At 41.7% G+C, this 57,671-nt stretch carries 56 protein-coding genes, 1 pseudogene and 1 other annotated feature (2 of these 58 only partly in view); of the genes and pseudogenes, 27 read left to right on the top strand and 30 right to left on the bottom strand.

Annotated features, from left to right (window positions below):
• The 9 genes from ACFO0S_RS01995 to ilvE form a co-directional block, all read right to left on the bottom strand.
• Nucleotides 1–570 carry the 5' portion of an ABC transporter permease gene (locus ACFO0S_RS01995; protein ID WP_378139630.1) on the bottom strand. The gene continues 462 nt to the left of window position 1, outside the view, so only the first 570 of its 1,032 coding nucleotides appear in the window; it begins with the start codon at nt 568–570; the stop codon falls past the left edge of the window.
• Between the two features lie 143 nt (nt 571–713).
• The gene (locus ACFO0S_RS02000; RefSeq protein ID WP_378139632.1) at nt 714–2,081 is read right to left on the bottom strand and encodes a sensor histidine kinase; all 1,368 of its coding nucleotides are present in this window, start codon (nt 2,079–2,081) and stop codon (nt 714–716) included.
• Nucleotides 2,078–2,752, bottom strand: coding sequence for a response regulator transcription factor (locus ACFO0S_RS02005; protein ID WP_378139634.1), 675 nt, complete (start codon nt 2,750–2,752; stop codon nt 2,078–2,080). Before ACFO0S_RS02005 ends, ACFO0S_RS02000 begins: the two co-directional genes overlap by 4 nt.
• A gap of 137 nt (nt 2,753–2,889) precedes the next feature.
• Nucleotides 2,890–3,819, bottom strand: coding sequence for a threonine ammonia-lyase (ilvA, locus tag ACFO0S_RS02010; protein WP_378140391.1), 930 nt, complete (start codon nt 3,817–3,819; stop codon nt 2,890–2,892).
• An 80-nt stretch (nt 3,820–3,899) separates the two neighbouring features.
• Nucleotides 3,900–4,898 (bottom strand): ketol-acid reductoisomerase, encoded by a 999-nt coding sequence (gene ilvC, locus ACFO0S_RS02015; protein ID WP_378139636.1) that lies wholly within the window; start codon nt 4,896–4,898, stop codon nt 3,900–3,902.
• A gap of 88 nt (nt 4,899–4,986) precedes the next feature.
• The gene (locus ACFO0S_RS02020) at nt 4,987–5,223 is read right to left on the bottom strand and encodes an ACT domain-containing protein (RefSeq protein ID WP_378139638.1); all 237 of its coding nucleotides are present in this window, start codon (nt 5,221–5,223) and stop codon (nt 4,987–4,989) included.
• On the bottom strand, nt 5,220–6,938 hold the full coding sequence (gene ilvB / locus ACFO0S_RS02025) for a biosynthetic-type acetolactate synthase large subunit (protein ID WP_378139640.1): 1,719 nt from the start codon (nt 6,936–6,938) through the stop codon (nt 5,220–5,222). The genes ACFO0S_RS02020 and ilvB overlap by 4 nt, the downstream gene beginning before the upstream one ends.
• A gap of 320 nt (nt 6,939–7,258) precedes the next feature.
• Nucleotides 7,259–8,926 (bottom strand): dihydroxy-acid dehydratase, encoded by a 1,668-nt coding sequence (gene ilvD, locus ACFO0S_RS02030; protein WP_378139642.1) that lies wholly within the window; start codon nt 8,924–8,926, stop codon nt 7,259–7,261.
• Entirely contained in the window at nt 8,916–9,845 is a 930-nt protein-coding gene (ilvE, locus tag ACFO0S_RS02035) for a branched-chain-amino-acid transaminase (protein WP_378139644.1), read from the bottom strand. Before ilvE ends, ilvD begins: the two co-directional genes overlap by 11 nt.
• A gap of 83 nt (nt 9,846–9,928) precedes the next feature.
• Nucleotides 9,929–10,178 (bottom strand) — a binding site (T-box leader).
• 255 nt (nt 10,179–10,433) lie between these two features.
• Between ilvE and ACFO0S_RS02040 the strand changes: the two genes are divergently transcribed.
• Genes ACFO0S_RS02040 through ACFO0S_RS02050 form a run of 3 tightly spaced genes read left to right on the top strand, consistent with a single transcriptional unit; the run spans nt 10,434 to nt 14,241 of the window.
• Nucleotides 10,434–12,008 (top strand): spore germination protein, encoded by a 1,575-nt coding sequence (locus ACFO0S_RS02040; RefSeq protein ID WP_378139646.1) that lies wholly within the window; start codon nt 10,434–10,436, stop codon nt 12,006–12,008.
• The gene (locus ACFO0S_RS02045; RefSeq protein ID WP_378139648.1) at nt 12,009–13,130 is read left to right on the top strand and encodes a GerAB/ArcD/ProY family transporter; all 1,122 of its coding nucleotides are present in this window, start codon (nt 12,009–12,011) and stop codon (nt 13,128–13,130) included.
• A complete protein-coding gene (locus ACFO0S_RS02050; RefSeq protein ID WP_378139650.1) occupies nt 13,117–14,241 on the top strand; it encodes a Ger(x)C family spore germination protein in 1,125 nt (374 codons plus the stop codon). Before ACFO0S_RS02045 ends, ACFO0S_RS02050 begins: the two co-directional genes overlap by 14 nt.
• A 124-nt stretch (nt 14,242–14,365) precedes the next feature.
• Here ACFO0S_RS02050 and ACFO0S_RS02055 read toward each other — a convergent pair.
• Nucleotides 14,366–14,557: pseudogene (locus ACFO0S_RS02055) on the bottom strand (DUF4372 domain-containing protein); the annotation flags it as partial.
• A 680-nt stretch (nt 14,558–15,237) separates the two neighbouring features.
• On the opposite strand from ACFO0S_RS02055, the gene ACFO0S_RS02060 reads away from it, so the two are divergent.
• The 3 genes from ACFO0S_RS02060 to ACFO0S_RS02070 are packed head-to-tail and all read left to right on the top strand — an operon-like array spanning nt 15,238 to nt 17,784.
• Nucleotides 15,238–16,023, top strand: coding sequence for an ABC transporter ATP-binding protein (locus ACFO0S_RS02060; protein WP_378139652.1), 786 nt, complete (start codon nt 15,238–15,240; stop codon nt 16,021–16,023).
• Nucleotides 16,024–16,053: 30 nt separating this feature from the next.
• Nucleotides 16,054–17,016: an ABC transporter substrate-binding protein gene (locus tag ACFO0S_RS02065; protein ID WP_378139654.1), complete on the top strand. Its 963-nt coding sequence runs from the start codon at nt 16,054–16,056 to the stop codon at nt 17,014–17,016.
• 6 nt (nt 17,017–17,022) lie between these two features.
• On the top strand, nt 17,023–17,784 hold the full coding sequence (locus ACFO0S_RS02070; protein ID WP_378139656.1) for an ABC transporter permease: 762 nt from the start codon (nt 17,023–17,025) through the stop codon (nt 17,782–17,784).
• 20 nt (nt 17,785–17,804) lie between these two features.
• Here ACFO0S_RS02070 and ACFO0S_RS02075 read toward each other — a convergent pair whose 3' ends face one another.
• On the bottom strand, nt 17,805–18,248 hold the full coding sequence (locus tag ACFO0S_RS02075) for a winged helix-turn-helix transcriptional regulator (protein ID WP_378139658.1): 444 nt from the start codon (nt 18,246–18,248) through the stop codon (nt 17,805–17,807).
• A gap of 146 nt (nt 18,249–18,394) precedes the next feature.
• Between ACFO0S_RS02075 and ACFO0S_RS02080 the strand changes: the two genes are divergently transcribed.
• The gene (locus ACFO0S_RS02080) at nt 18,395–18,922 is read left to right on the top strand and encodes a DUF4242 domain-containing protein (protein ID WP_378139660.1); all 528 of its coding nucleotides are present in this window, start codon (nt 18,395–18,397) and stop codon (nt 18,920–18,922) included.
• Nucleotides 18,923–18,944: 22 nt separating this feature from the next.
• Complete coding sequence (locus ACFO0S_RS02085; protein WP_378139662.1) at nt 18,945–19,988, top strand: acyl-CoA dehydrogenase family protein; 1,044 nt, start codon at nt 18,945–18,947, stop codon at nt 19,986–19,988.
• 141 nt (nt 19,989–20,129) lie between these two features.
• Here ACFO0S_RS02085 and ACFO0S_RS02090 read toward each other — a convergent pair whose 3' ends face one another.
• Entirely contained in the window at nt 20,130–20,438 is a 309-nt protein-coding gene (locus tag ACFO0S_RS02090) for a JAB domain-containing protein (RefSeq protein ID WP_378139664.1), read from the bottom strand.
• Nucleotides 20,439–20,484: 46 nt separating this feature from the next.
• Here ACFO0S_RS02090 and ACFO0S_RS02095 point away from each other — a divergent pair, with 46 nt between their 5' ends.
• Complete coding sequence (locus tag ACFO0S_RS02095; protein WP_378139666.1) at nt 20,485–20,634, top strand: helix-turn-helix transcriptional regulator; 150 nt, start codon at nt 20,485–20,487, stop codon at nt 20,632–20,634.
• Between the two features lie 637 nt (nt 20,635–21,271).
• Here the strand turns inward: ACFO0S_RS02095 and ACFO0S_RS02100 are convergent.
• Genes ACFO0S_RS02100 through ACFO0S_RS02110 form a run of 3 tightly spaced genes read right to left on the bottom strand, consistent with a single transcriptional unit; the run spans nt 21,272 to nt 25,039 of the window.
• Complete coding sequence (locus ACFO0S_RS02100) at nt 21,272–22,702, bottom strand: amidohydrolase family protein (protein ID WP_378139668.1); 1,431 nt, start codon at nt 22,700–22,702, stop codon at nt 21,272–21,274.
• A 41-nt stretch (nt 22,703–22,743) separates the two neighbouring features.
• A complete protein-coding gene (locus ACFO0S_RS02105; RefSeq protein WP_378139670.1) occupies nt 22,744–24,285 on the bottom strand; it encodes a Na+/H+ antiporter NhaC family protein in 1,542 nt (513 codons plus the stop codon).
• Nucleotides 24,286–24,310: 25 nt separating this feature from the next.
• Nucleotides 24,311–25,039: an FCD domain-containing protein gene (locus ACFO0S_RS02110; protein ID WP_378139672.1), complete on the bottom strand. Its 729-nt coding sequence runs from the start codon at nt 25,037–25,039 to the stop codon at nt 24,311–24,313.
• A 291-nt stretch (nt 25,040–25,330) separates the two neighbouring features.
• On the opposite strand from ACFO0S_RS02110, the gene ACFO0S_RS02115 reads away from it, so the two are divergent.
• The 7 genes from ACFO0S_RS02115 to ACFO0S_RS02145 all read left to right on the top strand — a co-directional run bounded on the left by ACFO0S_RS02115 (nt 25,331) and on the right by ACFO0S_RS02145 (nt 29,513).
• Entirely contained in the window at nt 25,331–25,471 is a 141-nt protein-coding gene (locus tag ACFO0S_RS02115; protein ID WP_378140393.1) for a metallopeptidase TldD-related protein, read from the top strand.
• Between the two features lie 160 nt (nt 25,472–25,631).
• Nucleotides 25,632–26,159, top strand: coding sequence for a sigma-70 family RNA polymerase sigma factor (locus ACFO0S_RS02120; protein WP_378139674.1), 528 nt, complete (start codon nt 25,632–25,634; stop codon nt 26,157–26,159).
• Nucleotides 26,149–27,159 carry an LCP family protein gene (locus tag ACFO0S_RS02125; RefSeq protein ID WP_378139676.1) on the top strand — a complete coding sequence of 337 codons (1,011 nt, stop codon included), beginning with the start codon at nt 26,149–26,151 and terminating at the stop codon, nt 27,157–27,159. Before ACFO0S_RS02120 ends, ACFO0S_RS02125 begins: the two co-directional genes overlap by 11 nt.
• Nucleotides 27,160–27,256: 97 nt before the next feature.
• A complete protein-coding gene (locus tag ACFO0S_RS02130) occupies nt 27,257–27,709 on the top strand; it encodes an SRPBCC family protein (protein ID WP_378139678.1) in 453 nt (150 codons plus the stop codon).
• Between the two features lie 184 nt (nt 27,710–27,893).
• Nucleotides 27,894–28,214 (top strand): N-acetylmuramoyl-L-alanine amidase, encoded by a 321-nt coding sequence (locus ACFO0S_RS02135; RefSeq protein ID WP_378139680.1) that lies wholly within the window; start codon nt 27,894–27,896, stop codon nt 28,212–28,214.
• Between the two features lie 164 nt (nt 28,215–28,378).
• The gene (locus ACFO0S_RS02140) at nt 28,379–28,885 is read left to right on the top strand and encodes a sigma-70 family RNA polymerase sigma factor (RefSeq protein WP_378139682.1); all 507 of its coding nucleotides are present in this window, start codon (nt 28,379–28,381) and stop codon (nt 28,883–28,885) included.
• Nucleotides 28,878–29,513, top strand: coding sequence for a hypothetical protein (locus ACFO0S_RS02145; protein WP_378139684.1), 636 nt, complete (start codon nt 28,878–28,880; stop codon nt 29,511–29,513). The genes ACFO0S_RS02140 and ACFO0S_RS02145 overlap by 8 nt, the downstream gene beginning before the upstream one ends.
• Nucleotides 29,514–30,070: 557 nt before the next feature.
• On the opposite strand, the gene ACFO0S_RS02150 is transcribed toward ACFO0S_RS02145, so the two are convergent.
• From ACFO0S_RS02150 to dcm, 3 genes are all read right to left on the bottom strand, one after another.
• Nucleotides 30,071–31,180 carry an NAD(P)-dependent alcohol dehydrogenase gene (locus ACFO0S_RS02150; protein WP_378139686.1) on the bottom strand — a complete coding sequence of 370 codons (1,110 nt, stop codon included), beginning with the start codon at nt 31,178–31,180 and terminating at the stop codon, nt 30,071–30,073.
• Nucleotides 31,181–31,883: 703 nt separating this feature from the next.
• Complete coding sequence (locus ACFO0S_RS02155; RefSeq protein WP_378139688.1) at nt 31,884–33,263, bottom strand: Sau3AI family type II restriction endonuclease; 1,380 nt, start codon at nt 33,261–33,263, stop codon at nt 31,884–31,886.
• Between the two features lie 64 nt (nt 33,264–33,327).
• The gene (gene dcm / locus ACFO0S_RS02160) at nt 33,328–34,581 is read right to left on the bottom strand and encodes a DNA (cytosine-5-)-methyltransferase (RefSeq protein ID WP_378139690.1); all 1,254 of its coding nucleotides are present in this window, start codon (nt 34,579–34,581) and stop codon (nt 33,328–33,330) included.
• 161 nt (nt 34,582–34,742) lie between these two features.
• On the opposite strand from dcm, the gene ACFO0S_RS02165 reads away from it, so the two are divergent.
• The 3 genes from ACFO0S_RS02165 (at nt 34,743) to ACFO0S_RS02175 (ending at nt 37,997) form a co-directional block, all read left to right on the top strand.
• Nucleotides 34,743–35,171 (top strand): very short patch repair endonuclease, encoded by a 429-nt coding sequence (locus ACFO0S_RS02165; RefSeq protein ID WP_378139692.1) that lies wholly within the window; start codon nt 34,743–34,745, stop codon nt 35,169–35,171.
• Between the two features lie 107 nt (nt 35,172–35,278).
• Entirely contained in the window at nt 35,279–37,711 is a 2,433-nt protein-coding gene (gene lexA, locus ACFO0S_RS02170; protein ID WP_378139694.1) for a transcriptional repressor LexA, read from the top strand.
• A 52-nt stretch (nt 37,712–37,763) separates the two neighbouring features.
• The gene (locus ACFO0S_RS02175; RefSeq protein ID WP_378139696.1) at nt 37,764–37,997 is read left to right on the top strand and encodes a hypothetical protein; all 234 of its coding nucleotides are present in this window, start codon (nt 37,764–37,766) and stop codon (nt 37,995–37,997) included.
• 71 nt (nt 37,998–38,068) lie between these two features.
• Here the strand turns inward: ACFO0S_RS02175 and ACFO0S_RS02180 are convergent, their stop codons facing one another.
• From ACFO0S_RS02180 to ACFO0S_RS02190, 3 genes are all read right to left on the bottom strand, one after another.
• The gene (locus tag ACFO0S_RS02180; protein WP_378139698.1) at nt 38,069–38,260 is read right to left on the bottom strand and encodes a hypothetical protein; all 192 of its coding nucleotides are present in this window, start codon (nt 38,258–38,260) and stop codon (nt 38,069–38,071) included.
• Nucleotides 38,261–38,501: 241 nt separating this feature from the next.
• Nucleotides 38,502–39,116 carry an RloB family protein gene (locus ACFO0S_RS02185; protein ID WP_378139700.1) on the bottom strand — a complete coding sequence of 205 codons (615 nt, stop codon included), beginning with the start codon at nt 39,114–39,116 and terminating at the stop codon, nt 38,502–38,504.
• A complete protein-coding gene (locus ACFO0S_RS02190) occupies nt 39,109–40,335 on the bottom strand; it encodes an AAA family ATPase (RefSeq protein WP_378139702.1) in 1,227 nt (408 codons plus the stop codon). The genes ACFO0S_RS02185 and ACFO0S_RS02190 overlap by 8 nt, the downstream gene beginning before the upstream one ends.
• A gap of 124 nt (nt 40,336–40,459) precedes the next feature.
• On the opposite strand from ACFO0S_RS02190, the gene ACFO0S_RS02195 reads away from it, so the two are divergent.
• The 4 genes from ACFO0S_RS02195 to ACFO0S_RS02210 all read left to right on the top strand — a co-directional run bounded on the left by ACFO0S_RS02195 (nt 40,460) and on the right by ACFO0S_RS02210 (nt 43,546).
• On the top strand, nt 40,460–41,017 hold the full coding sequence (locus ACFO0S_RS02195) for a DNA-3-methyladenine glycosylase I (RefSeq protein WP_378139704.1): 558 nt from the start codon (nt 40,460–40,462) through the stop codon (nt 41,015–41,017).
• Between the two features lie 29 nt (nt 41,018–41,046).
• Entirely contained in the window at nt 41,047–41,850 is an 804-nt protein-coding gene (locus ACFO0S_RS02200) for an SAM-dependent methyltransferase (protein WP_378139706.1), read from the top strand.
• 53 nt (nt 41,851–41,903) lie between these two features.
• Complete coding sequence (locus tag ACFO0S_RS02205) at nt 41,904–42,299, top strand: VOC family protein (RefSeq protein WP_378139708.1); 396 nt, start codon at nt 41,904–41,906, stop codon at nt 42,297–42,299.
• Nucleotides 42,300–42,436: 137 nt separating this feature from the next.
• Nucleotides 42,437–43,546: a hypothetical protein gene (locus ACFO0S_RS02210; RefSeq protein ID WP_378139710.1), complete on the top strand. Its 1,110-nt coding sequence runs from the start codon at nt 42,437–42,439 to the stop codon at nt 43,544–43,546.
• A 40-nt stretch (nt 43,547–43,586) separates the two neighbouring features.
• Here the strand turns inward: ACFO0S_RS02210 and ACFO0S_RS02215 are convergent, their stop codons facing one another.
• Both ACFO0S_RS02215 and ACFO0S_RS02220 read right to left on the bottom strand, forming a co-directional pair.
• Nucleotides 43,587–44,240 carry an alpha/beta hydrolase gene (locus ACFO0S_RS02215; protein WP_378139712.1) on the bottom strand — a complete coding sequence of 218 codons (654 nt, stop codon included), beginning with the start codon at nt 44,238–44,240 and terminating at the stop codon, nt 43,587–43,589.
• Between the two features lie 410 nt (nt 44,241–44,650).
• Nucleotides 44,651–44,983, bottom strand: a complete 333-nt coding sequence (locus ACFO0S_RS02220; protein ID WP_378139714.1) for a hypothetical protein — start codon at nt 44,981–44,983, stop codon at nt 44,651–44,653.
• A gap of 179 nt (nt 44,984–45,162) precedes the next feature.
• Between ACFO0S_RS02220 and ACFO0S_RS02225 the strand changes: the two genes are divergently transcribed.
• Nucleotides 45,163–45,654 carry a hypothetical protein gene (locus ACFO0S_RS02225; RefSeq protein ID WP_378139715.1) on the top strand — a complete coding sequence of 164 codons (492 nt, stop codon included), beginning with the start codon at nt 45,163–45,165 and terminating at the stop codon, nt 45,652–45,654.
• Nucleotides 45,655–46,107: 453 nt separating this feature from the next.
• Here ACFO0S_RS02225 and ACFO0S_RS02230 read toward each other — a convergent pair whose 3' ends face one another.
• The gene (locus tag ACFO0S_RS02230) at nt 46,108–46,992 is read right to left on the bottom strand and encodes a helix-turn-helix domain-containing protein (protein ID WP_378139717.1); all 885 of its coding nucleotides are present in this window, start codon (nt 46,990–46,992) and stop codon (nt 46,108–46,110) included.
• Nucleotides 46,993–47,108: 116 nt separating this feature from the next.
• Here ACFO0S_RS02230 and ACFO0S_RS02235 point away from each other — a divergent pair, with 116 nt between their 5' ends.
• Both ACFO0S_RS02235 and ACFO0S_RS02240 read left to right on the top strand, forming a co-directional pair.
• A complete protein-coding gene (locus tag ACFO0S_RS02235; RefSeq protein ID WP_378139719.1) occupies nt 47,109–48,440 on the top strand; it encodes an amidohydrolase family protein in 1,332 nt (443 codons plus the stop codon).
• A 210-nt stretch (nt 48,441–48,650) separates the two neighbouring features.
• Complete coding sequence (locus tag ACFO0S_RS02240) at nt 48,651–48,788, top strand: hypothetical protein (protein WP_378139721.1); 138 nt, start codon at nt 48,651–48,653, stop codon at nt 48,786–48,788.
• 90 nt (nt 48,789–48,878) lie between these two features.
• On the opposite strand, the gene ACFO0S_RS02245 is transcribed toward ACFO0S_RS02240, so the two are convergent.
• Genes ACFO0S_RS02245 through ACFO0S_RS02255 form a run of 3 tightly spaced genes read right to left on the bottom strand, consistent with a single transcriptional unit; the run spans nt 48,879 to nt 51,125 of the window.
• Entirely contained in the window at nt 48,879–49,706 is an 828-nt protein-coding gene (locus tag ACFO0S_RS02245) for a MetQ/NlpA family ABC transporter substrate-binding protein (protein ID WP_378139723.1), read from the bottom strand.
• A gap of 20 nt (nt 49,707–49,726) precedes the next feature.
• Nucleotides 49,727–50,389 carry a methionine ABC transporter permease gene (locus ACFO0S_RS02250; RefSeq protein ID WP_378139725.1) on the bottom strand — a complete coding sequence of 221 codons (663 nt, stop codon included), beginning with the start codon at nt 50,387–50,389 and terminating at the stop codon, nt 49,727–49,729.
• Nucleotides 50,382–51,125, bottom strand: coding sequence for a methionine ABC transporter ATP-binding protein (locus ACFO0S_RS02255; RefSeq protein ID WP_378139728.1), 744 nt, complete (start codon nt 51,123–51,125; stop codon nt 50,382–50,384). Before ACFO0S_RS02255 ends, ACFO0S_RS02250 begins: the two co-directional genes overlap by 8 nt.
• Before the next feature lie 164 nt (nt 51,126–51,289).
• On the opposite strand from ACFO0S_RS02255, the gene ACFO0S_RS02260 reads away from it, so the two are divergent.
• Entirely contained in the window at nt 51,290–52,909 is a 1,620-nt protein-coding gene (locus ACFO0S_RS02260; protein ID WP_378139730.1) for an FAD-dependent monooxygenase, read from the top strand.
• 33 nt (nt 52,910–52,942) lie between these two features.
• Here the strand turns inward: ACFO0S_RS02260 and ACFO0S_RS02265 are convergent, their stop codons facing one another.
• The 3 genes from ACFO0S_RS02265 to ACFO0S_RS02275 form a co-directional block, all read right to left on the bottom strand.
• Complete coding sequence (locus ACFO0S_RS02265) at nt 52,943–53,110, bottom strand: hypothetical protein (RefSeq protein ID WP_378139732.1); 168 nt, start codon at nt 53,108–53,110, stop codon at nt 52,943–52,945.
• Nucleotides 53,111–53,355: 245 nt separating this feature from the next.
• Complete coding sequence (gene katG / locus ACFO0S_RS02270) at nt 53,356–55,584, bottom strand: catalase/peroxidase HPI (protein WP_378139734.1); 2,229 nt, start codon at nt 55,582–55,584, stop codon at nt 53,356–53,358.
• 331 nt (nt 55,585–55,915) lie between these two features.
• Nucleotides 55,916–57,671: the 3' portion of a heavy metal translocating P-type ATPase gene (locus ACFO0S_RS02275; protein ID WP_378139736.1), read on the bottom strand. Its footprint extends 356 nt past the window's final position; only the last 1,756 of its 2,112 coding nucleotides appear in the window; its start codon lies off the right edge, out of view; the stop codon is at nt 55,916–55,918.

Consider the following 57,671-nt stretch of genomic DNA (forward strand, 5'->3'; position numbering starts at 1 on the left):
TTTATCAGAGAGAAACAAAAGTTGCTTCTCCTCGGTGCGATACATCTCCTTGAAATCCTGTTCATTTATAAATGCTACAGGGGCATGACTGTATTTTTCTTGCTCAATAAAACCTTTAACGGTGAGCGATGCTTTTAATTGGTTGTTAGAAAGTGTGTCTCCTACTTTAATCTTATCTTTTAGAGAACTGTCGAGGAACAACTCTCCCTGCGCTACATCTACAAATAATTCTGTAGGTGTGGACGTGACAAATGCCACACTATGTTGTTTCTCATCTGAATCATTCAAAAAGCCCATCTGAATAGAAAGCGCCATAGCGGTTTTATATTCATCTAGAATACTCTCTTGGATGGAGGCTGGAATAAGAGATAAATTAAACGATTCATCTGCATCTTCCTCCATATAGAAATACCCTTCCGGTAAGTTTTTGATTAAAGCTGCATTGTCTTGCGACAAGCCATTAGCCAGTCCGGAAATGATAAACGTTAAAAAACTGACTAAGAATACGATGGATCCCAAAATAACGAATCTGACTTTATTTTTCTTTATTTCTTTCCATGCAAGGTTCATGCGCTTACCTCCTATTTATATGATACTTCTATCATAAAGGAGTTAAGTGAACGGAAGATGAACACGGCTTTACATTCCTATTTACACATCTTATTTGTGGGCGTACTAAGTAATTGTAGAACCCAACATGTAATATAATTTATTTATCGAGGCAAGTGGATACGTACGTTTGTTCCTATGTCTGGAGCGCTGTCAATTTCTATAGAGCCTTTGTGTAAATCAATGATTTCTTTGACAATGGATAAGCCAAGTCCAGAGCCCCCAATAGAACGGTCCCTGGTTTTATCAGCTCTATAAAACCTCTCAAACGCACGCGCCACTTCTTCTTCTGTCATTCCGATACCTTCGTCATGAATAGTGACGATGATTTCTTCGTTAGTTACAGACAAAGTGACTTCAATGATTCCGCCAGGCACACTATATTTGATAGAATTTATCAGCAGATTCTCCCATACGGTTTCTAAGAGTACCGAGTTCCCCCTTACAGTAACTGATTCAAAATGCGCAGAGACACCCAATTCCTTCTTGTCAAAGGCATAACGTAGATGGGAGAGAAGGTTTTCTAGCTGTCTCCTTATATCCACTACTTCGATCAATTCAATTGATTCTTTGTCAAAGGAGGCGAGGGTCAACAATTGGGTGGTCAACGAAGAAAGACGTGTGGTCTCTCTTTGAATAATAGTCATGTATTTTCTTTTATCATCTTCTCCAAGCCCAGGTTTTTGAAGAAGTGACAGATGGCTCTGGATTGTATGGAGAGGAGATTGAATATCGTGCGAAACATTGTGGACGAATTCTTTACGACGAATGATAGATTCTTCAATTCGATTTCGAGATTGTACAAAGTGATCTGCCAAACGCCCGATTTCATCACTTCTACGAATAGATAAAGGTACGTCGAAACGTTCTTCCCCCAATTTCTCTATAGCATCAGTTAACTTAGTTATGGGCTGGACCAAGAAACGCGCTACGACTAGCATACCTAAAAAGCTCAATAAGATGATACCAAGCGCAAGTCCCCCGAATAGAAAGTGGAGTTCTTGGAAAAGCAGATTGATGTTTGGTCGTAAGAAGAGAGCATAATCTTTCTCGTCGATCTCAATATTTACACCGACACTGTTTTTAAGTTCATTGGAAAAAAAACCTGTCACCAAAAATCCACGAGGATAATCACGTATACCGTTGAATGTTTCTGCATCCAGAACCTTTTGGATATCATGATTATCTAAATTTTCCTCGCGGAAGCTACCGCCGTAACGATAAACTGTCTGTCCATCTGTAAGGTAGAGCTGATACCCTACATCGCCAAGAAGATGAAAGGTATCCTCGGCAGAACTAAATGAGTTTCCATTTGTTGAGAGTGCAATACTGTTTGCTATGGCGAGATTTTTTGCATTATTCTCTGCCTTTAAGTACATATCATAATAAATGTTCATGGCGAAGAAAGAGATCAAACTACTTACAAACATTGTAAGAATGGTAAACCATACGAATTTTACATAAAGAGTCAATTTGTCACCTCAATTCTATATCCTACTCCTCGAACCGTTACAATCTTCAAATCAGGTGCAAACCGCTCTAATCTTTCTCGAATCCTTTTGATATGTACCGTAATTGTCCGTTCGTCCCCACTGAAATCTATTCCCCAGACACGTTCAATAATCGTCTCTCTCGTGACGACTTGTTCTTTCCGACTTAATAAGATTGAAAGAATTTCAAATTCTTTTAAGGGTAAAATAAGCTTTCCTTTGGGAGAGCGCACCTCATAACTTTTAAAATCGATTGTCAGTGACCCCACTCTCAGTTCAGAGTCTGCTGTTTGATCGTATCGCCGCAAGACGGCCTTTACTCTAAATAGTAATTCTTTTGCATCGAATGGTTTTACCAAATAATCATCTGAGCCTGCCAAAAATCCTTTTTCTTTGTCTTCGATATGATGTCGTGCAGTCAGCAGGATCACAGGGATATCAAAGTCACTTCGAAGTGTCTTCGTCAACTCAAACCCGTCGATTCCAGGCATCATCACATCGACTATGGCTATATCGACTGGCTTTATGTTTAATAGATCGAGTGCCTGTTCACCTGAAGTTGCTTCTATGACTTGATAACCCGTCAAACGTAGTTCTGAGGCAACAAAATGTAGCATATTCAAATCATCATCTACTGCTAATATTCGGATCATCTTAACACTCCTAAGTTTGCATATATTACGTAAACTATATAAATAAATAATCTGTAAATCAATTGGTGAACAATAAAAAAATCACCTACCCGTCAACCTCTCAGATAGGTGTCTTAAATAAATCTAAATTAAGTAATTTAATATTCTTTAGAACTTAGACATTGAAGTTTATCGTAGTCTAAATTCCCACCACTTACAATGCATCCGACCTCTTTCGGTAGATGGTTCAGATGTCCATGAAGAACTGCAGCAACTGCCACAGCACCAGCCCCTTCAACTAATAGCTTTTCTCTTTCGAGCATGAATAAAATTGTGTCTGCGATTTCTTCTTCAGTCACTGTCACTATTTCATCGACAAACTCTTCGATTAGAGGATAGGTGAGGGAACCTGGATTTCTTACCTGTATCCCCTCAGCCATCGTCTTCCAGCTTAAACCGGTATTGTCCCTTAAGCGATTGAATTTCAGATGAACTCCTGGAACGCTTGCCGCCTGTACACCTACAATCTTGATGTAAGGATTTTGACGTTTGGCAGTGATAGCAATTCCTGCTATCAGCCCGCCGCCACCTACCGGTACGATGAGGGTGTCAAGATTAGGGTTTTGTTTCAACATCTCTAGAGCAAGAGTTCCTTGTCCCGCAATCACATCCTCATCATCAAACGCATGAACAAATGTATGATTGTTAAGGACGCAGTGTTGTAATGCATGTGCGTAAGCCTCATCGTAGGTATCGCCCGCTAAAATCACGCTGGCCCCGTAGGCACGTGTGGCCTTTATTTTGGTTTCAGGGGTGTGGACAGGCATATAGATATAAGCTTGGGCATTTCGTAATTTACATGCAAGCGCAACTCCCTGTGCATGATTTCCAGCCGAGGCTGCGATCACACCACGTTCCAATTCTTTAGTAGACAAGGAAAGAACTTTGTTGAGAGCACCACGTACTTTAAATGAACCCGTCCTTTGGAGGTTCTCGAGCTTGAGATAGACGTTGTAACCAGCTCGCCGATTGATTGTAGAGCTCTGTTTTAATGGAGTCGCGTGTATTAAATTTCGTATTTTAGCCATTGCTAATTCACTATTGATGTTTAAAGTCAAATTCCCATCGGTTTCACACTCCGCATTTCTGATTTACTTTAAAGTATCTGTTACTTAGACCTGTTCTGGACAAAAGGCATCATCTTCCGTAGTCTTTCACCGACCTCCTCGATTGAATGACTCTGTTCTTGCGATTTGATCTTTTGGTAGTTGAAGCGATCATTTTCATTTTCCTGTATCCATTCTTGAGCAAATCGTCCATCTTGAATATCTCTAAGGATATCTTTCATTCGTTCTTTAGTTCCTGCATCAATTACACGCGGACCCGATACAAAGTCTCCCCATTCTGCAGTGTCTGAGATAGATTGACGCATACCTGTGAGTCCTCCCTCATACATAAGGTCAACAATGAGTTTCAGTTCATGCATAGTCTCAAAATACGCCAGTTCTGGTTGATAGCCGGCTTCGACCAATGTTTCGTATCCCGCCTTCACTAATGATGTCACTCCGCCACATAGCACAGCCTGTTCTCCAAAAAGGTCGGTCTCTGTTTCTTCTTTAAAGTTAGTCTCCAAAACACCTGCTCGAGCCGATCCAATACCTTTTGCATAGGTGAGGGCAATGTCCCGTGCAGAACCGGTATGGTCTTGATGAACTGCAAATAATGCCGGCACGCCAGCTCCAGTCTCAAAAGTTCGACGAACGAGGTGTCCAGGTCCTTTCGGAGCTACAAGGAACACATCGACATCCACGGGAGGCTTGATCTGTTGAAAATGAATATTAAAGCCATGCGCAAACGCCAAAGATTTACCACTAGTAAGATGTTGTCGAATCTCGTTTTCAAAGACATTTCTTTGCTTTTCATCAGGTAGCAACATCATGATGACGTCCGCTTTAAAACATGCTTCATGCACAGAAAACACTTGAAATCCGTCTTTTTCTGCCAGGTCCCAAGAATGCCCTTCACGTAGCCCGATGATTACGTTAAAACCACTGTCTCGAAGGTTAAGGGCATGTGCATGTCCTTGTGAGCCATAACCCACAATTGCAATTGTCTTTCCTTCAAGTGCGTTCACATTCATGTCTGATTCATAGTATACTTTTACCATTTTTTAATCTCCTCACTTTTTCAGTTTGAATAATTGTTTTCTGACTTAAGAATTTATAATTACGTAGGATGAAACATTAGAAAGTCTTTCAATCAACTGTAATATCTACTACATCAAGTTGTTTATCTAAGACTCTGAACAGTTGGACAAAGCGATGTTCATCTTCTGCAGCCACAGTCAAGCGTAGCTTGGAGACATTTTCAGTATCTGTCTCCTCCAGCAAGAGTGATCGAAGAGAAAACCGGTGTCTGTTGACGAGACCCGTCAAGCGGACAAGCGTATGGCCCGGATTTTTGATCAACATGGTGATTGTTCGATTACTCATGATGTCACTCCAATCATTTCATTAAGGGCTTTTCCAGGTGGGACCATAGGATAGACATTTTCATTAGGGTTGACTAAACATTCAATCAGGACAGGCTCACTGTTTGAAAGGGTCTGGTGAAAAACGCGTTCCGCCTCCACTAGAGTTCGTACCTGATATCCCTTAATTCCGTAAGCTTGAGCTAAGACTTGGAAGTCGGGTTGTAATGAAAAGGTCGATTGAGAAAGACGTCCTTCATAGAATGTATCTTGCCACTGCCGGACCATACCTAGAGAACCATTATTCAAAAGAATGATTTTTACAGGTAAGTCCCATTCTTTCAACAAAATCAATTCTTCCAGCGTCATCTGGAAACCTCCGTCACCAACAATAGCAATCACTGTCCTATCAGGTTCGGCAAGCTGGGCACCGATTGCGGCAGGAAAACCGAAGCCCATCGTTCCGAGTCCTCCTGATGTGACCCATCGGTTTGGATGCTTGAAAGAATAAAGTTGCGCAGCCCACATTTGATGCTGACCGACATCAGTCGTTACAATCGCCTCTCCTTTTGTAAATTGATGCACCAAAGAGATCACATTCTGGGGAGACATAAAAGTAGGATGTTCTGAACACCAATATGGAAAATCACGTGTCAAGGTTGCCAGATGCTCTAGCCATTCTACAGTAGTTGAATTGCTCCCAGAATGTTTCAGAGTAGTAGACAACACCACTTTTGCGTCTCCCACGATAGGGAGGTCTGTGTGCACATTTTTACCGATTTCTGAAGCATCGATATCGATATGGACGACATAAGCATAAGGTGCGAACTTCTCTAAGTTCCCTGTTAGACGATCATCAAATCTCGCTCCAACATTGATGAGTAAATCGCATTCAGATAGTGCCATATTAGCAGTGAAGCAACCATGCATACCGGCAAGGCCTAGAAACAATGAATGATCTGCCGGAAAACCACCCAGCCCTAACAGAGTATGGACGACAGGTATTTGATATTGCTCAGCAAAGTATTGTAACTCTTTATGTGCCTTTGCATGCAAGACACCAGCTCCTGCTAAAATGACGGGACGTGTAGAGGAACCTATCGTCTCAATCAAGGTATTGATTTGAACAGCTTCAGGAGCTGGGTGAGCATGTTTTACCACACATGGTGCAGGTTCTAGTTCTTCCGAGGAGGTCAGCTCTGCAGCAAGATCTTTAGGAATATCAACTACTACTGGACCTGGTCGCCCTTCTGTTGCAATACGAAAGGCTTCACTTACGATATGGGGAATATCCTTTACCTGTTGAAGTTGTAGATTGTATTTTGTGATAGGTGTAGTGATACCTACTACATCGGCCTCTTGGAATGCATCTGTCCCTAACACTTGTGTGGCCACTTGGCCTGTAAAGATGACAAGAGGTAAGGAGTCCATCATGGCGTCAGCAATTCCTGTCACCAGATTGGTGGCTCCTGGTCCTGATGTAGCAAGTACGACACCAGGTTTTCCCGAGACACGTGCGTACCCCTCGGCCGCATGTATCGCACCTTGTTCATGTCGTGCAAGGATATGTTTTATGGGCGAACGGAATAGGGCATCATAAATAGTGAGGACAGCTCCTCCTGGATATCCAAATATCATCTCTACGTCCTGGTCCTTCAAGCACTGAATAAAGAGGTCAGCTCCTGTTTGTGAATATTTAGCGCCATTAGTTTGCAAGTTCTGTTTGTTTACTAGCATGTAACCTTCTCCTTTCCACATAAAAATAGCTTTCTCTCCTTATACGAAATCATCTGTTCGTACAGGGGTGAGAAAGCTTGTTGCCATTCACGGTACCACCCTGGTCCATCGCTTCTAGTGCACGCGACCTTAGCAGAAACATTTAAGTGTTTCAATTTTTGATAACGAGTATATATTGATACTCGGCTGCTCTTACTAATGCAGTTCAGAACAACACTCGGAGGGGATAGAAGGGTTCAGGCGTATTACTGGTTTCCAGCGTTCCCAGCTCTCTGTCAATACGATTTCCTGTCCTTGCGCCTCTTCATAGATTTATATAATTAGATTTTTAATACCCCGCCTGTATTGGCAGAGGTGACAAGTTTTGCATAACGGGCCAGATATCCTTTCTGAATTTTAGGAGAAGGTTTGATCCAGTGCTTTCTTCTCTCTTCCAGGATTTTCTCTGACACTTCCAAGCATAGTGTTCTCTCTACAAGATTAATTGTAATAAGGTCTCCATCGTGTACGAGAGCGATAGGCCCACCTTCAGCAGCCTCTGGTGAGACATGGCCGATTGATACCCCTCTTGAAGCCCCTGAGAATCGACCATCTGTAATCAGGGCGACTTGAGTATCGAGCCCACGTCCAGCGATTGCGGCTGTCGGAGCGAGCATCTCGGGCATACCTGGCCCACCTTTTGGACCTTCATACCTTATTACAACCACGTGTCCTGCTTGAACTTCTCCAGATTCAATCCCCTTCAGGGCATCGTCTTGTGATTCATAAACGATAGCTGACCCGACAAAGCTTTTAATGTTCGGGTCGACAGCTCCAACTTTAATGACCCCCCCATCAGGGGCGAGATTTCCAAACAAGATGGAGAGTCCACCGACCTGACTATGGGCGGTCTCCTTACTACGTATCACATCTGAATTGAGAGCCTGCGCCTCTTTCACATTTTCGTATAATGTTTTTCCAGTGACTGTGATGCGCTCAGGATGAACCACTCCCTCCATCTCACATAGCTCTTTGATGATAGCGCTCACCCCACCGGCATTATGGACGTCCTGCATTGAATAATTCGAGGCTGGACTGATTTTCGAGAGATAGGGTGTGCGTTTGGCTATCTCATTGATTCGGTTCAGGTCATAATCGATTTCAGCTTCATGGGCTATGGCCAATGTATGTAATACGGTGTTTGTTGAACCTCCCATCGCCATGTCGAGTGCAAATGCATCGTCTATGGTCTCCTTTGTAATGATATCTCTAGGTTTTATATCGTTTTTGATGAGATCGATAAGATGCTCCGCTGCATCGTAGATCAACTGATGTCTCTCTTTTGAAGTCGCGACTAGAGTTCCGTTTCCAGGAAGAGCAACTCCCAACATCTCCATAAGCGAGTTCATGGAGTTGGCTGTAAACATTCCTGAGCAGGATCCACAGGTTGGGCAAGCATTTTTTTCGATGTCTAGTAATTCTTCCTGTGTCATCCGCCCAGATTGATAGGCGCCGACACCTTCAAAAACAGATGCCAGCGACAGAGGTTGTCCTGTACTGGACACGCCAGCTTCCATGGGTCCCCCCGAGACGAAGACGGAAGGCACGTTTGTACGTACAGCTGCCATGAGCATGCCAGGCGTGATCTTATCGCAATTTGGGATATAAAATACTCCATCGAACCAATGGGCATTGATGACTGTCTCCGCTGAATCTGCAATCAATTCTCTGCTTGGCAGGGAATAACGCATTCCAATATGTCCCATGGCGATACCATCATCGACTCCGATTGTATTGAACTCGAATGGAATACCACCCGCTGCTCGAATGGCGTCTTTTACCACGTCTGCAAATTGACGCAGATGCATGTGACCGGGAATGATATCGATATAGGAATTACATACGCCGATAAACGGCTTATCTAAATCTTTGAGCTTGACACCTGTCGCATATAAGAGGCTTCGATGTGGCGCACGGTCTACGCCTTTTTTGATCATGTCACTGCGCAAAGCCTGTCACCTCAACTTGTGGGAGCGTATTGTCATGTGCTGGATACACCTTTGTTCCGTCTGTTGTAACGGTCTTTCGGAATTCTTTCAGGAGCTTCTTTGTGAGTTCCCCAGGTGTGCCGTCCCCAATTGTCCTGCCGTCGACCTTTACGACCGAGATGACCTCGGCGGCTGTTCCGGTTAGAAACATCTCATCGGCAACGTATACGTCATGTCTTGTGAATACCTGTTCTCTGACCGGGAATCCTAATCCACTTGCGATTTCCATCACAGCATTTCGTGTAATACCTTCTAAAGCACCAACATATCCAGGTGGGGTCAAGATTTCTCCGTTTTTGATGATAAACACGTTGTCGGCTGAGCCCTCAGCCACGTATCCTTGATCGTTCAACATCAAGGCCTCACTAACCCCAGCTAAATTTGCTTCGATCCGTACCAAAATATTATTTAGATAGTTAAGTGACTTGACCTTGGGAGAAAGGACATCTGAGCGATTTCTCCGAGTGGCAACCGTGACAATCTCGATTCCCGTCTCGTAGAGAGCCTTTGGAAACAGCGAGAGCTGTTCTGCAATGATGATGACCTGTGGTCTTCTACAGGATGATGGGTCGAGACCTAAATTACCCACACCCCTCGAAACGACGATACGAATATAGGCGTCATTTAGTTGATTACGTTTTAATGTTTCAACGGTTAGTTCGGACAGCTCTTCTTTAGTGAAAGGGACTGACAACATGATTGATTTGGCTGAGTCGTAAAGGCGATCAATGTGTTCATCTAATCGAAATACATTTCCCTCGTAAGCTCGAATCCCTTCAAAAACACCATCACCATACAAAAAGCCATGGTCGTAAACAGAAACTAAAGCGTCCTTCTTATTTACAAATCTGTCGTTCAAGTAAATCAATTGCTCCGTCATTTTTATACCTCTTTTCTTGATTTTTGGAGAAAATTTTCTATCTTGAAATAATAAATTTTGAAAATAAAAAAACTCGCCCCTAAAGAAGGGACGAGTTTAGCTCGCGATACCACCCTAGTTCCGTTCATGGACAAATCCATTTACGACACTCAATCAACGTACAATCATACGCGTTCCTTGTAACGGGGGACGGCCCGACAATGCTTACTTCAAAAGTTCGGCATTGCATCTAGGAGATGATTTTCGGATAAGCTCTGAACACCGGCTCGCACCAAGTACCGGTTCTCTGTGGATCAGGGAGACTTATCTTACTCTTCTCGTCAGCGATTTTCTATTCCAAATTTTATTAATACTAAAACTATCAGCAAATTTTTTTTTTGTCAAACACTTTTTTTGTTTTGTATGAAAAACTTTGCTCATCACTCACTAGTCATATATCTTTTCAATGGCAAATTATCTTTCTAATTCTTGCTCCTGGTATCTCAGAACTCTAAGCTTTCTTAAACGCTAACCTTCAAACGGAGGTATAGATTCTCATCAACATGTCCATTCTAGAATCAGATAGTGGTGTAGGAGGGATATTTAAAAATGTTCAAGAAGCCTATAAAGTTACTATTCGATAAAGAACAGATGAAAGAAACACAGGACATGACCAAAAAAAAAGAGCAATCTACTGAGGCCTCAACGGTTCATGAGAGTTTAATTCCTTCCTTAGGCAAAGAACTAGAACAGCAAGTAACCGCCGCATTACACAGTCCTGCTGAGCTAGTTGTGAAAAATATAGCTCCTAATCTCACACTAATTTATATGGATGACTTAGTAGACGTCCGTACCTTAACTGATCAAATCTTAAGAGACCTATATAAAGAGGTCTATTTATCCCCAGAAAGTCTAAAACAACGATTAATAATACCCAAAGTAGACTTATCCTCAACTATGGAAGAAGCTGTCATGGCTATACTCAATGGGTCTGTACTTATCCATGTTGAGGGCCATTCTATCGTCTTACTCGGGAATATATCAACAAGAGAGTCGAGATCTTTGTCGGCACCAGAAAATGAATCCCAAGTAATCGGTTCACAAGTTGCTTTCAATGAAAGTCTTTCGACAAATGCATCTCTTGTACGAAGGTACATCATCAACGCCGACCTCTGTAAAGAAAACTATAAGGTCGGAAATAGAACCAATACCACGGTAGCTCTCATGTACATAAAAGGGATTGCCTCCGAAGAGATGGTTCAAACAGTTCAGCAGCGTATTGAGGATCTCGATGTAGATGCGATGATCGACAGTACGGTTCTGGCTCAACTGATCGATGACAACTCGTTATCCCCTTTCCCACAGTTTCTTATGACTGAACGACCGGATCGGTTTTGCGAAGGTTTGTTAAATGGGAAGCTAGGGATTTTAGTCGATGGAAGCTCATTGGCCATTATCTGCCCGCAATCCTTTACTGAATTCTTCCAAAGTAGGGAAGATCAAAATCTGCGATGGCCAATAGCTACGTTTCTAAGACTATTAAGAATTAGTGCGGTTTTCTTATCAATCTTTTTGACCCCTCTATATGTTGCGTCATTGACATTTCACTATGAGGTCATACCTCGATCATTGTTAGTTCCTTTAAGTGAATCTAGGGCTCTCGTTCCCTTTCCACCTATTATTGAGGCGTTATTATTAGAATTGATTATTGAACTTCTGAGAGAGGCTGGTGCACGTCTACCGACTAAAGTTGGACAAACCATCGGTATCGTTGGAGGTATAGTAATAGGGACCGCTGCTGTACAAGCTGGGATTACAAGTAATATATTGATCATCATTGTTGCATTAAGTGCACTTGCCTCCTTTACTAGTCCAAGTTACACGATGGGGAATGTGATTCGGTTGATACGATTTCCAATCATCTTGTTAGCGGGTTTCTGGGGTTTCTTTGGTGTCATGTTAGCATTTTGTTTTGTTCTTGTTCATCTACTTCGTCAGTCGAGTCTAGGGGCCCCTTATACGGCTCCATTTTATCCTCCCCGCCTTGTAGATTGGCGTGATAGCCTTGTCAGACTGCCTTTACCATTCACCAACAAGAGACCGACAATAACACGTACAAAGGACCAAACAAAATACGATTCTGAACCTATCAATCCAGAGAAAAATAGAACTGAAGGTGATTGAGTGAAAAACACCTTGCACATCAGTCCAAAAGAGACCATTAACGCATTTTTGTTATTCTTTGTCATTCACACGAATCAGGTCGCTGTCGGGATACATGGGTTTCAACGGCTCATCTTCGAAGATGCCAAGCACGATGCATGGATATCGGTCATTCTGGCAGGATTGCTCACGCACATCGTTGCTGTTTTCATGCTAAAGACACTCGAGATTTATGGAACGCAGGATTTGTATGGTATCCATCTTGATTTGTTTGGACAGTGGATAGGCAATTTTATAAATGCTCTTTATGTTCTGTATTGTTCAGCAGCCTTTTTTACAATCTTACAAAATTACATTGAAGTGATTCAGACCTGGGTATTCCACGATTTGAATTTTAAGTTTATTGCAGCTTCGATACTGTTGCTGGTATGTTATGCCTTCCTTGGAGGCATCCGAGTCATTATAGGCGTTACGTTTTTTAGTTTTGTCTTCGCAATATGGTTGTTTCCCATGTTAAGTTTTCCTCTACAATATACAGAATTCAGGGATGTCCTTCCCTTTTTAGAAAATGACTTCTTAGATATTTTAAAAGGTGTACATTCGATGACGCTGACGATAGTCGGTTTTGAAATCCTGAACATCATTTATCCGTATGTAAAAGAAAAAAAGAAGGTTAGTAAATTTCTTCATTTGGGGCTCCTGGTAACCACTCTGATGTATTTGTCAGTCATGTTGGTCTCAATAACCTTTTTCAGTGAAGGTCAACTGAATAAGACCATATGGGCGACACTATCACTTTTCGGTGTATTAAAGCTCCCGTTTATTGAAAGGACTGAACTGATTGCAGTTTGCTATTGGTTATTGATTATCTTACCTAATCTATGTTTGTATCTGTGGGCAGCTCATCGTGGTATTACACGCATTGTAAAAGTAAGTGCATCAAAGTTTGCTTGGGCATTTATTAGTACAATCTTTATCGGTTGTATTTTAGTTGAAAGCCGTACTCAAATAAACTCACTCAATACTTACTTCTCTCAAGTAGCATTTTACATCGTTTTTGTCTATCCGATCTTCTTATTTTTAATAGCGTTAATTAAAAAGAAATTTACAGCAAAAAGGAGAAACCTTAATGAGGAAGGTTAAGTCTTTGATACTCTCACTACTAATCTTATTAAGTTTAACGGGCTGTGCAGAGCAAAAGCGCCTTGAGAAAGTGGGGCTTATCATGCTGGTTGGCTACGACTTGGGCGAGGAAAGCAGTTTGTCGACTACGGCTGTAGTCCGTCAAGTAAGTCCTGAGTTTGAAAGCAACATTGAAATAATTTCGGCAGAAAATGAAACTAGTAAAGGGACCCGAGCAATCATGAACCGAAAGACATCGAAGAAGCTTGTAGAAGGGCAGTTGAGAGTAGTCCTTTACGGTGATGAATTAGCTAATCAAGGAATTGGTAATACGTTGAATGGACTTACGAGAGATTCAGACATCAGTGGTGGGATATTTATGGCAGTGGTAGAAGGGGAAACAAAAAAAATTCTTGAATCGAGTTACAAAGATATAGGTGATATAGGGCAACATATTTACAAGCTTTTAGAACAAAACATGGAAGAAGAATTGATTATTTCATCCACGCTCCATGAAGTATCTCATGACTACCATTCTATAGGAAAAGATATTTCGATGCCAATACTTTCGAGAGAAGGAGAATCAATTACTATTTCGGGGATGGCGCTTTTTAATAAAGGAGAGATGGTTGGAGAACTACCGGCTACTGATAGTTTTTATTTAAAACTAGTCAGAGATCATTACGATTCGGGAACGTTTGAAACCCAGATATCAACCGAAGATTTAGAGGAGACAGAAATGGAGGGTCTGCCTAGTGAACTCTCTGTGGTACTAGCTACAATCAAGTCTAAAGAAAAGTTAGAACTCACTAATTATGAAGTACCAGAGTTTAATCTAGATATTAGTTTAAATGCAAGGATATTAGAATTAAATGCAGAAATCGACCTAGGAGATCCTAATAAAGTTGTCATGATAGAAAAGGCTATTAGCAAAAGCCTTTCTAGTGAAGTTTCAAGAGTGATTCGATATTGTCAAGATATGAACTCGGATGTATTTGGGTTGGGCCAACAATACAGAAGCTCCGTAAAAAACTCAGAATTGACTGAGGATAAGTGGAAAGAAATGTACCAACAGGCAAAAGTCAATGTTCATGTAGACTTAAACATCCTCCGAACTGGAACCTTAGATTGAACTAACTAGATAAGGTCTACTTCTTTGTCATAGTGCTTGTCAGCTTACTATCCCTATATATAAACACAAATAAGGATTACACAGAAAAGTAACATCAAAAATCCATCATTCAAGTTGCTACACTAGTGTCGCTGAGAGCCTGGAGGCTCTCGGTCTCATTGAGCTGTGCGAATACAAGCAGTCTTAAAAATGATTCGAAATGCAGCTTCTTTGTAAAGTAATTTAACTGATGGGTCTCGATCAGTTCTTCAAGTTTTTTCGAAAAAATTGGTGAGAGCCATTGTTCAAATGATGTTTTGCGTGTATACTTATCCATGCGATTGTCCTTTATTTTGGATTTGGATGGTTTACTACCCGAATCCATTATAAAGGATTTTTTTATGCTTGAATTAGATGACAGAGGATTCTGTTTACTTATAGGTGTTTAGTTAATTTAATGCGACAGTAGTGATAGATAATAAATGTAAAGAGTTAGTTATTTTCGATGAGTTAATCAATAGGGGTTTTTCGGAACTCATTGAATATGAAACTTTATTAAAATCTAATTTATGAAAAGCTGATAGTGGAATAGTTTTGTTGCGCCTTATAGCTTTATCTTCTAAAAATTTTTGTGAGTAGCTAGACCTGATGTGCTGATTGCGCAGTTCTTTCATTCATTAGTGGATATCCATTTTTTAAGAAATACTTTCCTCATCACGTAGATTCAAGTATAGGGAAATGTTTAAACTGGTATAGAAATACGACATTGATCCGGTGAATCAAATTGAGCGAGCAAAAAGGATAAAGATATACCCATAACTACAGTAAGACCCTAGAGTCTACCGAAGTCTTGATTAAACCTAGACCTCGTTAGACCCTAGGGTTATTTTAATACATCAATTAATATAATCTGAATAATGAGTTGTAAAAAACAACAGAGTATAATAAAATTACCTAAAGTTAAATCATAGTATATCAATAGGAATAATAAATTAATGTGAGGGTGTGATTATAGGTATGGGAGATGCACCGTTTTTATCGGTAGAAGAAATTTCAAAGGCTTTTCACTCTGACCAAGTACTGAACCAGGTTCTTGACTCCATTTCATTCACTATCCAACGGGGAGAGACTATTGCTCTGTTGGGAGAGAGTGGATGTGGGAAAAGTACCCTTCTAAATATTATTGGAGGATTTGAAAGACCAGATCAAGGCCTTGTGAAGCTGCAGAATGAGTCCATTACAAAACCTAGCCGAAAAGCAATCATGCTTTTTCAGCACTACGGATTGCTTCCGTGGAAATCCGCGTTAAAAAATGTGGAATTCGGTCTCGAAAGTTCTTCTCTATCAGCCAAAGAACGAGCAGAAAGAGCACGCCATTATCTCGACCTGGTAGGTCTTTCAGGCAAGAGTCAAATGTTTCCCCATGAAGTGTCAGGCGGTATGAAACAACGTATCGCGATAGCGAGGGCACTTGCACCACAGCCCGAACTGATCTTGATGGACGAACCATTTGCTGCGTTGGATACATTTAATCGATACCATCTGCAAGATCAATTACTCAACATACAAGCCAAGGAACAAACTACTATCGTGTTGGTGACTCACGACATTGATGAAGCTATCTATCTAGCTGATCGCATCTTTATTATGCATTCCAATCCAGGTCGTATTCACCATGAGATCCATGTTGAACTGTCGAAACCTCGCGATCGAAGTCATCCGGATTTTTATACATACCGCAAACAAATTTTGGATGAATTCCATTTCAGCCGACAGGAATCGGCCATAGAATTTCATATTTGACCAATGACTAAACACAATAAGGAGAATCCGATGAAAAAATCATTCACATTACTAATCACACTACTTTTGGTATTTGCCCTGGTCCTCACGGCTTGCGGTACGGAGAATAGCTCATCCTCTGGTTCAGACGATGAAAAACGCGTTGTCAAAATAGGGTATTTACCTATAACTCATGCTGTACCGTTGTACATCGAAAAAGAGCTGGAAGACTATAAAAATTTCGAATTGGAATTAGTGAAGTTTGGTTCATGGCCTGAGTTGATGGATGCCTTGAATACAGGCCGTATTGATGGGGCTTCTGTCCTCGTCACACTAGCGATGAAAGCAAAAGAGCAGGGAATCGATCTTAAAGCAGTAGCACTGGGACATCGTGACGGCAATGTATTTGTTACAGACCCTTCAATCGATACAGCTCAGGACTTGAAAGGAAAGAACTTTGCTATACCTCATAAATTTTCTACGCATAATGTTTTGCTGTACCAAATGCTACAGCAAAACCAGATGGCGTATGAAGATGTGAATGTTATCGAACTACCACCAGCAGAGATGCCAGCGGCTCTTGCTGAGGGTCGTATTGCAGGCTACGTGGTGGCTGAGCCATTTGGTGCTATTTCCGTCTCGCTTGAAAAGGGCAAAGTCCTGTATCAGGATCAGGATGTCTGGGAGAACTCCATCGATTGTACTCTTGTGCTGCGTAATGATTTCATTCAAAACGAGAAAGAGGTCGCTCAGGAGTTCGTCAATTACTATGTGGCTGCTGGCGAAGTGGCAGAAGCAAAAGATGAACATACACATGAAATGTCATCAAAATATATGAACGTCGAAGAAGAGGTTTTGGATTTATCATTTGAGTGGATCGCGTATGATGATCTGGTGATTCGAGAAGAGGAGTATGAAGCATTACGTGCAAGTCTTATGGAAATGGGGCTTATGGACAATCCACCAAGTTACACTGATTTTGTAGACCACTCATTATTAGATGAAGCGATGTGACGACAAATGAAACTAAAATTTTTAGCGCCGGCAGGGATTGGCTTTATACTCCTCATCGCTGTGTGGCAAATGGTCTATACTTTTGGCGATTACGATGCTGTGTTGTTCCCACCGCCAATAGCAGTGGGTGCAGCCATTTTGAGTCTCATACAAGACGGTACACTGATCACACACATTCAAGTTAGCCTCTATCGCTTCCTGCTAGGATATTTATCTGCTGTTGTTATTGCTGTCGGTCTAGGACTCCTATTGGGAAGACTACCACTGGTTTGGAGCATACTCGACCCGATTGCCCAAGTGATTCGACCTGTATCTCCCATCGCCTGGTCCCCATTTATTGTCCTATGGTTTGGAATCGGGGATATTCCAGCCATCGTCATCATCTTTATTGCTGCCTTTTTCCCTGTTCTGCTGTCAACAGTTGGGGCAGTCCGTAAAGTAGATGCCAGTTATCTAAAGGTGGCTGAGAATTTTGAGGTGAAAGGGGTTCAACTCCTTTTTAAGGTGATCTTCCCTGCAGCCTTTCCATTCATTGCGAATGGACTGCATATAGCAGTGGGAACAGCGTGGATATTCTTAGTAGCTGGTGAAATGGTCGGGGCACAATCTGGACTTGGATATCTCATTGTGGATGCGCGAAATTCCATGCGGCTAGACTTTGTAATGGCGGGAATCGTATTTATAGGGGTCTTAGGTTTGCTTTTAGATAAGGTGGTAGGGTTATTCGAAAGATGGATCAATAGACAATGGGGTATTCGTGCCACATGAAAAAATAGAGCATCCCTGCTCTACTCTGTTACTTCATCTTTCAAAACAGTCGTTTCGAGCTGTGTTACATTTTCTTCGCAATGGGGACAATAATATGCAATCTCCACTTCATGTTGACAAGTAGTATGGACCAGCTTTTTATAGCAAGGGTCCAGGTGTTCGCTCCCCCATAGAACCATGGCATTAAACACGGGTTCTAGTGCCTTCCCGCTTTCTGTGAGAGCGTATTCGTATCGAGGTGGATGTTCCGAATAAAGAGATGAACGGACGAGTCCCGATTTTTCTAAGTGCTTCAATCGGTCAGAAAGTATATTCGATGAGATTCCTAGCAATTGTTTTTTTAAATCATTGAACGTCTTTGTGCCGACCAAGATCTCATGGAGAACGAGTAACGTCCAGCGGTCCCCAATCAAGTTTAAAGTCTGTGCTATATTGCAAGGCAAATTGTATCGTGTTTCGCGCATGTTATGCTCCCTCCATTATCACTTATTTAATCATATCGAAAATTTTGATACAACTGAGTTGTTTTTTATTACCTAGTCATTTAAAATAATCTTTAATCGATATCCCACTTAAATGGTTGGATTTTGAATCCAGAGGAGGAATTTCAATGACCACTTTATATCTAGTCGAATCTGTTTTTAATGGCACTATCAAGGACAAGGAATCATTCGAGCAAAAAGTAGAAGCTGTTCGTGACGAGATTGGCACTCAAGGTGCTGGTTTGATCGAAGTTCAGGTAGCAAAAGATTTATCACGTGCTTTTTTCATTATCGAAGCTGAAGAACGCAATTTAGTGAATGAATCATTACGCAAACTAGAAGTTCCGGTCACTCTAATCAAACCGGTTCGACTGGTCGGTACGGAACTAGAAGAAGTGAAAAAACAGGCGGACACGGTAAATTATTTGGTAGAGTGGAACCTTCCAGAGAACCTTACAATGGATGCTTACTTAGAAAGAAAATCGAAAAACTCGGTTCACTATGATGAGGTCCCTGAAGTGAAGTTCTCCCGCACATATGTGTGTGAGGATATGACGAAATGTCTATGCTTCTATGATTCTCCTGATGAATCAACCGTTAAGAAGGCGCGTGAGGCTGTAATGGCACCGATTGATACATTGACTGAACTATCGTAAGAATGGAAATGGGGGAGTTCCTGTGGCACACACAGACCGTTTGCAAGAGCTGATTGCTGAAAAATTAAAGCCACATGTGAAGAGAATCGATACAGAGGCGTATTATGCATCTGACTTTTTAAAAAGTTTAGGTCAAAATGGGTTCCTCGATTCTTCTGAAGGTATTCCCTATTCACGTGAGGTGATGATGGTAGAGGAGATTGCGAAGGTATGTATGACCACGGCATTTAATTTTTGGTGCCATTTGGCTGCGATGACCTACATCCGCCAAAGTACAAACCTTCATCTGAAGGAACACCTACTGCCACAATTTGAAAACGGCTCAATATTAGGTGCCACAGGGCTCTCAAACCCGATGAAATATTATGCAGGACTTGAAAAGCTACATTTGCGGGCGAAGAAGGTGGACGGCGGTTATATCATTTCAGGGAAGTTACCTTCAGTCTCGAACCTAGGGGACGACCACTGGTTTGGAATAGTGGCCGAAGTGGATGACACGAGACGCATCATGGCTATTGTTCCCTGCCGAACAGAGGGCTTGTCTCTAAAGGGAAAAGCGGAGTATTTGGGAGTCAACGGTAGTGCTACTTTTGCTTGTTCGTTTGAAGAGGTTTGGATTCCGGACAATTGGATTGTGGCCGAAGATGCTGACGTATTCATCCCTATAATCCGACCTGCATTTGTTCTTTATCAAATTCCCTTAGGATTTGGGGTCACGAGAGGATCCATTGACTCGATTCTCCAAGTCTGCAATAAACAGATGGGGTGTAATAGTTACTTGCCGATCCAGTCTGAAGAACTTGAGGAACAATTGGTTACGCTAAAAGAAAGCGTCTACGACATAGCAAAAGCCGGTCCTAGTGTTGGGGATTGGGAAGAGTTACTCAAGCTAAGGCTTGATGCCACATATTTGGCAGCCAAAGCTACTCACGGTACGATGTTGCATCAAGGAGGGGCAGGTTATTTAATGTCAAGTGGTCCGTCACGAAGATTGCGTGAGTCTTATTTCTTGTTAAACCTGACTCCTACCGTAAAACATTTAGAAAAACTACTTCACTCAAACTGATTCTGAAGAAGGCAGCTAGTAGTCATTCAATAGGTATATTCAAAGGCAAAGAACTCTTTACAAAGTTCTTTGCCTTTTTTGTGAGGTAAATCGAAAAGAGTAGAACTGGAATGATGTGGCCATTGAAAACCCGTAGGTTTTTCAGTGGCCTGAAGGATGGTTATGAGCAACGATGATACTGTGGGCATGGTTCATTATTGCTGTTTTAAAGACTTCTCGAGGATGGATGATGCTGGCACCTAAAGACCCTGTATGACAGCGGAGTACGAGAATGATCTGGTTCTTTGCATTTAAACAGATGACAAGAAATACTTCACGGATTTCATCGCTGATCAAGGCTTGAATAAACTTGAGGGCATCAGTTGCATCCGTTTTCTTCTCTGGTAGATAACTTTTATAAAACTCTTCGATTTCTTTGATATCCTGTTTGATTCGTGTGATCTCCGTCATCTATCTGCTTACCTTACTCGTCTACCGGAACAAGTACGGTGGCTAAATGAAAAATAATATTCGAGACCTCCGAAAATCCGCCAAACTGTCCCAAGAGGAGTTGGCCAAACTCTGTAGAGTCTCCAGATCGACCATCAACGCCATTGAAAATGATAAATACAACCCGACCTTGCAGCTAGCATTTGATATCGCATAGGTATTGGAGACCACTGTAGATGAGTTATTTACGAGTCAGAAGGAATAACGACAGAACCTGAATCGTCTTAGTATGATTGAAGGCTACTTTGCAGCTGAAGAATCATACCTATCAAGAATTATTGGGAGAAGACAAGGAAAAAAATTTAGAAATCGACGTTGATTGAGAGGTATAAGATGAAATGAATACTTCAATAATGTTGCATTTTCCTGATGTAGACAACCCAAACAACTTTAGAAATATTTCAAAATCCAACTAGCCAGATCCTAGGTTTCTATTTTACTAAGTGTCAATTATCAAAAAGTAGAGCAATTAAATAATCAAGCGGTTTACTTCCTGTTCTCGGAATTAGAGGAATCTAGTGTCTACGTCGAACAATCAGTAAATGGAATCAATCGTATAGAATCATATTTGAGTGGTAGATACTCAATACAGAGGGAAGCAGGACAAGATTTAATTTATGCTTAAATCTAAAGTAGGATTAGAGATTTAAGAATGAAGATTTTATATAGCCTAATTAAAAATTACTACAAAAACATACAAGCAATAGTGGCACAAACCTTGGTCGAGGTTTGTGCCACTATTGTTCGTATATCTTAATTCTTTTTATCTATTTTATTTTTATAATTTCCCTATCCTACAACAACTCATCACGCACCATTTGCAAAATATCACTGTCAGCACTTAATATATCATCTTTAGCACGAAGTGAAATCTGTTCTGCCGCTGCTTGTGCTTTTCGGATTTCTTCTTTCTCATTTACCGTTAAAATCACTCGGTTTTCCATCACGATGTTTCCATCAATGATAACCGTTTCGACTTCGTCACCTCGTGCTGAATACACGAGGTTTGGAACAATATTCCGGATAGGTGTTGTTAAAACTGGGAAAAATGTAGGTGCGGACAAATCTAGTAAGACTACATCCGCTTTTTTTCCTGCTTTTAACGACCCAACTTGGTCGTCAATTCCCATCACTTTAGCCGCTTCGATTGTTGCCATTCGAAGTGACTGTGTGGCATTAAATACTTTTGGGTCTTTATATTTCACTTTGTTTAAAATGGCTGCCATTTTCATCTCATTGATCATATTATTACAGTTGTTCCCTGGAGCTTGGTCAGACCCAAGACAAGCTGTTCCCCCTGCGTCCAAAAACTTCTGAACGGGTGGAACCATACCATCTATAATACCTATACTGCCTGCACAGTATATTAACTTCGCTCCACTTTTTGCAACAACTTCCGTTTCTTTATCCGTTGCCTCTGTTAAATGTACAGCGATAAGCCGTTCGTTTAATAGGCCTTGTTCTTCTAGAAATTCAATCGTTCGCATACCATACCGTTTTTCGATTTGTAGTACTTCACGGTCGCCTTGCGCAACGTGCATATGCAATTTTGTATCTAATCTTTCTGCATGCACTTGAATTTCTTTTAATAGCTCCAAGCTCATCATATCCGGACCGTGGGGACCAAGGATAACTGTAATACGTCCATTTTCGGTATTATGATGTTCCTCATATAAATCTAGATTTCGTTGAAGCTTTGCTTGGCCAATAGAAGAATCGAACGGATATAACTCTCCTACTGGCAAATCTCCAATATTATCTGGTATCTCGTTTATTAGTTCGGCAAGCCTTGCCCGCGCCCCAATCTTTTTATAATTGTGTACAAGTAAATCCATACGCCCATCGTAATCGCAGAAGGTGGTCGTTCCAGCCTTCAAGCCTTCTATAATGTTGACCATGGATCCAGCAACACTTTCTTCCGGACGTAAATGTTTCTGGAACGGCCATAAACCTTTTTGCATCCAGTTTGACATGTCTTGCGCCACACCGCGGAAAATACTGATGCCCGTATGAATATGAGCATCTATTAATCCTGGCATGATTAATTTGTGGGTCGCATCAATCATCCGTTCCGCTTTATAATTAGATAAGATTTCGGTCGATTCGCCAACTGCTTCTATTACATTTCCTTTTATAGCTATTGCTCCATTTTCAATAAACCCAACACCTTTTCCTTCCATTGTCAGAAGATGCCCATTATGAATAATTATATCAACCTTCAACATACATAATCATTTCCTTCCTACCTATAGTAAGAGACCACTTGCTACTCCAAAAGTACACTTGAATTTCTTCCTTTTATTCTACGATTCAATAAGTACAACGCTACTACTAGAACGATTGCTGTTACACTTATTCCAACAAATCCATTTTGCGTAAGCCCTGAGGAAAGAAATCCAATTGCGGACGCGGTTGCAATAACTAAAGCGTATGGCAATTGTGTGCGCACATGTTCAATATGATCAGCAGCCGCACCTGTAGAAGACATGATGGTTGTATCGGAAATAGGTGAACAATGATCTCCAAACAACCCACCACTAATTACAGCTCCAATCGCTAAAGCTAAGTTGATATCCATAGAAGCAGCCATTGGAACAGCTATTGGAATCATAATTGCGAACACACCCCAAGAACTTCCCGTCGCAAATGCAATCAATGCACCGATGATGAAAATAATGAATGGAACCATGAATACCGGCAAGTAGTTTCCAACAAATTCCGTAATATACGTACCTAAGCCCATAGTAGATGCAATAGAACCAATCGACCATGCCATGACTAAGATAAGTGGCACTATCATCAGCTTCAAAATACCATTCGTTAATTCATCGAAGAGATAAATTAAGGATGTTTTATATTTCAATTTTGCATAGACAATTCCGCCAACTGCACCTGCTATGAATCCACAAATGATGGACAACACAATATTAGAGTTTAAAAAAGCATCCCGAAATCCATTCTCCCCAAGATTACCTGTCCAAAAAATAACGGTAAAAATAGTCCCCATTAATAAACCCATAGGAATCAAAAAGCTAAAAATATCTGCTTTTGTGTTGGACACCATCATCTCTTCTTCAATAGACTCATCTATCATTAGCCTATCGTCTTTCCCATAGAGCTCCCCAGTTTCCACTGCCCGCATTTCTGCTTTATACATCGGACCGATATCTAAATTCATATTCACTACAAATAGCACACCAATCATCGCGAACAGACCATATAAATTATAGGGAATCATTTGGATAAACAATGACCATGGATTATCACTTAGACCAAGCGCAGCCAGTTGTGTAGCAATAAGTCCAGTAATAAAAGGTCCATAACTACTTATTGGTGACATAGCTGCAAGTGGACTTCCCATGGAATCCAAAATATAAGCCAATTTTACACGAGATACTTTTAACTTATCTGCGATAGGACGAGTAACAGTACCCAAGATTAGAACTGGCTCTGTATATGAAAACAGAAAAGAGCTTCCCCATATGAAGTTTTGCGCTTTCTTACGTGTATTCACCTTTTTCGTAGCCACTTCGGCAAACGCACGCGCACCACCCGTAACACGAAGAATATTAACAAATCCTCCTGCCAACGTAACAAGCAAGAGTAATCCTGCATTCCATGGATCTGCAATTGATGGAATCACAACATCCGTAATTGAATATGTAAAACCAACAAACGGATTCCAGCTACTAATAATTGTAGAACCCAACCAAACGCCTATGAATAAAGATAAGACTGTCTGTCTAGTAACGATAGCTATGACAATTGCAAGAACCGGTGGTAATAACGACAATATTCCATACTCCATTTTCTCTTCCCCCTTATGAATCTATTTAATTGGTAATGCTTTGAATTAGCCTTTGAATATGATCTTTCGTAAGGAAAACTGCTCTTTCTACATCTCTCGCTTTTACTGCCTCTAAAATTAGTTCGTGTTCTACAATATGATGTGCATCCCTTAACTTAGTAGCAATTGTAGGAAACTTCTCTTCGAGTCTTAATTCTTCATGTAATAAAAGTTTTAATACAGAGTTAAGAAAGCGATTACGTGAAAGTGTACATAATACTTGGTGAAAGTTGATTGGGAGTAATTCAGAATCTCCCCCTATCCTCACACACTCTTTATGTTGCTTTACCGAATCTTCTAACCGACCGATTTCTTCAACAGACGCATTTTCAATGACTGATTTAATGACCTCTGATTCGATGAGTATACGAACATTCAGTAAATCAATTATGTCTTGCGCATTCTCGGAATCAGTCGCTTTTTTCATTTCAGCTTCAATCTTTAATCTTTCAAAATCATTTTGCATGACTTCGAGTTGCCGTTGTCCGTGTATTGTAAGAATTCTTCCTTGTGAGGATACTAACTCTGTCCACCCAAGCCCATCTAACTCTTTTAACAATCTACCAACAGAAGCCAGACTAATCGAATCACCTAGTTTCTCCATCTTTTCTTTCATAATCCATGATCCAATTGGCTTTTCTGAATCAGAAAGACACTGTAGAGCAATAAAATAATGAAAATCAGATTCACTAGAAAACAGTTCTTTACTCATCATTATTCTTCGCACCTCCTCCTCAACGATGAGTAGCTATTGAAATTATAATTTATTCAAGTAGTCAAAACAATAGATATTTTCAGAATTGATATTTTATGTTTTCTGTGGTGTAGATTATATATTAGTTCCATTCTTAAAAAAAGATTCCTAAATACTTCTTCTACATCGCAATTTTTAAAGCCTCATATCTAAAATCTGCTCTGTATAGCACCTCCAAAAAATCACCTCTTCCTGGTTTGGAAATTTGATATAGCTGAAAAACAAGCATAAAGAAAAAGATGTTACACCCAAATACATGCTATCGTTTCAAGAGGAATTCTTGAAACACTTCTCCAAAACCGAAAAACGGCAAAATTAGAAGGTGTCGAAACAACTGGACAAGCACATAAATCGTCTTATACTTCGTTCGCCAATGTTGTTAAGATTATATGATTTATAGCGGAGTAAGTAGGCTTGCTATATTGAAGTTTTGAATTCGCATTTAATGATATACCACTTGTATGCTCGATTATTTTTATAAAATTGAACCTGGAATGAAACGGTACTCGTCTAATAGCAGAATAGGAAGAAGGTTGAAAGAGAGGGCAGCAGAATGGACAGAGAAGAGAAAGATTTCGTATTGGAAAAAGTAATGATTGAATACGGAGATGAGTTAGTACGGCTGACATTTTCATATGTGAATGATGCTGAATTAGCTAAGGACATGGTTCAAAATACGTTTATCAAATGTTATAAACACCTTGATACGTTCCGTCATGATGCACAGATGAAGACATGGCTTTACCGAATTGCGATTAACGAATGCAAAGATTATTTAAAAAGCTGGAATTATAAAATGGTACAAGTTAAAAGCTTTATAAGCGAAACGACAAGCTCCATATTACCGTCAGCAGAAAAATCCATGATGCATCAATACGATAATAAGCAATTGAAAGAGACGGTATTTTCTCTTCCCAAAAAATATCGAGAAGTTGTTTATCTCTACTATTATGATTCTTTAAAAACAGAAGAAATCGCCGAAGTTTTAATGATTTCGGTGAATACCGTTAAAACCAGATTAAGAAGAGCGAAACAGCGATTAGAGGTTATGTTGGAGGAGGCTGAATTAAATGAAAGATGACAAAACAAAGTACATATTCACTGATGCTGCCACTGAGGAATTGACATTTATGAAGAAAGACCGTGAAGAAGTGTTTCGGAAAATCCGCCAATTGGAGAACAAGAAGGTACAAACGAAGGCTATTTCATTGCTTTCTATTTCCAAAAAATTTGCTCCACTAACAATTTCATTGCTTATGGTTGGCCTGAGCCTGTTTTTATTCTTACCAGCAATCCTCCAAAGTATGAATACCGAAACTAACGGAACCGCCTCGGTAGCAGAAATGTCTCAACAAAAAGAGGAAGAGGAGTATTTTACGGCCCTGTTTTCTATAAAAGATGAAGAGAATAGAATTCCTCTCAATCTTTTATTTACGTACAATCAAAAGAAAAAGAAAATGAACATTTTGTCCATTATGCGTGATACGTATACGGAAATTCCAAATCACAGCGACACAGATTCCTATAAAAAACTATCCCATGCATACCTGAATGGTATAGAAGGAGCTGAAAGTGTAAAAGTTGCAGTTTCTAACCTATTCGATTTGCCGATTGATTACTATGCTGTCATGGATTTAGAAACCTTTTCAGCGGCAGTCGATTCGGTGGATGGAATTGATTATGACTTGAAAGAGGATGTAACAGTAAGAGCTATATCGCAAGTGGCGTTCGATTTAAAAAAGGGCAACCAAAATTTAAACGGAGAAGAAGTTATAGCGTTATTGATGGATGCTACAGAGGGTAAAAGCTTGAGGGAGGAAGATCAATTAAACCTCATTCATGCAGTCATAGATCAAACAATTAACGTATTAACAGATACTCAATTGAAACAAGTTACTGCAAAAATGGAAGGTAATATTCCAATTGACCAATTGGACAGGAGTGAAATGGAACAGGTCTCTATCCACACGTTATCCTTAAGTGATGGAATGAAAAATACGATGATTGATGAAACTTTCTATATAGAATTTGATAAAGAGTTTTTACATGAAGTATCAAAAGAATTAACAACATTCGAGTAGAATTTTTAGTTAGATCGAATCGGCGATTTAAGAAAAGATGAATGGAAGTTCCGGAAATCTGTATGGAAGGGAAAGTTGGAAATGAAGGTAAATGAGTATGCCTATAATTAAACACGATATTTTTATCAATGCACCTATCCACATTTGTTTTGATCTTGCGAGAAACGTAGATGTACACACAGAAACAACGAGGAAAACAAAGGAAAGAGCGATTGATGGTGTCACAACGGGACTGATGGAAAATGGCGATACAGTTACTTGGGAAGCGACCCATCTCGGAGTAAGACAAAAATTAACTGCTCAGATCATAGAGATGGAAAAGCCCTATCGATTTACAGATGTGATGGTAAAGGGAGCCTTCCACTCCTTTACACATACACATGAGTTTATAGAAAGCGGCGCCGGAACAATCATGAAAGACACGTTCACCTATACATCACCTTTTGGCATAGTGGGTGTAATGGCGGATCGATTATTTTTAGAAAGCTATTTGCAGAATTTCATTGCGCAGCGAGCAAGAGAATTAAAAAGAATAGCTGAGAAAAAGTGATTGAACATTCGGTTTTCAACGATAGCACCTTGTCCCTAAGCGTTCTGCAACTGAAATTCTTTTACTTTCTCAACAGCTAGTAGAAGCAAATCTCTTCTCTTGGTGGCGCCAGGTTCTAACTTTGCAACCATATGAAGTGCTGTCTCGAAGTTGAAAATGACGGGACCGGATTTTTCAAAGTCAAATGAGTACGGGAGAAGCTCATGCACGTTTACTCAGTACCACACAGTATAGGAATCAGTCGATGGCTTCACGCCTAAATGCCACTTTACGTCACCCAACAACAAAAGGTGTTAGAAAAGCACCAAGTCAACGAACCAACGGAAATATTTATGTTGAAGATCCAGAAAATAATAATGCTTGGGCTGTATTACCAGAATTTTTGTTTATTGATAATGCAACTGATATACCAAAGCTTAAATCTTCAACTTATCGACAGTATGCTGCTGAAGCGATAGCAACAGGTATAGATAACTTCGCAGCAACACTACCTCCAATTAATTAATATACCAAACGGTTAGGGATGATATTTTGTCCTTAACCGTTTTTTGTTAAAACTATAAACGTTTATAAATAATTTGAACCTAAATTGTTAATGGCTCCGTCTAAAATATAAGCAAGAAAAGGTGGTGTGGGTGATAAATGTTTAATTCAGAGGAAAAGCTCAAATTGGACTTTGAAAAAATGGTGGACAACTATGGTGAGGCATTAATGCGGTTAGCTTTTACGTATGTCAAGAATCGTCAGGTAGCAGAAGATATAGTACAGGACGTATTCATTCGTGCTTATGAAAAAATAGATGATTTTAGAGGTGAATCCAGCTATCAAACTTACTTGTACCGTATGACAGTTAACCGATGCCATGATCATTTCAGAAGTTGGTCCTTTAGAAATTTAATTTTTTCAGATAAAAACTTTAACTATAAAAGGCAAGAGAACTCTGTTGAAACAGAAATGTTAAGTGAAACTGTTCACAACGTATTAGGAGAGGAAATACTTTCACTACCTTTGAAATACAGAGAAGTTATAGTTTTTCACTATTACAAGGAATACAGTATCAATCAAATAGCCAATATCTTAGCAATATCTACAAACACTGTGAAAACACGATTACGAAGGGCAAAGGCTAAACTAAAAGAAAAAATGAGCGATAAGGTAGGTGATAGAAATGGATGAAAATAAATTTAAGGAAAGTATTGCTGATTATATTGGGGATGAAAAACTATTTAACGAACAATTAAAAGGTCGTATATTAACTGAAAGTAGAACAAAAAAACAAAAACGGGAAGCAGTATATATGTTCAGTAAACTTGCGCCACTCATGGTTTTAGTTTTAGTCATCGTAGGAGGAACTGTCTTTTATTTGATTTCAAATACATTAGAAAAACAAGTGGTTAGTCCACCAAATGAAGTAGAAATGGAAGTTCCAACACAAGAAAACGAAGGTTCCATTAGTACTAGTTTGGATGAAATAGACCACGAGAGACTACGAGAACCATTAAACACGTCATTTAGAATAATTAGCGCAATGATAAATAAAGATTATGAATACTTGGCATCTGTCATTGAACCTTCAGTTAAACTTAATAGAGAAAATAATTCTTTTACCTTTACCTTTAGTGATTCAACATATGAGCAGCAATTAATTGAAAATTTTGATTACAACAACTTTGAGTACAGAGGTTACAGATTTGAAGGAGATTCAGTATACATTATTTTAGGAGTTTACAATGCCTCTTTCGAGTTTGAGTTTGTTGAAGCAGAAAATGGTACCTATTTACTAAAATCTTTTTTAACTAATTAACCTTAGCAAAGTCACACAATTTTGCGTGACTTCAGAATGTAGATAAAAGGGTTTGAAATCTAATTAATTTCGAATCCTCTTTTTTTGCAGATATTTAGTAAAAAATCACGTATTCTAACTGCACCCTTGGTGCATATGTCTCTTATCATCATGCCATCAGCGGACCTTGCCAAGTCCATGTGGGTAGTTTTTTCAGATTCATTGCAGCAAATGTAAATTTGTTGGTAGAAATGAAAGTAGATATGGTACTCTAAATGATGCTGTTGCTCAAGATTTAAGAGAAATACTCACTTCAAAATAGATACAAACATGTATGTGATATAAGCATTAATCGCGAATCCACATAAATATGGCGATATACAAAAGCGCCTTTAAGAGAACACATGGGGAATCTGTACGATCCTGAGGACAAAAACAAAAAATAACGACAAAAAAGGTAGCCGGTCTATGGGCTACCCTCCAATCTACGTATTTTGTATTTCGGACTCGTTCATCCGATAGGCATTTTAAAAGTGTCTATTCTATAGGTTACAGTTTAGCTATTCCCGCAGCCTGTTTTATGCTTTGTATTCTTTATCGATAATTAGGATTGGTTTGATTGCAGATCCGTTCGAGGAATCAGTGAATGCTTGATCTATGTCTTCTAATTCATAAAATTTCACTAATTTTTCGATTGGGAATTGACCGTTTTTATAGAATGATACAAGTTTTGGAATGATTAATTGCGGTACTGCATCGCCTTCAATAACGCCACGTAATGTTAAGGCGTTCGCTACAACGTCGTTAAATACGTTCAACGTTAAATCACGTTTACCCACAGCTACTGTGGCACAAGTACCTTTCACACGTAAGCAGCGTAGTGCGGCTAATGTCACTTCGGGAACACCTGTTGTCTCGAATGAATAGTGAGCACCTTTCCCTGTTATTTCCTTTATTTTTTCTACTGGATCTTCATTTTTTGAATTGATGATATGTGTAGCACCTAGCTCTTTTGCAAGCGATAAACGGCTATCATGAATATCTACCGCGATAATTGGATGACAGCCGGCAATTTTTGCGGCTAACATACCACTTAATCCTACAGCACCTGTCCCGAAAACAACAAAGCTGTTACCCGGTTCAGGATTAATCGAATTAAATACTGTGCCACTGCCAGTCATAAGACCGCAGCCGAATGGTCCTAAATAGCGCAAATCAACATCTTTATCTACTTTAACAATGTTACTTTCTGCAACCGTTGTGTACGTAGCAAAGGAAGACTGGCCAAAGAAAAGTGATACATCTTGATTTTCTTCTGTTGTAAGAGGTGTAACACCGGATTGGTTTTTACCACCGAAGTTAAGTGGGATCATGTTTTCGCATCCGCCTGCATTACCTTCTAAACAATTGTCACAAGTACCACAGTAAGCAAAGCCCAATACTACATGATCACCTGGTTTAACAGTTGAAATATTTTCCCCGACTTTTTCGACAATACCAGAGCCTTCATGACCTAACACAGCTGGGTATGGCACTGGAATGGTTTTATCAAGAACCGTTGCGTCTGTATGACATACACCGGAAGCAACAAGTCGCACTAACACTTCGCCCGCTTTTGGTTCAGCTAAATTTAACGTTTGTTTTTGAAAGTCTTTATCGGGAGTTGTCACCATAGCATTAATTTTCATTTAAATACTCCTTTATTATTATTGAACTACGTATTAAGTTATCGCCTTCTCAGTGTTTTTTTAAACTGTGTAGTTTTTAATTTGATTTTTTAACTTCAATTAAAAATATCCACGTCTTCTTTATCCGAATAGGTTTTTAAACAAGGGAAATGCTAAGGAAGAATGGGAAAGTAGAACATTCAAATTAAAGCGTATAAACTTTTCCAAAAACCAAAAACCTGACGTGAAATAAGGGGAATTTCGAATGACCGCAAATAACAGCACACCTATTACCTTAAACGCTTATATTAAAGTCATGGATGGGAGATTATTAAACTTGGAACAATAGTGATGATGAAATTTTTAACAAAGGCTACTATTTACAGACAATGCTTGATAAAGAAGAATTCAAACCATTTTTTTTTGGAGAACTTGAAGAGTTGGTTATGAACTAAAAAAGAAGGTTCGCTGTGAGTGTGTGATCACAACGAACCTTCTTTTTTATTCGTGCGTCAAATAATGATACAAATCTGCGCGAGAATTATGGCAATGCCTGTCCCCAGCAAGCTATGCTTTTCGAAGTGCTGCATGTTTCAAGATAATATTGCGTGTAATCTGCCAACTGTGGGATAAGTGAGATTATTTATAATAGGCCCGAGTCCGGTTAGGTGAAAACTTCGTGAGGTTATCATTAAATTTTCACTCCCGGACATTATGTTCCTACTCAACTTAATGTGCTGTCATTAATAATTCTCACCACATACTCCTTATCAAACCAAAAACAATGCTTTGTCAACATCTCTCCTGTAACAGGAAGAGGAAGTTTATCTTTTCCATCTCGACCTTTCGTACGTAAATGATATTTTCCGTTTGTTCCTGCACCGGGTAAATTAGTAGAAGTGCCTCTGCTTGTTGGTGTAAGTTTAACACCTGCTTGAAGGATACCTTTTACATGATCATAAAACTCACGCAGATCCTGTAAATCCTGATAAGGCATATTCCACAACTTTACCCCTTTAAAATAGAGTTCACGATTGGGATTTTCCTTTTCGGTCTCTTTATATTGGAATACGACAAAAAGCAGCTTCGTCTCTGAGAAGTAGTCAAATAGCCAAGAGTCTTCGAACGGCTCTTTCAGCCAATCATGAAAATCAACATTCTTGAAGGACATGTGTTCCTTTGGCAATCCTCTTGGTTCTAATCGCACTGTTTTAAATTGGATGTTGGCTTTCGAAAACTCTTCAATATCGTTGAGTGACGTTCCTTTAATGCCTAGAAGAGAACTAATGAAGTCCGGTAAAAATGCTTTCGTCTTGATGTTGATTCGAATGTTCTTTTCTTTAGAGAGCTGTGTCAGCGATTTCCCGACGAATGGAGCAAATCGTTCATTGATGATTTGCTCTAAAGTTTTCTTTTTCAATTCCTGTGGCGAAGTAATTCTCACCAAATCTTTTTCGGAAAGAAGTTTTCGAGTGAGTGCAGTCATGTAGCTGTTCTTTAGACTGAATGCTCGTTGCATAGCAGGGATGTCCGAGAAAGGCTGCGAACGGACGGAGTTACTGTTCGTCCCCTTAGAAGCAGCACCTAGATAGTTCGTGTCACCTTCTGAAAGTTCGTGAGCTTTTCCCGCTCGAATTTTGTTGACGATGAACTCCCAATCTTGTTTGATGACTTCTAAATCCTCATCAGAGTATGAGTGGAGGTGGGTTTTCAGGATACTCCATTCCCGTTGAGTCTTTTCTTTGTCCCACAAGTAGAAGAAGAGGAGCAATTTTTGATTCTTCGACCAAAAACTCGAAGTATCAAAGTCTTTCTTTACCTCATCGTTGTAGTTAATGATATTGAGCACCAGGCGCTCTTTAGCTGATAAAGTCTTATTCTTGTTCTTCTTAACCCCAGTAACTTTTAATTCAATATTTAAGTCTTTAAAGTCTGCCTCTGGTCTTGAGTTAATCTCATACCCGAAATAACTTTCCTCGATGATTTGACCAAGATTTCCTTTAGTAACTTTATCTAATCGCCCCATCAAGTCGATATCGGCAAACCGTTTACCCTCAGCTTTAACTGCATATTCTACTAATTCTTCTTCAGTTGTGAATTCCACAAAATCACCCCGTACCTTTTCTTACCTATAATTTACCATAAAAAGAAGCTGGCGGTTGCCAGCTTCAGATGGATAGGTTCATTTGAACTTCTTTTTTTGCAGTAGTATTTTCAATTTCTTCGATGCGTTCACCCATCTTTTTAATGAGCCCGACCACTAAAGCATTCCCCATACAGAAATAGCGCATACGGTTGGGCATGCCCTCAGTCCAGTTGTCATCAAATCCATTGAGACGCTCGCACTCAAGTGGAGTTAAGAAACGCTTTCGAGCATTTACTTCAACAATGTGGGTACTACGATTTGTCGTGCCTTCGCTAGTCAACATTGTGCGGCCGGGTTTGTTCAACTCGTCAGTAGGGGACATGCCACCTTCTGAGAATGTGTAGCTATGACCATCTGCGGAGGTACGTTCGATTCTTTTTGGCCCACGTAGATAGGCAAACTTTTCTGCTTGAGTTTCAGTCAGATAGAATTCCTCTGGAACTGTCACTTCATCTTGGAGGATATCCCCCAGAGTTACAGGTGCCATCTCGACTGGCTGAGTATGAATCGTAGTTAATTCACCGTCCTGCATAATACCTGCCGTTTGGAAGTTATATGAGAATTGGTCCGAAATATCAACTATGTCATCTGGCAGTCTTGTAGAGCTGACCCGCTCTTTGTAAGGCTCATCTCTTACAGGGAAGGTCTTTGCAAAGTAACCCTCTCTATAGACGAGTTCCTGCTGAGAATGCCGACGCTGGCTGTCATCAAAGGCAATACCGTTCTTATAAGCAAAAATAAAAACGCGTCTTCTGCGCTGCGCAAAGCCATATTCTGCTGCGTTGATTACTCGCCACTCTACGGAATAGTCTAAATCTCTAAATGTTGCCAACATGACCGCAAAGTCTCTACCACGTTGTTTAGATGGCGACTTCAATAGTCGGTCTACGTTCTCAAGTAGGACATATTTTGGTTGGGTCTGATCCAGGATTCGTGCAATCTCCCAAAAAAGGACCCCTTTTTTGCCTTGTAACCCAGCTTCACCACTCAATGAGCGGGCAACTGAATAATCTTGACACGGGAAGCCTCCAACCAACAAATCTGGCGCTAAATCTATAAAAGTTTCATTTGAAACAGTCGTGATATCTTCATTAGAAGAAATTCCTTCTTGGAAGTGTTGCTTGTAACAGTTAAAGGCATGCTGTTCTTTACGGGATGGTTCCCACTGATTGGCCCAAACAGTTTTAAACAATTCTTTGTTTGCCTGTTCTAAACCAAGTCGAAAACCGCCGACACCCGCAAATAGCTCAATCACATTCAATTGATTCTTTTGCAAAATGGGAACACCCTTTCGTAGTTTTCTTTCATTATACAGGAAATCATCAAAAAGATCAAGATCGAAACGTACTATTTTATCATATAAATTTGTCATGTTTCTAAATCTGTCACAAGGGAATTTTAGTAAGAAAGATGAGTGACGTACGGAGGTGAAAAGAGATGGCGAAGAATGTTCCGAAAGCATCAAGTGAAGCTGCACGAAAGACCATGCAAGGGAATAGCGGAAAAGATACATCCATCGAATTAATCGTTCGTAAAAGACTTTGGGCAGACGGATACCGATTTCGTAAAAACAATCGACAGCTTTTAGGGACGCCCGACATCTCTTTTCCAAAAAAGAAGATAGTCGTCTTCTTGGATTCTTGTTACTGGCATGGATGTCCTATTCATTATAAAGAGCCAAAGACTAACTCAAAGTTTTGGAGCCAGAAAATTAAAAGAAACAGGGAACGGGACGAAGAATATAACCGACACTATATTGAAGAAGGGTGGGTACTGTTGAGGTTTTGGGAGCATGAAGTTAAAAGTGATTTAGATGGTGTCATTAAAACAATTGAGTACTATGTTAAACAACAAAAAGGAGCGTAATTAGCTTAGATATATTAATAAATGTAGGGTTTTACTACATTCCCTTGCCATTCTCTGTAAATATTCATAAAATTAAGGAAACGCCAGGAATGAACGGGGATGACAAGATGAAATTGAATGTAGAACAACGAAGAATTGTGGAACTAGAACCGTCAGGACAGATGCTGGTGAAGGGTGTTGCGGGGTCTGGAAAGACGACGGTAGCGATTCGACGCATTAATTTTTTGAAGACGAATTATTGCCATGAAGCCGATGACCAGATATTACTCGTGACGTACAACAAGACACTCTTAAACTATATTAAGTTTCAATATGAACGACTGGCCGATGCTGAAGAAGAGGACTTCCAGCAGTTCTTTGCTTCTAACGCAAATGTCGAGATTTCAACAATTGATGCCTTGATGTTCAAAGCGTTCAGAGCCTACTCACGTCGAAAAGGTGTAAAGCTTGAGATTTCGAATACACCGATGGAGCGCCAAGTGTTGATCGAAGCTATTCATGAAGTAAAGAAGTCGTATCCCAACGTAAAATTGTTATCGCCTAAAAATAGTGCGTTTCTACTGGATGAAGTGTTGTGGATGGAATCATGTCTGATTGAAGACATCGAGTCGTATCAAAATATGGACCGGATAGGACGTGCTTCCGGAGATAGTTCGACGCCTCAGAAACTTTTGAAGAACTCGGAGCTGAGAGAAGCTATCTTTGAATTGTTGCGCGTGTTCACGGACAAGATGGAGAAGCAGGGGTTTGTAACGTTCAAGCGGATGAACTTGCTTGCACTTCGTCAGGTCCAAGAAGTGAATGCCAAACGCTACACGCATGTCATCATCGATGAAAGTCAAGATCTGACGCGTGTGCAACTCGAGTTTTTAAAAGCACTCTATAAAGAGAAGCCGTATTCCTCGCTCCTTTTTGTCGCGGACAATACGCAAAGCATCTATTCCCATTCGTGGCTAGGAAAAGGCAGACCGTATACGACTATCGGTTACGACATGAGCGGGAAGTCACGGGCACTCAGCAAAAACTACCGGACGACGACGGAAATTTCGACCGCTGCGTTTGATCTGATAGAAGCCGATGAGACGATTCGGTCGAATGTGGACTTTGTAAAACCTGCACTCATCGATCGTCATGGCCATCCGCCGATATACCGGTTCTTTACGACGCCTATGAAACAACAGGCCTTTTTAGTGGACGAGATCCGTACGTTACAAAACGATTATGATTTCCGCGAAATTTGTTTAGTCGCGCGGAGCAATCGATTACTTGAAAGTTTAGCCGTTGGACTCGAGGCAGAAGGGATTCCGACTGAGGTGCTCCAGGGGACTGAGCCGAACTTTGAGTCGGGCAAGGTCAAGCTCGTCACCATGCACTCGATCAAAGGGCTTGAGTTCAAAGTCATCTTCCTAGTCGACTTAAATCAAGGGGTGATTCCGAATGACCGTTATACGGACCTAGAAGATCAGAAGACGGTGGATTCAGATGAGCGTAAACTGTTGTATGTTGGGATGACGCGTGCCAATGAACTCCTTTATATGTCGTCGGTGAAGAAGCCATCGAAATTTATTAAAGAGATTCAGCGTAAGCATCTGCGGATGAAAAAGGACTGTGCACTCCGCCCATTTGAATCAATCAGCATGAGCCACTACCAATTTACAGATCAACTTACGGACCTTCATTCAAGGGAAGAGGTCGTTCGCCAGTGGGTGTTGCGGGAGCTTCATGAGACATACGGGTATCCGTACGAATTGCTTGAGCTTGAATACCCTGTCCAAAAATTCTCACAACGTGGGTATTGCGATGTGGCGGCGACCATCTATTCCGGAGAACAAGCGACGCCACTATTGTTTATTGAAGTGAAGCAATTTGGGGCAGGTATTGAAGACGGGTTGAAGCAATTAAAGAGTTATTTAGAGGCGAACACTTCCGTGCGGTTCGGTCTGGTGACTGACGGGCTTGAGGTCAAAATCATCGACCGGAATGGAGAAGAGGTTCAAGACATTCCAAGATGCCGCCCGCAGTTCTTGCCGGAGACAAAGAACACGAAACGCTACTTGAATTTAAAGAATGGACGAAATTACGCGTACGCGACAGCCCTCGATAACGAAGAAGTCATCGAGGTCCGTGAAGAAGATACGGAAGTGTATTTGCAAGTCCACGAGAAAGCAACAGTTCCGCTGATCGGTAATGTGGCGGCGGGACTGCCGACGCTTGCGACAGAAGCGTACGAAGCGAAAATCATCGTGCCAAAAGACTGGGTGTTTACAGCGAAAGATACGTTTGCACTGACTGTGACAGGTGACAGTATGACGGGCGCAGGCATCGATAAAGGAGACACGGTCATCGTCCACCGGCAGACGTCCGCGCAACCGAACGAGATTATCATTGCCGTGATTGATGATGAGGCGACGATGAAGAAATACATGCCGATGGGTAACGATGTACTGCTCATGGCGGAAAACACGGACTACGAGCCGATTCTAATGCGAAGCGAAGATGTCCGTATCAACGGGAAAGTGATTGGTGTGCTGAAGAAGTAGTGGGAACTTTTCCCTTTGAAAAGCGTAAGCATGGATAAGGGAGGTCGTGCACATGAAACTCAAATTACTTTTCATCCCACTCGCTGTAACTTTAATTACCATTGTGGGCCTTTATACCATCGGAAATCTCTTTGAAATCAGCTTCCTGCGCTGGGATTATGAACTCGTGATTCCGGACAGGGACGGCTTTATAATAGAATATGGCGGATCCATTATTCCCATCATCATAGGTATTGTTGCGGGCTTTGTCTCGGAGCGGGTGCTTCGGAGAAGGGGAGTCGCGTGATATCGATATGTATAAATTTCGGAACCGTATGAAAACTAAAAACTGACCATGGGTACTTCCATGGTCAGTTTTTATAGGCCGAAGATCTCTGCCATCGTATCCGCACTTCCGGGCATGAACATGTAGAGAGACAAACCAATCATCACCGTGCCCACCATCAGCAAGCTGATTTTACGGAATGGTGTCCGGTGAGATGAATGAAAAATGCCGTATAGAAATAAACCGATGCCAATAGCCATCGCAAGAAAATACCAACCCCCCATGTAACTCACTCCTTTATAATCGTAACGCCTGACAAGGGAAAAAGTTTCCAAGGGTTAATCAAAAATCATCCGAATCAATTGCGCGATGGCTCGAGGTAACGCTAGAAGAATGTCCATGAGGTTGACCCATAACGATTTTGACTCTTTTTTACGAACCGGTGAGTGTGACATCTTATCGCCTCCCATTTTCTTTGCGTTACTAGGAAAGAACAATTTATAGGTAGTGTTAGTGGAGAATCAATCAAAGATATCGTTTCAACATCGAAACGAGCTCTACGACTCTAGTAGAAGGGTTTCTTTCACTAAATATTATATGAGATTCAAAGCGCTCATTCGCTCGAATAGCGCGAGTGATAGCAAGATCCACATACTGTTCTAAATTCATATAGGTTAAAGACTGAGATTTTGAATAATCCGCCACATGATTTTTTAACTTTTGGGTTAGAATCTGGTTGGATAATGGTGCAGTTACTTCTTCAAAGTGTAGTAAAAACCATAGCTCAAAACTGATATTGCTCCAAGCGACCTTCATGTTCTTTGATTCTGCATTTCTAATGGCAACATCAAAGTCAGTAAAGCGATCTTTATCAAAAACGAGCCATACTTCTAGGTATTCATTTTTAAGTCTTAACTTTTCTGCAATAGGAATGAGTTTAGAGGTGGATTGACCAGCTCCCTCAATCTCTAAATCTACTTTTTCGACGATGAGTTGTTCATGGTATTTTTGGTCCATCAGTCGTTTTATGGATTGAAAGTATGCGACCTCTGTCTTTTCACCTTCAGTAATGATAAGAATTCTAGGAAATCGAACAGAACGCGTATTTTCCTTTCTTCCTTTTTTCTGTCTTCTAGTCATGGTCTGTTCCCCACATGTTGAAGCCTTTTAAAATGGGAACGCCACCGTACTTCCCTAAGAGGTAATCTTTATGGTAAGAGGCGTCATTTCTTACAGAACGATCTTCTTCTAGTTTGTATTCAACTAAACTATAAAGCTCAGAGGACAAGTCGCTCTTTTTTTCTACGAACCAGATTTGATCCCGTCGGAACACATCATTTGTTAACGTGTAATTGTCGTGCGTCGTATAGATAAGCTGCGCGTTCTTTGGGTTTGTATCTGGATCATGGAATAAATCAATAATATAACGAAGTAGTAAAGGGTGTAATTTTGCGTCAAGTTCGTCTATACAAATAACGCCACCTTTTAAGAACACTTCTTGTAATTCAAAGAACATAGAAAATACCTTTTGAGTTCCACTGGATTCATCCTTAAACGGAATTTCCATCGGTCCTCGTGGTGTATCGTAAACAGAAGATATTCTATAATACTCTTGATTGTCTCGGGTGTTTTTCTCCACGTTGATTTTTAAGATAGGTACGCTAATCGCGTTTAAAAATTTTACAATCTCCATTTGAAATAGAGAGTCTTCAATTTTTTCGTCGATATAGGTGGAATGAATACTTTCATAGCTAGGGTTTCCAAAATCGATAATAGGTGTCTCCGTAAACCATTCATAGACATCCTGAATTTCTTTTATAGTTAAACCTGCTAAAACGGATAAGACGAGTGAGGAATCTTTTATTTTATCTTGAATGATTTTAAGTTCTTTAATTTTAGAATGAGAGATCTCAGTCCCGTTACGTTCGAATACGGGTACATATTTTTCTTTATAACGCATATCTCGTTTAAACAACCACTCACTCATAATGTCTGACTTTGAATTCATTTCAAACCCATATTGATATTCACCCGATTTTGTTCTGATATATACTTCAAATAACGAATTGGTTTTCTGGTCTTGAAACGCAAATTGTTTGAGATGAAGATTCTTATTAACGGATGAAAGCATAAACGATTTGCTGACAGCTTCCTTCATAAATTCAAAGGCTTCTATCACGCTACTTTTGCCACTGGCATTGGCTCCATAAATGGCTACCACTTTTAACAGCGAGTCAGCAAATTTTTGAGGAGGCGTAATAACGTTTGTCATATGTTCTTTAATGGAGCTTGAAATCATATTGAGAGACGTTTCTTCACTAAAGGCTTTATAGTTTTTAAAGTTAAACTGAATTAACATGAATTTCACTCCCTTTTCTAGAAGTATAGAATATATTTTCAATAAAAGATATGAATATGAGAAAAAATCTCATATTATGACACCTAATAACATATTTCGTGATTTTATAAAAGGGGAGAACGCAATGCCTAAGTGCACATGGCCAGGAACAAGTGAGTTGATGCAGGACTACCATGAAAAAGAATGGGGAAAGCCGTCAAAGGGCGACGACCGATATCTATTTGAGATGCTTTCCTTAGAAGGGGCGCAGGCGGGACTATCCTGGATTACCATACTGAAAAAACGTGAAGGTTACCGGGAAGCTTTCCGAAACTTTAACATCGATATCTGTGCGAATCTGTCGGATGAGGATCTGGAACACATCCGGACGAGTTTCGAGATTGTCCGTAACAAAGCAAAAATTAAATCCGTCCGCACGAATGCACAAGCTATCAAGAGAATTCAAGAAGAGTTTGGCTCGTTCTCTGATTTTCTCTGGTCGTATGTCGATCACGCTCCGATCATCCATATGCCTAAAAAAGAAAGCGACGTCTTGACGGAAAATGACCTGTCTCGTCAGATGAGTAAAGACTTAAAGAAGCGTGGTTTTACATTTGTCGGTCCGGTCATTCTCTATACGTATATGCAGGCTGTCGGAATGATTGATGATCACGTGGTCGGGTGTTCAGAGAAGAGTAAATGATGAAAGATACTAATGGGAGAAGTGAAATCATGAAATCACAAGTAAACGAATTTTGCGAGACGTATCAGCTTTTTAAGGACGATGCCATACAACAAGTGCAGTTGGAGCATCGTTTTCGATTAGCGCAAGCATTTGAAGTCGAAGAAGGCATGCGGATTTTAGAGATTGGGTGTGGACAAGGGGACATGACCGTCGTTCTAGCAGACCGGGTAGGAGAAAGTGGTCATGTAACGGCGATTGATATAGCAAGCGGAGACTATGGTTCTCCACTAACTCTTAATCAGTCCCATCAGCAAATTATGCAAACCGAGTTAGGGGAACGAATCGACTTCCATCTGGAAACAGACCTTCTTACTTTTGATGTGGCGGAACATTACGACTGTGTCGTATTTGCTCATTCCAGTTGGTATTTTCACTCACCGGAAGCCCTAACCCGCTACTTTGAAAAGATTCGAACGATCACATCTAAACTTCTTTTTGCAGAATGGGACCTTAATTACACACAGACTTCCCAGCGCGGTCACTTTAGTGCGGTGATGTTACTCGCTCTTAATTCAGCGATTGCCAGGAACGACAGCAATATTCAACACTTGTTTAGCCGAGAGACGATTAAACAGATGCTCAAGAATTCAGGATTTGCGATTCGAAAAGATAGAGTGGTTTTTTCAGCCTATCTTCAAGACGGTCAGTGGGAGATCGAGTACGCCACAGACGTTTATAGTGAGTTTCCAACGTCGTCAACCCAATTACATACACTTGCTACATCTCTCTATCAAGTGATGAAAGGGTCAGGAAAAGAATCGTTAGATACCTTTGTAATAATAGGAACATAAGAAGTTTCAAAACAAATTTGTCTACATATCGAGTGAAGAAAGGCGGTCTTCTCATGTCAAAAGGATTGCTTCATCATATTGAACTGTATGTGTCCGATCTTATACGGTCAACGGAGTTCTGGGGTTGGTTATTAGAGGAACTGGGGTATGAGCCTTTTCAATCTTGGGAGAGTGGACAGAGTTGGAAGCTAGCCGAGACCTACATTGTCTTCGTCCAAGCAGAAGAACGGTTTCTGGACATCCCCTATCATAGATGTCGAGTCGGCCTCAATCATTTAGCATTCCACGCAAGTTCCCGACAACAAATAGATGAGATGACCGTGAAATTGAGGGAGAAAGGAGTTAAACTCCTGTATACCGATAAACATCCCTTTGCCGGCGGCGACAACTATTATGCTGTTTTCTTTGAAGATCCAGATAGATTAAAGGTTGAATTGGTAGCTCCTTAACTTTCCTGTATTTTGTTGTGATGATCGCTTTATTAACTAGAAAGTGGGCAGGTTCTTTGAATGATACAAAAAAATACAGTCACTTTTTTGTAACCTTCTGGAAACTTGAACGACTACTTCACTAGGATGGTGATGACATGAAAAAAACGACAACTTTAGTGCTAGCAGCCATACTCCTAGCTGGATGCGGGACAGCAAACGGGGGAGATCAGACACCTCAAGCACAGGAGCAGGTGAAGACCGTGGAATTCCCAAAGCTCAAACAAACAGTAAGTGAAGATCTACGGAATGAGAAACTACACCCGCAGGAAGACATGGGTGGGTTCCCGAAAGAAGTACTAGAGATACAGGGGCAGGAAGGCCAAATCGCAATGCAAGTCCTTGAAGAGGTATTAGGTGGCTACGAGGGAGTACAGGAACAGACTGTCACGTATTTTCAAAATGAAACGACGGATACGCACAAAATCGGCTTTTATATTGGAATGAAAGAGGAAGACGCTAAGTTTGATCAGGTGTTTGATGCACTTCAACAGAAAGTCGACAAGGGAGAAATCTTGGCGAAGTACGTTCATTTTCAACCTATTACGTACTCACAGCAAGAATTGAATGACACACTTGATGAGTTGTATGCAAAACTGAAATTCTCGTATATCGGTCGCAAGGGTGGCCACTTCGGGATGAGCATCAGCCCAATTACAAATGTTGTTCAAGTCGACCACAACATGTTCACGGATGAAAATCAGGAAAAAATCCGCGAATTATTTGGGGAGTGGGAAGTTGAGTTTACGCAATCGGGAGCCATGATACCAGGTCCGGGAGAGCCCCTGGTAATTTTTCCTGATGAAGAGTTTACAACTAAACCTCAGACAGGTGGTGAAATCATCATGTTTGTCGGAGAAAAAACGGTTCATACGTACAGTATGCACTATGATTTCGAAGGAGCAGCCGAGCTCAAGGTGGGCATGCGTGTCGATATCGAACCGAATGGACCTACTCTAGCTTCCTTCCCTGGCAAAGGAGGGGCATCGTTCGTGACGGTTTACCCGAACTATAAACCGGAAGGCGCCACACTCTCTGAATTTGAAGTAAATGCGCGAGCGATCGAGCAATTGACAGAGGAGCAACGAAGAAAGCATCCTTTGTTAGAGTCGGCGGTATATGATGCTGCTGCGAAATCGTGGAATATCACATTCTCTTTCGATTGGGAAGATATAGAGCCAGTCGAAATTATGATAGAAGACAAATAAGTGAAAGCACCCAACCTCAAAGGTTTGGGTGCTTCTGCGTTTAGTTCGTTTTACTCGCTACATCTTTCAACAACCATGCCGTAAAGTCTTCATAGACAGGCATGGAGACGAAGTGAGCATCTGGGTACGATTGAAAGGTCACGTCTGCCTTCCGGGAAGTGAAGAAGTCACGGGCGGCTTCTCCCCACTGATATGGCAAAACGGGATCTTGTTGACCATGGGAAATAAAATAGCGTACATGATTTGCACTTGGCAAAATGTCTTCTTTTTGAATGAAGTCCGGAACGTAGCCGCTGAGCGCAAGAACTCCCCGGATTCGGGCGGGAATTCGAGTACTTAGGGACATCGAAGAAATCGCTCCTTGGCTGAAGCCCATGAAATAGACGTAGTCTTTGTCTACAGGATAATTTGCAACCGCGTAGTCTAAGAACTCCGTAAGTTTCGACATCGCATCTTCAAATACGGTCCGGTGTGGCTTACCGAACCCTTCGATTGTGAAGAACGCATAACCTGGTGGTTGTGAAATAGGTCCGCGTAGATTAAAGATGATGAACTGATCCGCTAATTTCTCAACAAGAGGGAGCAGGTCATGCTCATTGCTGCCCATTCCGTGTAAGACAAATAGAGCTGGATAGGTTTTTGATGAATCCATGGACGACGGTTGACGAATTTCATAATGAAGTGGAGCGTTCAATTAAATCTTCCTCCCTAATAATTACTTTTATAAAGTAGATTACATTTAGTAACTTAATTATAGGAGAAAGGACAAGAAGTTGCAAGCTGCTCTATTAAAAAAATCAAATCAGGAAAGGAAACTGAGCCACTTAGTTATTTTATAACGTCTGTTAATTAGCTAATATTTATCGAAAGAGAAAAAACACCATAACTGATACGATGTTAAGCGACTAAACCTACATCATGTCCAGAAAGGTGCCTTCTATGAACCAATTTAGCACAGTAATCAACAGTCAATCGGTTTAGAGTCGTCTCATTCTTAAAAGGTACGCTGCCTTTTGAATGGCGAAACGCCTTAGCTGAACTGCTCTATGATCTCAAGATAGGGTCTTTTTAGAGAACCTTCATTTTAGTTAATCAACAAACGTGCTATTTTATATATTTACTCAAGACTTCATCTTTAATTTTGCTATACAATTCTACACTTTCTTTTTCTCCGGATAAGAAATCTAGCCCTTTCAATTCTCCAACATTATTTAAATCAGTTACTGATTTTTTCAGTACCTTTCCATTTACACTATACTTTCCGTAATCTATTCCAACTAGACCATTTACCTGATCAGCCTCATGACCATATCTTAAAAAAAGAATATACTCTCTATCATTCTCCATAGGTGTATAGCCCTCTACTTGCTGATATTCATTGTTACTAGTTAAATAATAAGGTTCAGAGACTTTGATGATCTCATCTTGTGTAAACACCCCTTTAAAAACCTCTAACACTTGAACTTCACGAATGGTACTAATATATGGAGACTCGCCACTCGTATCTTCTTTGCCAATAATAACATTAGGAGTAACCTTTACTTTAACAATGTCTCCACTGCTATCTTCTAAATCTTTTAGTTCACTAGATATTTGATAATCTGGGTGAGGAATAAATGAAAATTAAATTAAATCGTAGTGAATTGCAAACTAACGATGACATTTGGAATGCTGTTTTATCAGCCTATGGAGAGTATGTTTTTCCGACAGACGAAGAGAAAACAAACGATTTCATAATTTTGTTTAATTATTTTTGTGAGCTTGAAAGTGGAGGGCATGAAAGCTTATTCAATTGGTTTTCAGAGCATATCGAGGAAATGGGTATCCAAACGTACTTAAATAGATTGACGAAAATGCTTGAAAAAGTTGACGCTCATGAATACGCAGTAATAGAAAAGAATTATATTGAGGAACTATGGAGATTATTTTTAGCTGTAGAAAATAGTAGAAGTAAAGAACCTCATTATAAAAGTTTGGAAGAGGAATTTTATATTCTCATTGATAAAGCAGATAGTGAATATAGAAATCTTGGTGAGGAATTAAGTGAGCGACTAAGTAATTATGCCAATGTAATTTATACGGAGCTATTTGAGATAGTGGAACAATAGCTTTCCTTCCTCAACTAACGGGTGCTGGTTTAGTTAAAGAAGCCAGTAAAAAACATCGAATAGAGGCTGGGACATAAGTACAAAATATTAACCTGATTAGCTGAATACGCAATAGTAAAACCGCGTAAAATCAAGGTTCTTGAAACTTGATTATGCGCGGTTTATTCATTTTACTGAGTTATGTCCCAGCCTCTTTTATCGTATTGAAAAACAATAGTAACCTTTAACAAAACCTTTATATAAGTTAATCTGATTAAAATGAAAAATCGTGAAAAGTACCCAAAGGTCTGGGAGCTTTACTATCTTATTTGATACCATTAAATTCTTCTTCAGAGACTTGCAGTTGCTTATGCAAAATTTCCTTCCAGAGGTGTCCTTTAACTTCGCCCGCTTCCACGTACCATCAGGCATCCGTTTTATTCAATTAATGACCATTTGCTTTTCGTCTTTTTCCTACAAAATCTGCTGAAGATAATGTCGTATATTGTCTGCCAGCTTAGGGGCATTGAACGAATAGAGTAGTTGAATGGTCGCTTCAACTTGCGCACGTCCTTCCTCTTTTTTTCCGATCCGGATGTCATAGATTCCTTTGAGTTGCATCAAATGAAGCTTTTCAAATAAGCGTTGCTCCGGAATCGCGATGTCTTCCAGGTACGCTAGGAACTCATTCATTTCCTGTCTGTAGTGAAATGCATCATCGAATCGATTGACCGGACCGATTAAGTAAATCACGGTATTGAAAAGAATAGAAGTGACCAAGGTATTCACTTTTTCATAGTCTCTAAAGCGCGAGCTCTTGACGTAAGCGGTCTTAGATAAACTCATCACCATCTCGGGTTCGAGAAGCAGCATCGTGCCGTTGTAAAGTGACAACTCGTAGAATCCCCACTCTTCCACGCCAAACAGATAATCCGAAAGCAGCTGAACATGGTGAGTCTGAATCTCCTGAGAGAGAGACGTTCCTGCGACAATACTTTCATAGACTTCAAGGAGCAACGCATTGTTGTGATAAGTGACGATGCCGTATTCTTTCCACTTCGCGTGCTGCTCTTTTTTTAACTGGTGCAGCCCTTCCTGATTTCTAGTTATATACAGGGAACCAGCGGTTTGAAAGAAGTTCTGCACAGAATCCAGAGAATAATCATGGTGCATATAGAGAAATTCCTCAAAAGGAATCATCAATTTTTCTAGTAACTGCGTCATAAGTTCAAGACTTATATCCGATTCTCCACGTTCAAATTTGGATAAAAAGGATACGGAGCAGACGCCATCGGCTAGCGTATGTAACGTAATGCCTTTCTTTTTTCGAATGTCTCTTACTGTACTTCCGTATTTCATCTCTTGTAACCCCCCTTTATAAAATTCCACTATATGAGAAAAATGTTAAGCTGTATTATTCTCCACTATACAATAAAGGGAGGAAGTTCAAAACGTATAAATGATGGGGGATTAATATGGGCGTATTAATTACAAATGGAACAATTATTGATGTAGAAACCGGAAATACATATCTCGCAGCAATCGAAATCGAAGGAACGAGAATCAAACGAATGATTCATGGAGATGAACCTTTACCGAATGGTTTAGAAACGTTGGATGCGGAAGGGAAATTTATCATTCCGGGACTGATCGACATGCACTGTCATATCCACGACCGATATGCTCCTCACTTTGTGGCTTCCGGGGTGACGACTGTACGAAATACGGCGGGGAATGTGATGTTACTTCATGACCTGATTCACGCAGCGGATGACGCGCAGACCCCAAGAATCTATGCTTCGGACCGAATGATTGACGGGCTTCCGGGCCAATGGGGAGAAACGAGTTACGGGAATTTTGTCACCGATGACCCTGAGGAGGCCAGACGAGAAGTTCGAAGACAGGCAGCCGTAGGAGCCAAATTTGTGAAACTGTACGGATGGATTACGCAAGACGTGATGGAAGCGGCGATTGACGAGGCGAAACACCATGGGTTAGAAGTAGCCATTGATTTGATCAATTCGAAAGACGTGACCGCGCTCGATGCTATCAAGGCAGGCGTCACCTGGATAGAACACGTTTCCGGAATGGCGCAGGAAATCTACCCAGGTTGGAGCCCTCTGGTTGACCAAGAACCGTGGAGTTTTATTGACTGGTACAATCACGACCAAGACAAGATCAATGCCCTCTGTCAGGAGATGCTAGCAAGGGATGTGAAACTGTGCCCGACGATGGTTCTCTTTGACCAAGCAATGAAGTTTCCGGATATTTGGTCCCCACAAAACAAGGTGGTGGAATCTGTAGAGAAAATGGATTCGTTCATGCAGGAATGGAAGAGGAATGTCGCGTATCTCGACACCATCAAGGAACGGACAGCTGTTGTCGGGGGATTGACGAAGCAGATGGCGAAAACCTATCACGATATGGGAGGCACTGTGGTGGCGGGCACGGACACACCTGCGTTATTGTTCACCTACCCCGGAATGGCGTTGCATCGTGAGCTTGAGATTTTTGTGGAAATCGGTCTTTCGGAGCTCGAGGCGTTGCAGGCGGCAACGATTCGTGCAGCCAGGTCCATCGGTTTGGACCATATCGGAATCCTGGACGAAGGAAAGATGGCGGATCTGGTGATACTGAAAGGAAATCCTTTAGAAGATATTAATTGGACTCGGGAGATTGAGGCGATTGTGAAAGGAGGAAGAGTGTTTAATCAAGAAGTGATTCTTGCGTGTGCGCCGGGTGAGACGGAAGTGAATGCGCGTATGCAGGAGTTTATGGAGAAGTGGGATTCGGTAGAGAGCAGATAGTGCAAGATTGGTTGCGCTTAGTCTAAGCAAAGAAGGAAAAGAACTTCAAGAGCTTAATGGGGGGAAGACTTTCTAATAAGGGCGGAAGGAAAGGTTCTATTTGTCTGGTGCGAGTACGACGCTGACTGGTGCGAATATCGGTTGAGCTAGTGCGAATAATGGACTGACTGGTGCGGTTCGTTCCGTCTGGTGCGAGTACGACGCTGACTGGTGCGAATATCGGTTCAGCTAGTGCGAATAATCGACGGACTCGTGCGCTTCGTTCCGTCTGGTGCGAGTATGACGCTGACTGGTGCGAATATCGGCTCAGCTGGTGCGAATAATCAACCGACTGGAGTTATAGAATGAAAAAGGGCGCACATCGCAGACGTAACTGCAATGTGCGCTCTTTTGATTAGGCAGAGGGGGGCTTTTCAACCCCTCAGCCCCTCACGACATTTATTCAAACGCCGGAATCGCTGTCTCGGCGTAGTTCTCTTCCAAGAACTCACGAACCGCGTCACTTGTCATGACTTCGGCAAGCTTTTGAATCGCTGCGTCGTCTTTGTTATCTTCACGAGCAACTAACGAGATTGCGAAGTCGTTCTCTGTACCTTCCGTTAACAAAGCATCCGACTTCGGTGTTAAGCCAAGTGGTGCTGCATACGCTGGTGTCATGAGGACTGCGTCTGCATCATCGTATGTGCGTGCAAGCATCAACAAGTCGACTTCCTCAAACACGAGGTTTTTCGGGTTCTCTGTGATGTCTGCTTGTGTATAGTAGTTATCTTGTTTCTCACCAAGCGTGATTACGCCGTGTTGTGCAAGTAGAGACAGCGAACGGTCGATGTTCGAAATATCGTTGGCAATCGTTACTGTCGCGCCATCTGGCAGTTCATCAATCGAACCAAATTCTTTTGAATAGACACCGTAGTTTGCGAAGTAGATTGGTGTGATTGGCACAAGGTTTGCATCATTCGAACGATTGAACTCTTCCATGTACGGTACGTGTTGGAAGAAGTTCGCGTCCACTTCTTCAGCTGCAAGTGCTGCGTTTGGCTGGACGTTGTCACCAAGTACCACAACTTCTAGCTCAATGCCTTCTTCCGCAAGCGTTGGTTTCACAAGGTCTAAGATTTCTGTCATTGGTGGAATCAGAGACGCGACTTTAAGTGTCGTCGTTTCCGTTGGTTCTACATTTTCTTCTGCAGGTCCTGCTTCTTCGTTATTTCCGCATGCTGCTAGAAACAGGACGAGGATGGCAACTAAGGCAAGTAATTTCTTCATGTGGGTTTCCTCCTAAGGTGTTAGCGTTTATCAAGCCATCTCGCGAGCGTCATGCCACTGAACTGGATGAGCTGAACGAGGATGACCATGATGATGATCATATACGTCATGAGGTCGGTCTTGAACTGCTGATAGCCGTACCGGATGGCAAAGTCACCGATACCGCCACCACCGACGACGCCCATGATGGTCGAATAAGAAATAAAACTGATGATCGATGTCGTCAATCCCATGACAAGAGTCGAGCGCGCTTCGACATATAAAAACTTTGTAATGATCTCTCGGACAGAAGCGCCCATGGATACCGCCGCTTCAATAACCCCGCGCGGAACATCAAGTAAGGACTGTTCTACTAGTCGAGAGTAGTGCGCAATGGCAATGATGGCAAGTGGTACTGCGGCAGCTGCTGTTCCAATAGCAGTTCCAATAATAAATCGTGTGAACGGAATCAAAAACACGACGAGTAGCAGGAACGGAAACGACCGCGTGATGTTAACAACTAAATTGAGTGTCGAGAACACCAGTTGATTCTCAAGCAACTGACCTTTTCTGCATAAGAACAAAAATGTACCGACCGGAAGACCAATCAACACAGCGAAAAGAATGGAGACGCCGACCATAATGAACGTTTCCAGAATGGACTGGATGATCTCACCTTGATACTGGATAAGTACATCAGGCATCGCGTTCAGCCCCTTTCAACTGCTGCACAAAGTAAGCAGAGGAGTTTCCTGGCATATGAATTCCAGTGGGTTCATGTGTAAACGATTCGTACACACGACCGTTTTCAAGGACGGTCACTTCCGTGCAGATGCTCTTAATTACTTCCATCTCGTGACTCACGATGACAATCGTGATGCCAAGGCGTTCATTGATGTCTTTTAGCACAGACAAGACTTCCGCTGTCGTCTGTGGGTCAAGGGACGAGGTCGGCTCATCACAGAGCAAGACAGACGGGTTCGTCGCAAGCGCTCTAGCAATGGCCACGCGCTGCTTTTGCCCACCACTGAGCTGAGCAGGGTACTGGTCTTTCAATGCATCTAGACCCACAAACGACAGACATTCCATCACACGAGCTGCTTGTTGCGATTTTGGATAGCCCGCTAGTTCCAGTGCCACTTTGACATTGTGATACACGGTCTTGTTCGACACCAAATGAAAGTGCTGAAAGATCATGCCAATGGATTTGCGTGCCGCCCGGAGCGCGCTTCCGGATAAGGTGGTGAGGTCTTGATCTCCTATAAAGACACTCCCGTTGTCGGGACGTTCCAATAAGTTCATCAACCGGAGCAGCGTCGATTTTCCTGCGCCACTTGTTCCGATGATGCCATGGATCGCTCCTTCTGGAATCGAAAGGGAGATATCTTGTATAGCTGTAAACGATTCGAATTTCTTGGAGACGTGACGAACTTCAATCATAAGCAGTACTCCTATCAAAATTATGTATAGTAATACACAACGCCCTTTATTATAGACTACTACCAAATCCCTGTAAAACAGTTGGTTTACGCGTCACGCGAGCTTAGTTCCGGGATTTTCGGGTACACTAGAACCACGAAGAAAGTAGGAGAGGAGCGGCGGTCATGACCGAGGTAATCAAAACAGATGTACTGATCATCGGGGCTGGACCTGCTGGCCTCATGGCAGCGAACGAATTTCAAAAACGAAATGTGGACTTTATCTGCTTAGAGAAGCGACCAGGTCCCACCCGATTATCGAAAGCACTTGGAATCCAAGCGCGCTCTGTGGAGCTTCTTGAATTCTTAGGAATTCATGAATTGTTTTTACGCAGAGGCTACCCGGGCCCAGGAATGAAGATGCATCTGGCTGGAAAAGAGCCTTCGTATGTCGAGCTTCATCATATTAAAAGCAGGTACCCGTACTTATTTATCCTTCCTCAAAATGAAATTGAAGAGTTGTTCATCGCGAATTTAGCCGCGCAAGACGCCGAAGTCTATATGGAGCATGAAGTGGTCGATGTGAAACAGACGGAGGAAGGGGTGCTTGTTACTGCTCTGCATCACGGAGTGGAGAAACGGTATGTGGCGAAATATGCGCTTGCATGTGACGGAGCAAAAAGTCGAGTCCGTCAATTTCTCGAGGTTCCATTTATTGGGGAAGATGAAGGATACACGTTCTTTACAGCGGACGTGGAGATTCCGGGCCTAAATGAGATATTCATCAACATGCACTTGAATGACCGAGGGGCTGTCGCTCTTTTCCCATATAAAGACGGAACGTACCGTGTTGTTGGAATGGACCGCGCGCACCAAGGAAAGAATGCGCAACAAGAGATGCCTCTCGAGGCCTTACAAGAAAGCCTCGACCAAATCATGGACGTGCCGTACCGTGTCGAAGTGCCAAAATGGATCAAGACATTCGAGACGGCACACCGCCAAGTGCCCGACTACCGTGTCGGAAATGTTTTCTTTTTAGGCGACGCTGCCCACGTTAATAATCCGCTAGGCGGACAAGGAATGAACTTGGGACTTGAGGATGCGTCCAATCTCTGCTGGAAACTAAACCTCGTGTTAAAAGGGTATGCAAACGATTCGTTCCTAGCGAGTTATCACGAAGAGCGCCACCCGATTGCAAAAGACGTAATACGAGATACAACACTTGAGCTTAAAGGTATCGAGCAGACTGGTTTCCTTGGAAAACTTCGAAACTGGTCGGGGAAAGTAGTGCTCGGTCAAGACTGGGTACAACCGATCGTTGCGAACTATTATTCCCATATTCATCATGAATACCACAAGATGAAACGCAACAAAGCCTTTCGTGATAAACGTTTATCTCGTAAGGCGATTCAGTCCGGAAAACGTGTGCCGGATCAAAAGTTGTTCTTTGAAGGCAAGTCGACGGCGCGCTTATATCCGTTCATCCAGAAGTATGAATTTGTCTGCCTCATCTATGTCGACTGTTATGAGCAGCATTTGATTGATTATGCCCATGCCTTCTCGAAACTTGTGGAGTCCGTTTATCCAGGATTGATGAAAGTATTTGTGGTCGCACGTGGAGGTACGCTTCAACTTGAAGAACAATCGTTACCAATCATTTATGATGTGCATCGTCATCTCGACAACGGAATCGGAATGGAAAAGGGCAGTACATTGATTTTACGTCCGGACGGGCATGTCCTGTTTCATGACCTATCGATGGATGCTCAGGCGGTACTCGATAAAATAGGTGCATATTTTCAATAAACGTCATCGTCGGCAGAAATGCTGACGGTTTTTTTAATAGCCTCGTTTTTCGAGGAACGTAAAGCTAGTCAGTGCCACGACCAATAGGACCGGTACACCAACGAAGAAATATAACCAGAAGCTTTCTTTTAAAGGGCCTGAGAAATAAGAGAAAGCAATCATTAAAATCAATAAAACGACATATTTCACCGTCTTTTTCATCGTATCCGCTCCAAAAGTATAATATTTAGTGTACCAAATTAAAAAGTTTGGCGCACTCTTCTATCTATTTACGCTTCTCTACATTCAATTTGGCGAGAAGCCGTACCGAGAAATTGAGCGATTGTCTAGCACATATGAACGCTTCTTGAAGACGGTGGGGGAAGGGATTTTTGGAGCGGATCAAAAAGGTCGACTAACGAAAAAACACATGACCTCATATGAGATCACGTGTTTTTTGCTGTTCATTAGTTTTTCAAATCAAAACGGTCGGCATCCATCACTTTAACCCAAGCTTTCGCAAAGTCATTGACAAACTTTTGTTTGTTGTCGTCTTGCGCATATACTTCTGCAAGTGCGCGTAGGATCGAGTTCGAACCGAAGACTAGGTCGAAGCGAGTTGCTGTATGTTTCACTTCGCCTGACTTACGGTCACGTCCTTCGTACTGGTTGAATCCAGCAGGTTTCCATTCTGTGTTCATGTCCAGTAAGTTGACAAAGAAGTCGTTTGTTAACTTGCCAGTTTCACCACCGAATACACCGTGTTTCGTATCGCCATGGTTTGCACCAAGGGCACGTAATCCACCGACAAGAACCGTCATCTCAGGAGCCGTCAATCCAAGAAGATGTGCTTTATCGACAAGCATTTCTTCTGGACTTGTTTGATACTCAGCTTTCTGATAGTTACGGAAACCATCAGAGATTGGCTCAAGTACATCGAAGCTCTCTGCATCTGTTTGTTCTTCCGTTGCATCGCCGCGGCCAGGTGAGAATGGGACAACAATATCAAAGCCAGCATCACGTGCTGCTTTTTCAACGGCTGCTGTTCCACCAAGAACGATCAGGTCAGCAAGGCTTACGTTTTTCTCAAGTCCAGATTGAAGCTCTTCGTAGATCTTCAATGCTTTTTCAAGAAGTTGTGGTTCGTTCGCTTCCCAGCTGCGTTGTGGAGCAAAACGGATACGTGCACCGTTTGCGCCTCCGCGCATATCTGTGTGGCGGAATGTGCTTGCAGAAGCCCAAGCTACTTTTACAAGTTCGCTTACTGTAAGGTCTGTAGCCAAGATTTTTTCTTTTAGATCGGCAATTTCTTCGTTAGACAATGTGTAGTCTACTGTTGGAACTGGATCTTGCCAGATCAATTCCTCTTCTGGCACTTCAGGTCCCCAGTAACGATCTTTAGGTCCCATGTCGCGGTGAAGAAGTTTGAACCAAGCACGTGCAAATGCATCTTCGAATGCTGCATGGTCTTCGTAGAAGCGGCGAGAGATTTTCTCGTAATCCGGATCCACTTTAAGTGCCATATCAGCGGTCGACATCATCGTTGGTACTTTTTTGTTTGAATCTTCCGCATCTGGAGCTTTGTCTTCTTCTTTTAAGTCTTTCGCAATCCACTGGTATGCACCGGCAGGACTCTTTGTTAATTCCCAATCGTATTCAAAGAGTTGTACCCAGAATCCGTTGTCCCATTGTGTAGGGTTTGCTGTCCAAGCGCCTTCAAGACCTGAAGAAATCGTGTCACGGCCTTTACCAGATTTGTAGCTGCTCAACCAACCAAGACCTTGGTTTTCGACATCTGCTGCTTCTGGATCATCACCAACTTGTGACGGGTCACCCGCACCGTGCGTTTTACCGAATGTGTGACCACCTGCAATAAGTGCAACCGTTTCTTCATCGTTCATTCCCATACGACCAAATGTATCACGGATATCTTTAGCGGATGCCAGTGGATCTGGTTTGCCGTTTGGTCCTTCTGGGTTCACGTAGATCAGACCCATTTGAACCGCAGCAAGAGGGGTTTCGAGTTCACGGTCACCTGAGTAACGGTTGTCTGCTAGCCACTCTTTTTCATTACCCCAGTACACATCTTCTTCTGGGTGCCATACGTCTTCGCGTCCTGCTGCGAAACCGAATGTTTTGAAGCCCATCGACTCAAGTGCCACGTTTCCTGTTAACAATAGAAGGTCAGCCCAAGAGATTTTGTTACCGTACTTTTGTTTGATTGGCCAAAGTAGACGACGTGCTTTGTCTAGGTTGACGTTATCTGGCCAGCTATTTAGTGGTGCAAAACGCTGATTTCCAGTGTTTCCGCCACCGCGGCCGTCGAAGGCACGGTAGGTACCCGCTGCGTGCCATGACATACGGACGAAAAGACCGCCGTAATGACCGTAATCTGCTGGCCACCAGTCTTGGCTATCTGTCATTAGTTTGCGAAGGTCTTCTTTTAATGCATCGTAGTCAAGCTTAGAAAACTCTTCTTTATAATCGAAGTCGGTACCAAATGGGTTGGCCTTCGTATCATGCTGACGCAAGATATTCAGGTTGAGCATATTTGGCCACCAGTCTTTGTTGTTCGTGCCTCCAGGTTTACGTGATGTCGTGATGGCGCTGTCTTTATGACTTGCTCCTAAACCTGTTACTGGGCATTGTCCATCGCCTGCAGCTGTATGGCCTGGATTTTGATTATTATGTTCCATTCTCAATTCTCCTCCTCATTATCAAATCGTGAAAATCGGTATTCAATCGAATGACCCAGAGAGAATCATTCTCACTTTATAATTATACTAAATAAGCTTCCGGATTTGAAGCGAGAAGCTCGTAAATTGAGATTTTATTTATCTAATGAGAAATAGAAAGAAGGAATGATATAATGGTAGAAAAGTTGAAGGTAAAAAAGGGTTCACGTAGTGGAAGAGTTCGACGAAGACTATGATGGACATCTGTTAAAGACAGTGCGGATGGATTTGTAGAATAGTTAACAATCAAAAGACCCAAACCTTTTTTCAAGAAGGCTTGGGTCTTTTTTGACTATTCTTTCACTCGTAATAAGCGCATGGAGTTAAGGACAACTAATACAGTCGACCCGACATCCGCAAGTACGGCCATCCAGAGGGTCAACCAACCAGGTGCGATCAACAACAGGGCGAACAGTTTAATCGCAAACGAAAAGCCGATGTTCTGCTTGATGATACGAAGCGTCTTGCGGCTAAGTCCCATCGTATATGGAAGTTTCGTTAAATCGTCAGCCAGTAAGGCGACGTCTGCGGTTTCAAGAGCGGTATCTGTCCCAGCGCCTCCCATGGCAATGCCGACAGTGGCACTGGCCAGAGCCGGTGCATCGTTGATACCGTCTCCGACCATCGCAACCGAACCGAGCTGTTGTTGAAGTAAACGTATTTTCTCCAGTTTATTTTCTGGTAACAGATTCGCTTCCACCGTATCAAGTTCGAGTTGTCGGTTGAGGGCGTTCGCTGTAATGGCGTTATCGCCTGTTAACATAATGAGCTTGGTGATTCCCATCTCTTTCAATCGACGAATCATCGATACGCTGACTTCTCGGATGGGGTCAGCTACGGCAATGATTGCCACAATCAACTTGTCCGTACCGAGGGCCATTACCGTCTTGCCATCCAGTTGAAGCTTTTGGACCTGACGAGCAAGCTCAGGGGTCATGTCGGGATGTTCCTCAAACAGCATAGGGCTTCCAATGGTGAATCGTTCTCCGTTCACTTTGGCATAAGCGCCTTTTCCAGTGACTGAGCGGAAGTCGGTTGCTTCTAGGTTTATCACATGCTGCTGTTTTGCATGTCGCACGATGGCAGAAGCCAGAGGGTGCTGAGAGAACTGTTCAATAGCTGCTGCAGTAGCAAGAGCATCTTGTTGAGTGATGTCGTGAAAAGTCAGGATGTCGGTGACGACAGGCTGGCCTTCTGAAAGTGTTCCAGTCTTATCAAACGCAATCGCCCGAATCCGGCCGAGCTCTTCCAAGTAGATACCGCCTTTGATTAAAACGCCGTGTTTGGCTGCATTTCCGATAGCTGTGACAATCGCAACAGGCGTCGATACGACGAGCGCACAGGGACAGCCGACAACGAGCACAGCAAGACCGCGGTAGATCCATTCTGACCAGTCACCTGAAAACAGGAGTGGTGGAAGGACAGCGACGAACAGTGCAACGACTAGAATAGCTGGTGTATAGTATGCGGCAAAGCGGTCCACGAATTGTTGGGAAGGGGCTTTTTCAGCCTGAGCTTCTTCAACAAGGTGGATAATCTTCGCAATGGTCGTGTCTTGCACGCGCTTTGTGACGGTTACTTCTAAATAACCTTCTTCATTTAGTGACCCGGCATAGACTTCGTCGCCGATTTGTTTATGCTTCGGCATCGATTCTCCTGTGATGGCAGCTTCATTAATAGAAGATTCGCCAAGGAGAACTGTTCCGTCCATCGCAATTTTTTGACCAGGCTTGATCAACATCACATCGCCGATTTGAATGTCATTTACATCTAAAGTCAGCATTTCTTGATTGCGTCGGACGACGGCTTCGTTCGGAGCGATGTCCATCAGACTTCGAATCGACTGACGTGCCCGGTCTATAGAATAAGTCTCGAGAGCTTCACTGAGCGCAAACAGCAATACCACGACTGCGCCTTCTTGCCATTCTCCAATGATAGCTGCCCCGATGATGGCAATGGCCATCAAGGTCTTCATATCAAATTCAAAGCGTACAAGGTTTGTGAAACCTTCTTTAAAAAGCGCCCATCCACCCACTATAATGGCCATA

This window comes from Chryseomicrobium palamuruense (assembly GCF_042649045.1).
Lineage (GTDB): Bacteria > Bacillota > Bacilli > Bacillales_A > Planococcaceae > Chryseomicrobium > Chryseomicrobium palamuruense.

Coding starts and splice junctions, on each gene's coding strand:
- katG (WP_378139734.1), bottom strand. CDS start 55,584: ATGGAACATAATAATCAAAATCCAGGCCATACAGCTGCAGGCGATGGA.
- ACFO0S_RS02210 (WP_378139710.1), top strand. CDS start 42,437: ATGAAAAAAACGACAACTTTAGTGCTAGCAGCCATACTCCTAGCTGGA.
- ACFO0S_RS02230 (WP_378139717.1), bottom strand. CDS start 46,992: ATGAAATACGGAAGTACAGTAAGAGACATTCGAAAAAAGAAAGGCATT.
- ACFO0S_RS02245 (WP_378139723.1), bottom strand. CDS start 49,706: ATGAAGAAATTACTTGCCTTAGTTGCCATCCTCGTCCTGTTTCTAGCA.
- ACFO0S_RS02260 (WP_378139730.1), top strand. CDS start 51,290: ATGACCGAGGTAATCAAAACAGATGTACTGATCATCGGGGCTGGACCT.
- ACFO0S_RS02040 (WP_378139646.1), top strand. CDS start 10,434: ATGTTCAAGAAGCCTATAAAGTTACTATTCGATAAAGAACAGATGAAA.
- ACFO0S_RS02095 (WP_378139666.1), top strand. CDS start 20,485: ATGAAAAATAATATTCGAGACCTCCGAAAATCCGCCAAACTGTCCCAA.
- ACFO0S_RS02255 (WP_378139728.1), bottom strand. CDS start 51,125: ATGATTGAAGTTCGTCACGTCTCCAAGAAATTCGAATCGTTTACAGCT.
- ACFO0S_RS02130 (WP_378139678.1), top strand. CDS start 27,257: ATGCCTATAATTAAACACGATATTTTTATCAATGCACCTATCCACATT.
- ACFO0S_RS02165 (WP_378139692.1), top strand. CDS start 34,743: ATGGCGAAGAATGTTCCGAAAGCATCAAGTGAAGCTGCACGAAAGACC.
- lexA (WP_378139694.1), top strand. CDS start 35,279: ATGAAATTGAATGTAGAACAACGAAGAATTGTGGAACTAGAACCGTCA.
- ACFO0S_RS02190 (WP_378139702.1), bottom strand. CDS start 40,335: ATGTTAATTCAGTTTAACTTTAAAAACTATAAAGCCTTTAGTGAAGAA.
- ACFO0S_RS02075 (WP_378139658.1), bottom strand. CDS start 18,248: ATGCGCGAAACACGATACAATTTGCCTTGCAATATAGCACAGACTTTA.
- ACFO0S_RS02110 (WP_378139672.1), bottom strand. CDS start 25,039: ATGATGAGTAAAGAACTGTTTTCTAGTGAATCTGATTTTCATTATTTT.
- ACFO0S_RS02080 (WP_378139660.1), top strand. CDS start 18,395: ATGACCACTTTATATCTAGTCGAATCTGTTTTTAATGGCACTATCAAG.
- ACFO0S_RS02120 (WP_378139674.1), top strand. CDS start 25,632: ATGGACAGAGAAGAGAAAGATTTCGTATTGGAAAAAGTAATGATTGAA.
- ACFO0S_RS02135 (WP_378139680.1), top strand. CDS start 27,894: ATGAGTACGGGAGAAGCTCATGCACGTTTACTCAGTACCACACAGTAT.
- ACFO0S_RS02020 (WP_378139638.1), bottom strand. CDS start 5,223: ATGAGTAATCGAACAATCACCATGTTGATCAAAAATCCGGGCCATACG.
- ACFO0S_RS02195 (WP_378139704.1), top strand. CDS start 40,460: ATGCCTAAGTGCACATGGCCAGGAACAAGTGAGTTGATGCAGGACTAC.
- ilvE (WP_378139644.1), bottom strand. CDS start 9,845: ATGACGGAGCAATTGATTTACTTGAACGACAGATTTGTAAATAAGAAG.
- ACFO0S_RS02125 (WP_378139676.1), top strand. CDS start 26,149: ATGAAAGATGACAAAACAAAGTACATATTCACTGATGCTGCCACTGAG.
- ilvB (WP_378139640.1), bottom strand. CDS start 6,938: ATGCTAGTAAACAAACAGAACTTGCAAACTAATGGCGCTAAATATTCA.
- ACFO0S_RS02235 (WP_378139719.1), top strand. CDS start 47,109: ATGGGCGTATTAATTACAAATGGAACAATTATTGATGTAGAAACCGGA.
- ACFO0S_RS02185 (WP_378139700.1), bottom strand. CDS start 39,116: ATGACTAGAAGACAGAAAAAAGGAAGAAAGGAAAATACGCGTTCTGTT.
- ACFO0S_RS02105 (WP_378139670.1), bottom strand. CDS start 24,285: ATGGAGTATGGAATATTGTCGTTATTACCACCGGTTCTTGCAATTGTC.
- ACFO0S_RS02005 (WP_378139634.1), bottom strand. CDS start 2,752: ATGATCCGAATATTAGCAGTAGATGATGATTTGAATATGCTACATTTT.
- ilvC (WP_378139636.1), bottom strand. CDS start 4,898: ATGGTAAAAGTATACTATGAATCAGACATGAATGTGAACGCACTTGAA.
- ACFO0S_RS02150 (WP_378139686.1), bottom strand. CDS start 31,180: ATGAAAATTAATGCTATGGTGACAACTCCCGATAAAGACTTTCAAAAA.
- ACFO0S_RS02175 (WP_378139696.1), top strand. CDS start 37,764: ATGAAACTCAAATTACTTTTCATCCCACTCGCTGTAACTTTAATTACC.
- ilvA (WP_378140391.1), bottom strand. CDS start 3,819: ATGGCTAAAATACGAAATTTAATACACGCGACTCCATTAAAACAGAGC.
- ACFO0S_RS02145 (WP_378139684.1), top strand. CDS start 28,878: ATGGATGAAAATAAATTTAAGGAAAGTATTGCTGATTATATTGGGGAT.
- ACFO0S_RS02225 (WP_378139715.1), top strand. CDS start 45,163: ATGAAAATTAAATTAAATCGTAGTGAATTGCAAACTAACGATGACATT.
- ACFO0S_RS02090 (WP_378139664.1), bottom strand. CDS start 20,438: ATGACGGAGATCACACGAATCAAACAGGATATCAAAGAAATCGAAGAG.
- ACFO0S_RS02180 (WP_378139698.1), bottom strand. CDS start 38,260: ATGGGGGGTTGGTATTTTCTTGCGATGGCTATTGGCATCGGTTTATTT.
- ACFO0S_RS02100 (WP_378139668.1), bottom strand. CDS start 22,702: ATGTTGAAGGTTGATATAATTATTCATAATGGGCATCTTCTGACAATG.
- ACFO0S_RS02060 (WP_378139652.1), top strand. CDS start 15,238: ATGGGAGATGCACCGTTTTTATCGGTAGAAGAAATTTCAAAGGCTTTT.
- ACFO0S_RS02200 (WP_378139706.1), top strand. CDS start 41,047: ATGAAATCACAAGTAAACGAATTTTGCGAGACGTATCAGCTTTTTAAG.
- ACFO0S_RS02065 (WP_378139654.1), top strand. CDS start 16,054: ATGAAAAAATCATTCACATTACTAATCACACTACTTTTGGTATTTGCC.
- ACFO0S_RS02205 (WP_378139708.1), top strand. CDS start 41,904: ATGTCAAAAGGATTGCTTCATCATATTGAACTGTATGTGTCCGATCTT.
- ACFO0S_RS02250 (WP_378139725.1), bottom strand. CDS start 50,389: ATGCCTGATGTACTTATCCAGTATCAAGGTGAGATCATCCAGTCCATT.
- ACFO0S_RS02050 (WP_378139650.1), top strand. CDS start 13,117: ATGAGGAAGGTTAAGTCTTTGATACTCTCACTACTAATCTTATTAAGT.
- ACFO0S_RS02070 (WP_378139656.1), top strand. CDS start 17,023: ATGAAACTAAAATTTTTAGCGCCGGCAGGGATTGGCTTTATACTCCTC.
- ACFO0S_RS02265 (WP_378139732.1), bottom strand. CDS start 53,110: ATGAAAAAGACGGTGAAATATGTCGTTTTATTGATTTTAATGATTGCT.